Source organism: Aeromonas australiensis (genome assembly GCF_000819725.1).
In the GTDB taxonomy this organism is placed as follows: domain Bacteria; phylum Pseudomonadota; class Gammaproteobacteria; order Enterobacterales; family Aeromonadaceae; genus Aeromonas; species Aeromonas australiensis.
In genome coordinates this window covers 1-57,671 of the sequence record NZ_CDDH01000001.1, presented here as the reverse complement: position 1 = coordinate 57,671, position 57,671 = coordinate 1, and the positions used below count along the sequence as shown (strand labels likewise).

Here is a 57,671-nt window from a genome sequence, read left to right as displayed (position 1 = left end):
GTTCCTCGATGGTCGCTGGTTGTTGGCGGTCGAGGAGGGGTTTGTAACCCTGGAACGGGAGATGGCGTTGACGGTCGAGCACGTCGCTCAATGGCACGCGCGCTTACCCCTGTTGTGCGCAGAGCAATCGTAAATGATGGATATTGGTACCATGAGTGCCTTACTCACCCTTGCTGAAGGGGAGATGGTGACGGAAGTTGTGGTGGCCATGCTGGGCAGTACCCAGATAGCCAGGGTGCTGCGGATGGGACAAACACAGGGACGAGCCATCAAGAAGCGGCTGCGGCGCTGGCAGCATGAGGTCAATGACACCATTGCCCACACCCCTGTGCCCGCCGCCCTGGAGCAGGAGTTTCTGCTTTATCAACGAGCCTTGCCACTCACTCTTGGTGAGCTGGTAACGACAATCCCCACCCTGCTGGGCCAGTTGGAGCAGCACAGCGACTTTGCCGATGAGGGGCGCCAGCTGGCCAGCCTGCTGGTGGACCATCCGACAGAGAGTGGTCGACGGTTATTGCTCGACAAATGGCGCACCAGCTTGGTGACGGCCTTGTTGCGTTTGCAGCAGGAACTTGCCGAAGCCGAGCGGCAGCGTTTGCAGCAGGAGCTTGAAGCACAAATCGGCGCCAGCGATGAGCTGGCACGAGTGCTGGATCCTGAGCAGCGCACCGCCGGTGGGCTGTGGAATCTGGCACAAGGCAAGTGGCAGCCAGCCTCACTGGTATTGATCCGCCAATATGCCGCCATGCTGCGCAAAGAGCCGATGCTGCAGGAGATTGTCAGCAACCTGGGGCGCGGCCTGCATGATGATGAACAGGCCAAGCGCCCTCAGCCCCCTCAGCCACAACATGTTCAGGAGCAGGTGCTCAGTGATGAGGTGCCAGATGATCTGGTGGGTATCCACCAAGGGAGTGACTTGATGCGGATGCTGCCCAGCGAGTCGGTGATGCTGGGGATCCCCGAGCTGGAAATGGAGTTTTACCGCCGATATCTGGAGCGGCGACTGCTCAGTTACCAGACCCGGGGTACCCTGCCACGCCATGCGGTTCTGCCGAGGATGACTCGTCAGGGTGAGCAGACGCTGCAGCCTATGGGGCCAGTCATAGTCTGTATCGATACCTCGGGATCCATGGGGGGGTACCCTGAGCAGTGTGCCAAGGCGCTGGCGCTGGCGTTGCTGCAGTTGGCTCTCTCTGAGCAGCGCGCCTGTTATGTGATGCTCTTTTCCACTGATGTGGCCACCTTTGAACTCACTGATGCCAATGGGCTCGACGAGGCGGAGCGGTTTTTAGCCATGACCTTCAATGGCGGTACCGACCTGCTGCCCTGCCTGAGCGCAGCGTTGCGTCAGTTGCAGATGCCGGGGTTCGAGCTGGCGGATGTGCTGGTGATCTCTGATTTTATTGCCCAGCGGCTGCCTGCCTCGCTGGTGGAGCTGCTGGTGGCCCAGCGGACCAGAGGCACCCGTTTTCACGCCGTCGCCATGTCACGTCATGCCAAGCCTGCGCTGCTGCAGGTGTTTGACCAGAGCTGGATGCTTGATTGCAGTGTCCGTGGACGGCTGCTGCGGCGCTGGCAGCAGAGGTGACGTTCAGGACGTTGTCTGCCGGGCGCAACCGGGTGGAAACAGCTGACTGACGGGCTGGGTATTTTTCACTCGCGCAGGTATAATGTCGCGCAATTTTGCTTTGACTCAGGTGAGAAGACCCATGTAACGCAACCCTCCTCCTTTATTCCACCGGCTGGTCTGATACCCGCCGAGTGGCCCGTTGCGTATCCATGCCGGACCGTGAGTCAACGCGGCATCCCGGAATTACTCCCACGGTGGTCCAAGGCCGCCGCCCAATAGAAGAACGTTGAATTATGTCAGCTGAATTTCTGAGTGAAGTCTCCAAGAGACGCACTTTTGCGATCATTTCGCACCCGGATGCGGGTAAAACCACCATCACCGAGAAAGTCCTGCTGTTCGGACAGGCCATTCAGCGCGCCGGTACCGTCAAGGGCCGTGGCTCGGGCCAGCACGCCAAATCCGACTGGATGGAGATGGAGAAGCAGCGTGGTATCTCCATCACCACCTCGGTGATGCAGTTCCCCTATGCCGACTGTCTGGTCAACCTGCTCGATACCCCGGGTCACGAGGACTTCTCCGAAGATACCTACCGTACCCTGACCGCGGTCGACTGCTGCCTGATGGTCATCGACGCCGCCAAGGGTGTTGAAGACCGGACCCGCAAGCTGATGGAAGTGACCCGTCTGCGTGATACCCCCATCCTCACCTTCATGAACAAGCTGGACCGCGAAGTGCGCGATCCGATGGAAGTGATGGACGAGGTGGAGCGCGAGCTGAAGATCATGTGCGCCCCCATCACCTGGCCTATCGGCTGCGGTAAATCCTTCAAGGGGGTCTATCACCTCTACAAGGATGAGACCTATCTCTATCAGAGCGGTCAGGGCCACACCATCCAGGAGAAGCGGGTGGTCAAGGGGCTGAACAACCCGGATCTGGATGCCGCCGTCGGCGAAGATCTGGCCCAGCAACTGCGTGACGAGCTGGAGCTGGTGCAGGGCGCCTCTCCCGAGTTCGATCACGATGCCTTTATCGCTGGCGAGATGACCCCGGTCTTCTTCGGTACTGCACTGGGTAACTTCGGTGTTGACCACATGCTGGATGGCCTGACTGACTGGGCGCCGTCTCCCATGCCGCGCAAGGCCGAGAGCCGCGAAGTGGTGGCGACCGAGGAGAAGTTCTCCGGCTTCGTGTTCAAGATCCAGGCAAACATGGATCCGAAACACCGCGACCGTATCGCTTTTATGCGTATCGTGTCAGGCACTTACAGCAAGGGCATGAAGATGCGCCACGTGCGCATCGGCAAGGATGTGAACATCTCCGACGCCGTGACCTTTATGGCTGGTGACCGTGAGCAGGCGGAAGACGCCTTCGCCGGCGACATCATCGGTCTGCACAACCACGGCACCATCCAGATCGGCGACACCTTCACTCAGGGTGAGGATCTCAAGTTCACCGGTATCCCGAACTTTGCGCCGGAACTGTTCCGCCGCATCCGCCTGCGCGATCCGCTCAAGCAGAAGCAGCTGCTCAAGGGGCTGGTGCAGCTCTCCGAAGAGGGGGCGGTGCAGGTCTTCCGTCCGCTGATCAGCAACGATCTCATCGTCGGTGCGGTCGGTGTGCTGCAGTTTGACGTGGTGGTGTCCCGGCTGAAGAGTGAGTACAACGTCGAGGCCATCTACGAGGCGGTCAACGTCTCCACCGCCCGCTGGGTGGAAGGGACCGACGTCAAGAAGTTTGAAGAGTTCAAGCGCAAGAACGAGGTCAACCTGGCTCTCGATGGCGGTGACAACCTCACCTATATCGCACCGACCATGGTCAACCTGCGCCTGGCTCAGGAGCGTCACCCTGACGTGGAGTTCCGCCAGACTCGCGAGCACTGATACTGCTTACCAAATCCCGCCAGATGGCGGGATTTTTTTATGCATCAAGGAGAGGTGATGGTTGAATCGATGAATCCTGCCTGCTCGGCTCTGGCTGAGCGTTATCTGTTATCCCTGCCGGTGGCAGCACGGGCTCGTCATGTCTCAGCGGACTACTTCTGTGCTGATGAACACAATGCCAACCTCTGTGCCGCGCTGGTGGTAGCAGGACGCAAGCGAGCGACCTGTAGCCTCGCTTACTGGTATCTGGAGAAGGGCGAGCGGATGCCGGAACAGGGTGACTTGCTGGTGGTAACCGACTGGAGTGGTCACCCCAAGGCTCTGGTTGAACTGGTGTCAGTCACCTTGTGCCCATTCGATGAGGTTGATGCTGCGTTTGCCGCCGAGGAAGGGGAGGGCGATGGCTCTCTGGCTTGGTGGCGCGAGGCTCATAAGGCCTTCTTCGAGCGCGAGATGAAGGCGGAAGGAAGAGAATTTGATGAGCAAGCCACGCTGGTACAGGAGCGATTCCGAGTAGTGGCGCTGCCATAATAAACGAAGCGGCAAGCAGGGGAGACTCCTGCTTGCCGCTATTACCTTAGAGCGCCAAGTCCAGCACCATGCAGATCTCGCAATCCCCGTGGCCGGTGCAGCCAAGGGGGCCAGGCAGGTGTTCAAAGCCCAGTGATTCATAGAGGCTGGTGGCTTCGCGCAAGACCTCGGTCGTTTCCAGATAGCAGCGGCGATAGCCCAAACCACGAGCGGCATCCAGCGCCTGCAATACCAGCCGCTTGCCAAGGCCCAGTCCGCGCAGGGCGGGCATAAAGTACATCTTCTGCAGCTCGCAGACTCCCTCTTCTCCCGCCAATGGCGCGATACCGCCACCGCCGAGGATGGAACCGTCCGGCCCTTCGATGACCCAGTAGCGGCTCTTTTCCCCCTGATAGCTCTGGGAGAGGGTATCGAGATTGGGATCCGAGACCCCATACCCCTTGTCGGCGGTGAGGCCATATTCGGCCGAGACGGCGCGGATAACGGTCGCGATGTGGGGATTGTCTGCTTCTGTGATAGGGCGAATATGGTAGCCCTGCTGGCGGCGGGCGCGGGAGAGGGCACTGCGATAGAGCCGCAGCCCTTGCCACAACTGCTCCCGCTCGGGCAGGCTCAACTGTGCCAGCATCTCCTCCATCGCCCCGTCCATCTCCCGGTGCAACTCCAGCAGCATCCCCTGACCGTTGACGGTGAGGCGAGCTTCCTTGCTGCGGCCATCGGAGGGGTGCGGGTGCCAGCTGATAAGCTCCCGCTCGGCGAGGCGGGCTAGCGGACGGCTGGCGTTGGATTTGTCGATGTGCAGCTTTTCTGCCAACTGCTGGTTGGTGGCCGGGGCGTTCTCCAGCTCGATTAGCAGGTGAGCCTCGATGGGGGTGAGGGCCAGATTGCCGCACTGCTGGGAGAGCATGCCGAGTTCGCGAACCAGATCGCGCGACAGGGCGCGCAGGGGACGGGGATCCATGTTGTGGTTTCCTGTTTAGTTGTGCGTGACAACTAAAATAGCGTAAAAGTTGTAATGCGCAACCTTTTGCTGTGATGGCTTGCAGAATATGGGGTGAGCGGCAGCCCCGTTGATTGGGCTGCCGCAGGTGGGGCGGTCGTCAGGCGGCGGCTCTGATGGCCAGTTCCGGGCGGCGGGAGAAGCAGCGGGCCAGCAGCAGCATGGTGGCCACGCCTATGGTGCCCAGCACCAGCCAGGGGAGGGCCGGTTGTCCCTGTTGCAGCGAGAAGTCATAGAGGGAGCCGCCGCCCACATAGCCGGTCATGCCCCCCAGCGCCAGCCCGAGGCGGCTGAAGCCCATGTAGCTGCCGCGGGCTGTGGGGTTGGCCAGCCGGCTCATCAGGGTCTCCCGGGCCGGTTCGCAGATGATGATCCCCAGATAGAAGCAGGCCAGCAGTACGAAGATGCCGGAGAGGGTGCTGACAAAGGCGACCAGCCCGATCCCCACCGTCATCAGCAGGATACCCGCCATCAGCCGGCTCTCCAGCCGATAGCGCCGCTCGCTAAAACGGGCGATGGGGTAGAGCAGCGCCAGTGACAGCGCCGTTTCCAGGCTGTACATCCAGCCCACTGCCGTGGTGCTGCCAGCCAGTTGCTTGACCAGAATGGGGAAAATCAGCATCACCTGTACCCACAGCATGTAGTAGCCGCTTAAGATCAGCACCAGTCGGCAGAAGGCGCGATCCGCCAGCACCTGCCCCAACCCTTCCCGCATCGGAGTCGGTTTGACCGAGAGGCGGTAGGCGGGCAGCAGGGTCCAGTTGCAGAGAGCCGCCAGGGTGAAGAGCCCGGCCCCCAGCAGGCAGACGTAGGTGAAGTCAAAGCGCAGCAGCCAGCTGCCGAGCAGGGCGCCGGTGACGGCTCCCGCGCTCTCCAGCATCATCAGCAGGGAGATAAAACGGCCCCGCTCATGGGGGCGAGTAAATTTGATCACCAGTGCGGCCCGAGGCGGGTCGAACAGGCAGCCGCCCAGCCCCGAGAGGAAGCAGGAGAAGATCAGCATGGCGCCGCTGTCGGCCCAGGCCAGGGTGGCGAAGCCGACGGCGCGCAGCAGCATGCCGGTGACGATGAGCGGGCGGGCGCCGAAACGGTCGGCCAGCGAGCCGCCAAAGATCCCCAGCCCCTGCTGGGTCAGCTGGCGCAGCCCGAGGGCCAGCCCTACCAGACCGGCCGCCCAGCCGAGTTGATCGACGAAGCGCAGGCTGATCATCGGCATCACCACAAAGAAACCCAGGATCACCAGTGTGGTATCCAGCGCCAGAAACCAGCGCCCCCAAAACCTCGCCCTATCGACCATAACGCCCTCTCATTCACAGATAGCTTCATTCTGGAGAGGGTTTAGATATAGTGGTAGACGACAACTACCTATATTTCATATCAGGATTATTTATGTCTATGGATCTGGACGATCTGCAACTGCTGCTGGATGTGGCCGAGCTGGGCAGCTTCAGTCAGGCGGCGGCCATTCGTGGCTGGTCACAGCCGCTGGTGAGTCAGCGCATTGCCCAGCTGGAGGAGAGCCTCGGGGCGCCGCTGTTTCAGCGTCATCGGCGCGGGGTGACGCCGACCCGCGCCTGCGAGGAGTTTCTCCCTGCCGCCCGCTCGGCGCTGGCCACCCTGAGCGAAGGGCGACTGGCACTGCAGGGGGCACCAGCGTTGCCTTGTATCCGTCTCTCCAGCCTGCCATCCCTTACTTCGGTGGTGTTTGGCTCGCTATTGATGGCGCTGGTGGATGAGCCGTTCGAGATCCGCTGCACCACGGATCACTCCGGTGAGATCATGCAGTCGCTGCTGACCGGCGAGGCCGATATCGGCTTTGTGCTCAAGCGTCCGCCTGTTGCTGGCCTGCAGATGGAGCTGCTCTGCTGCTCCCCCATCATCGCTATCGCCTCGCCATTGCATCCGCTGGCCGGTTGTCACGGTCTTACCCTGGAGGATATTGCCGACCAGCGGCTGGCGCCTCAGGTGTGGGGGCCGGGGTGTGACGTCTTTATCCAGCAGTTGCGACGGCTGCGGCGAGCGGCCAGCCCCCTGCATGCGGTACAGCCCGCCAGTGCGGCGCGGGATCTGGCGCTGGAACACGGGTTTATCACCCTGATGCCGGAGCTGGCCATCAAGCGGGATCTGGAGGTGGGGCGGCTGGTCAGGCTCGATGTGCGCAATCTGCCGCAGGATCATTGGGATGTGATGATGGCCTGGCGCGGTGGCAAGCGGCCCAATCCGACCCGGGAAACCGTGTTGGCCACCGCCCGCACGCTGGCGAAACGGTGGCGCAATGAGTAGAACGATGCGGGACAAGGCCCGCATCGGGTGGATCAGTAGCTGGCCTTGAGGGTCACACCGCTGAACGCGGAAAACCCTGACAGTTGCACATGCCAGGTGCCCGCCTTGGGATTGGTGAACGAGCAGCTTTCGTTATTGCCCCCAAGGTAGGGACGGCAGTCGTAACTGCTGCTGGTAGGGGCGCTGCCAAAGCGGACGTAGAGGTCGGCATCACCGGTGCCGCCGCTGCTGCTGATCTGCAGCGACCTGGTGCCCGCCGGCACGCTCAGGGTGTAGTTGAGCTTGCCCCCCTTGCTGGCGGCTAGGTTGCTCAGCGGCACGCCGTTTTGCAGCACGTTGTCGCTTGGTGGCGGGGTGGTGCCACAGCTGGCATCGACCCCGACGGTCTGGAAGGCGCGGGCCACATCCGCCTGACTGTAACCCAGATCGGCGGTTGCCCGGCTGACGCCGCAGGCCCCTTGCTGGTAGTTGGTATTGGCGCCCCAGTAGAGGCGGTTGGCCAGTACGAACACTTCAAATGCCTTACGGGTGTTCCAGCCGCTGCTGGTGGCCAGCAGGTAGAAGGCGCGGTTGTAGACCCCGGAGCTGTGGTGTACATCCATTCCCTCTTTATAATCCGCCGCATGGCCGATGGATCTGCCATCCCTGGTCGGATCCTCGAAGTAGCGCAGGGCACCGTTGCCCTTGAAGATCTGGGCGCCAACCAGCCAGTCGTTACGCCCTTTCATGTAGAACTCGGCCGCTTCCCCCGCCATATCGGAGAAGGCCTCGTTGATACCGCCAGACTGACCGGAGTAGACCAGCCCGGAGTTCTGTTCGGTAAAGCCGTGGCTTACCTCGTGGGCCGCCACATCCAGGCTCACTAGCGGGTGGAAGGTAGTAGCGCCGTCACCAAAGGTCATCTGACGGCCATCCCAGAAGGCGTTTTCGTAGTTTTTGCCGTAATGAACCCGCATCTTGAGCTTGAAGCTCAACGGTGCCGTGTTGTACCAGTCGCGGTACATATTGAAGACGACGTTGCCGAAGTAGTGGGCATCGTTGAGGGGGGAATAGGCGCCATTGATAGCCTTGACCGTGTTTTCCGGGCAGCTGAACTGGTGGATAGCGCCACCCGAGGTGGCGTGGTTGAGGTTGATGGTATCGACGTTGGGGCTGCTCATCCGGCAGTTGTCATCGACGATGAGCGGGCCATAGTCGGCGCCGTAGACGTATTTGCCGGTCTTGATGTTACCCCCGGGGCCGGTGGCATTCTGGTGATTGATCCCCTCCCAGCGTTTGAGCTCTTCGCCGCTCTGGGCATCGAGAATGACGAAGGGGCGGCTTGGCTTGTCACCTTCGGCGATGAAGGAGACCTGATAGACCAGTCGGGCCAGCCCGTTCTCATCCTGCATCACGTAGAGTTTGACCTGCTCGTTGCTCCCCTTGCTGCCCGCCTTGGCCTTGCTGGCGGCGTCCTGTGGCGAGAGGGTGGCGGCCGGACTTGCCACATCCTGATCGATCTGACGCAGCATGCGCCCGCTGGCCTGTTGCAGCTGGCCGTTCAGGCTCTTGTCTGCCACCACCACCTGACCCATTACCGGGATGCCGTTCCAAATCTGCTCGTAGCGGATCCGCTGCTGGCCGTTGGGCAGCTTGACCACCCGCACCTGACGAAACTCGCCATCTTCCAGCTGCAAGGTACCACTCGCGGCACTGAGGCCGGTCATGGCCCGAATGCCGTTTGCCGTTACGTTGATCGCTACCTCTTGCGCCGCCAGTGCGGCGCTTCCCCAGCAGGCCAGCGCAACGGCCAGATAAATTTTATTCATCTCTTCTTTCCTTAAATCGATGAGGTTGATAAACCGACCGAAGGTCGGGCGTTTTGAAGCTAGTGCCGGTGGGGGAAAGTGCCCCCTGTCAAAAGTGACAGCGCAGCACAAAGGGGTAGCAGGATCTGCCAAAGTGCCGTTTGGGGGCATTCGTCGGCGCCATGTGGAGAGCATTATCCGGTTTAAGACACCCACCCTCCTCTTTTGAGGGAGGAGAGAACGCACGCTGTGACCCTCTGCGATACCTGCCGGAGGGGGGCCGTAAAAGTGGCTGGCGCGGCCAGTGGCGATTGGCTACATTGGGTGCTGATTCGCTATTTGATCACTGATTTGAAAGGAGAATCCCATGTTTTCATGGCAGTTGGACGACGAGCTTGCGCTGCTCTTCTTGCAGCCAGATATGGCGAGCGAACTGTTTGCCCTCTGCCATGACAACCGGGAGTATCTCTCCCAGTGGCTACCCTGGCCGCCACTGATCCAGCGCCCCGTTGATAGCGCCCTCTTCATTCGCAGTGCCATCGAGAAGTTCGCCCGCGGCGAGGGGCTCACCACCGCCATCGAGTATCAGGGGGAGGTGGTGGGGGTCATCGGCTACAACAGCATCGATCACGACCTTGGCAAGGTGGTCATCGGCTACTGGCTGGCGGAGCGCTGGCAGGGTAACGGTATCATCACCCGTGCCTGTCAGGCCCTGATCCATCACGCCTTCGAGGAGATGGGGATGGAGAAGGTGGAGATCAGCGCCGCCACCGATAACGAGCCCAGCAGAGCCGTCTGTGAACGGCTCGGGATGCAGCAGGAGGGGGTGACCCGGCGCGCAGAGCGGCTGGGCAACCGGATTGTGGACCATGCCCACTACAGCCTGCTGCGTGACGAGTGGCTAAGAGAGAGGGAGTCCTGATGGCGCTACCCCATATCAAAACCCCGCGGGCCCACCTGACGCTGCTGACCCCCGATCAGGCTCCCATGATCCTCGACTTCTACCGGCGCAACCGTGCCCATCTCACCCCTTGGGAGCCACTGCGGGACGAGCACTTTTACACCCTCTCGTACTGGCATGCCCGGCTGCAAGACAGCTACAGCCAGTTCTTCAACGGCACCGGCATCAATCTGGTGGCGCTTGATCCTGCTGGCGAGCGGGTGATCGCCACCTGCAACTTCAGCAATATCCTGATGGGGGTCTTCAAGGCGTGTCATCTGGGCTATGCCATCGACCAGCAATATCAGGGGCAGGGGGTGATGGGAGAGGCGCTCTCAGCCGCCATCGACTACCTGTTTCGGGAGCACGATCTGCATCGCATCATGGCCTGCTACATGCCTGCCAATCAGCGCAGCGGCGCCTTGCTGGAGCGGCTCGGTTTCGAGCGGGAGGGATTTGCACGGGCCTATCTGATGATCAATGGCCGCTGGGAGGATCACATCCTCACCTCGCTGATTAATCCGGCGCCCTGAGCGGATAGATAAAAAACGGGCCCGAAGTTGCCTTCGGACCCGTCTTCGAATGAGGTGCAGGCTTAGTTGGCCTTGGCATCGCTCACTGCAGCTTCAACCTTGGTAGCCACTTCGTCAGCAGCGTTTTCAACGGTTGCAGTCGCGTCGGAAGCAGCCTGCTCTACGGTAGAGGTGGCTTCGCTAGCGGCTTTTTCTACAGTGGCAGCAACTTCGGCGGCCGGAGTTGCAGCAGGCGCGGCAGCTTTTTCTTCTTTCTGACCGCAAGCAGTCAACATCAGACCCAGGATACCGGCTACCAGTACTTTGTTCATGTGCATTCCCTCAAATAAAGATGGAGAGATGGTCTGTGCAACCATCACTGCGCCCACTGTGCCCGGTATGGAAACAAGAAGCCGGGAGGCAGCAGGCGGGCGCAATATAGCCTCATTAGTTACCGATGAAAACGGATATCACAATGACATTTTTTCGTGCCGTGGATAAAAAGCTCCACTGGAACGACTGATATCAATACAAGATGCCGTTAAATGGTGCTAATTGCACAATAAAACACCGCGTTACTGCCATCTTGTGGCGGTTTAACAAGGTCAAGGTTGGTCAGGCGTGGCCGATGAACCGCACCTTAGTCAGACAGCTTCTGACAGGGCAGCCGTTTTCCCTCAAGGTGGCTCTGGCGGGCCAGATCCAGCAGCGCCATCACCGCCAGCGCTTCACTTGCTGGCACCGGGTTGCTCCCCTCGCCCTTGATGGCGGCGCAGACACCGCGATAGTAGGCGCCATAATCCCCCGCCTCACCCACCACGCTCTGCTGCTGTAACTGACCATCCACAATGCGGCTGAGCTGACCGGGTTCACTATCCATGCCCCAATCCGCCGCCGGTGGCCGCAAGCCCTGCTTGAGCTGATCTTCCTGCACATCCATACCGAATTTCACGAACGAGCCCTGGCTGCCGTGAATGACAAAGCGGGGCATGGTGGCCGAGACCAGACAACTGCCATGCAGAATAACCCGCAGAGCACAGTAACCCAGCACCACATGGAAATAGTCGTCCGCCAGTGCGCCGGGGCGCTGCTCGGCCAGATCGGCTTGCAGCCAGTCCGGCTGGCCGAACAGCTGCAGCGCCTGATCCAGTACGTGGGGGCCGAGATCGAACCAGAGACCGGAACCCGGGCCACCCGCTTCGCGCCAGCGCTGGCGCACTTCGGGGCGATAGCGATCGAAGTGGGATTCGAACTGGGCGATCTGCCCGAGCGTCTCCTCGGCAATCAAACGGCGCACGGTAAGGAAATCCCCGTCCCAGCGCCGGTTGTGGAAGATGCTGAGCAGTCGCTGCTGTTTTTCGGCCAGTTCGACCAGTGCTTGCGCCTCGGCCAGATCCAGTGCAAAGGGCTTGTCGATCACCACATGTTTGCCTGCCAGCAGCGCCTGGCGGGCGAGGGGGGCATGGGTGTCGTTGGGGGTGGCGATCACCACCAGATCGACAGTCTCATCGCTCAGCACCTCCTCCAGTGAACCGACCCGGCAGCCGGGCAGATCGGCCTGCACCTTGGCGGCATCGCGGCTCACCACCCAGCTCAGGGACAAGCCCGGTGTGGTGGAGAGGAAGGGGGCGTGGAAGGTCTTGCCTGCAAAGCCATAGCCCACCAGGGCTGCGTTGAGAGTGTGACTCATCGGGAGTGCTCCGCTGATATCGAGTGAGTGGGGTTGCCATCGCAGGCAATCTGCCGGATGGCCATATGCTGTAAAGGCGATACAAACGAGAAGGGGGCCGATGGCCCCCTGAGTGTGCCCATCAGAGCACAGGATTTATTGCAAACACAAGCGGCGGCCGCGTCGGGTCATCAGCATCACCAGGGGCGGTAGCAGCAACCACATATGCAGCGCCAGTTGGCTGAGCGGGTCGTGCATCAGGGCACCGGTCAGGCCAACCAGGGCGCCGGAGCCGCTCATCTGGAACAGGCCGAGCAGGGCGGCGGCGGTACCGGCGCAGTGGCCGAACGGTGCCAGCGCCATCCCGGCGGCCGCGCCCAGGATCATGGCAAAGCCGATGCTGGAGAGGAACACCGGTCCCATCATCGCCAGCGGATGTGCGATGTGCATCGCCAAAGTCAGGGTAATGGCAGAGAGCATCAACACCAGCAGGCCGATGCGCAGGGTACGTCTTGGCCCGATTTTGGCAATAAAGCGCGGCGCCATAAAGCAGGCCAGAATGTTGAGCGCGGCGTTGGCGGTAAACCAGTAGCTAAAGCCGCTCATATCCAGCCCCAATTTCACCATCAACTGCACCGGTGCGGCGGTGACATAGGCGAGGATCACCGCCATCGCCAGCATGCACAGCGCCGCGTTGAACAGGAAGCTGGGGGAGCGCAGCACCGGGCTGTAGCGAGACCAGCTGATGAGGGCCCCTTCGCTGCGGGTCTCCTCCGGGCGGGTCTCCGGCATCCGCCACATCAGCCAGCTGCCGACGATAAGCGCATAACCGGCCATAAACCAGAAGTTGGCAGACCAGCCCGCCTTGGCAGTGAGCCAGCCACCGAGCAGGGGCGCCAGCGCCGGAATAAAGCAGATGGCGCCATTGAGGTAGGAGATCATCTGACCGCTTTTCTTCGAGCCATAGCTGTCACGCACCACCGAGAAGGCGGCGACCGAGGTGGCGCAGGCGCCAAAGCCCTGCAGCACCCGGGCCAGCATCAATTCGCCGAGGCTGGCGGCAAAGCCGGCCCCCAGCGCGCTCAGGCCATAGAGCAGCACGCCGCAAAGGGCAATGGGTTTGCGACCGTAACGATCGGCCAGCGGGCCAACCAGCAGTTGTCCCAGCCCCATGCTGAACAGGAACCAGGTGATGGTGCCCTGCATCAACGTCACTTCGGCGCCCAGCTGCTCGGCCATCTGCGGAATGGCGGGCAGGTAGATGTCGATAGCCAGCGGACTGAACAGCACCAGTAGTACGAGCAAAAGTATCAATGGCATCTGTCACCTCTTTAGTCAGCCAGGTTATTAAGTTGGGGCGCGAGTCTACTGAGTCACAGTAATGAATAGAAATGGTATTTAATCACTTTGGTTATTCCATTATGGAAACATGTATTAAAAAGCTGGTTATTCGATGGCGGCAAACCCCCCGTAACCCCATCACAGCGGGTGTAATTGGCGCTTTTACTAAACCCTTGTGCCGCATAGAATGCGCAGATTATTTTTGCGGAGGTGCTCGATGAACAAGCTTGTCCTGGCAACAGGTAACCAGAAAAAGGTGAAGGAATTGGCCGCCATGCTGGCCGATATGAAGATCCAGGTGATCCCACAGAGCGAGTTTGCGGTCTCCGATGCCGATGAGACCGGCACCACCTTCGTCGAGAATGCCATCATCAAGGCCCGCCACGCCGCCCGCATTACCGGTCTGCCCGCCGTGGCTGATGACTCCGGTCTGGAAGTCGACCTGCTGCAAGGGCGCCCCGGCGTTTACTCCGCCCGTTTTGCCGGTGAAGGTGCCGGTGACAAGGCCAACATCGAGAAGCTGCTCGCTGAGCTGCAAGGGGCTCCCGAGTACCTGAAGAGCGCCCGTTTCTGGTGCGTGCTGGTCTATATGCGCCATGCCGATGATCCCACCCCCATCATCTGTCAGGCGAGCTGGGAAGGGATGATCATCGACGAGCCGCGCGGTCAGCACGGTTTTGGCTATGACCCCGTCTTCTTCGTGCCGGATCACGACTGCACCGCCGCCCAGATGCCCGCCGAGCTGAAAAACCAGCTCAGCCATCGCGGTCAGGCGCTGGCCAAGCTCAAAGCGGCGCTGGCTGCCGCTCACTGAGTCACTTCGCCACCTCGTCGACTACACACTGTCAAGCACACATAGTCATCTACAATGGGGGCCTTGAGCCCCTGTTTTATTGGAAGTCCCATGCTGCAACTGCCGCCACTCTCTCTCTATATTCATGTGCCCTGGTGCGTCCAGAAGTGTCCTTATTGTGACTTCAACTCCCATGCCCAGAAGGGGGAGTTGCCTCACCTCGAATATGTCGCCGCTCTGCTGGAGGATCTGGATCAGGACCTGAAGTGGGCACAGGGGCGGCCGCTCTCCTCGATCTTTATCGGTGGCGGCACCCCCAGCCTGTTGACGGTAGAGGCGATGCAAGCCTTGCTGGACGGGGTGCGGGCCCGCATTGGGCTCACTGCCGATTGCGAGATCACCATGGAGGCCAATCCGGGCACGGTGGAGGCGGACAAGTTCGCCGGTTTCCAGCGCGCCGGCATCAACCGCATCTCCATCGGCGTGCAGAGCTTTCAGCAGGAGAAGCTGACCCGCCTCGGCCGCATTCACGGCCCGCAAGAGGCCCGCAAGGCCGCCGCACTGGCCCATGCCATCAAGTTGCCTACCTTCAATCTGGATCTGATGCACGGTCTGCCGGATCAGAGTCTGGATGATGCCCTTTATGACCTGCAGCAGGCTATCGACTGCGCCCCGCCGCACCTCTCCTGGTATCAGCTCACCATAGAGCCGAACACGGCATTTGCCTCCAAACCGCCCAAACTGCCGGAAGATGACACCCTGTGGGATATCTACGAGCAGGGCCACGCCATGCTCACCGCCAGCGGTTATCGCCAGTACGAGATCTCGGCTTACGCCAAAGAGGGCTACCAGTGCCATCACAACCTCAACTACTGGCGCTTCGGCGACTATCTGGGGATTGGCTGTGGCGCCCACGGCAAGGTGACCGATCTTGCGAACCAACAGATCCTGCGCACCGCCAAGGTGAAGCACCCCAAAGGGTATCTGGACAAGAGTCGCCCCTATCTGGACCAGCTGTGGCAGGTGACGGCAGACGATCTGCCGCTCGAGTACTTTATGAACCGCTTCCGCCTGTTTGAACCGGCCCCCAAGGCACAGTTCGAGGCATATACCGGCTTGCCGCTGGAAAGGGTAGAGACGGTGCTCGCCATCGCCCAGAGCAAGGAGCTGATCGAGGATTTGGGGGATAGCTGGCAGCTCACTTCTCTCGGCCATCGCTATCTGAACGTATTGCTCGAACTGTTTATGGATGAGTGAAAACTGGCTCACGATCTGGCTGCGAAGCCGTGATCAAGGTTCATGCGCTGCTTGGAAGCCTCACGTATATCTATACGCTCCGGTTCCTGCGCTGCTCTTCACCCCGCTGACAGCTTCTCGCGACAGGTCGTGAGGCAGTTTTGGCGAACCGTGTTTCGAGATAACAATCAGGGCGCCAATGGCGCCCTGATTGTTTATGGTCGGTAGAAACCCGCTCAGCAGCAGACGCGGATCATCTGCTGTTGGCCGGGCTCCCACCGCTTGCCAAATTTGGCCTTGCGCTGGTAACTCCCCTTGCCCTTCTTATTGCGCTCGACCCGGCTGCGAAACAGGGGATCACAGAGCAGGGCATGCAGATGGTTATCCTTTATCTCGCCGCGCTGATGGGCATAGTTGCCCCCTTGCGCATTTTCCTCACGGGGGAGGGCGGGTTGGTCGACCCGAGTCTTGGCCATGATGGCTCCTCTTCTTTGTCCTTGGGGTGTTGATGCTTGTGTCTGGATGGTGGTTTTCGCTGCGGGCGCCTGTTCAGGCTAGCGCCCGGCAACCGGATGCACTGGCACCGGTTAAAAACGTGGCGATTTTGTCACCAAATCGCGGCCGGAGCAATGCGTCGGGCACGCCGAGTCAGTCACTCTGAGCCAGCCACGCTCAGTCAGGCATACCATGTCAGCCGTGAACCGGGTCATGCTGGTCGTGGCTATGATGCTCGTGATGGGCCGGGGCGCCAGATTCCAGCGTCTCTAGGATGGCGCAGTGCTCGGCCGAGCGGGGGCCGCCGCAGCAGATATTGGAGAGCTCGCGCAGGTTGTCGCGAAAGCGGGTCAGTTCGATGATCTTCTGCTCCACCTGGGCCAGCTTGGTGTCGGCTACCGCTTTTACCTCCTGACAGGTGACCTTGGCCTTGTTGGTATCGAGGTCGAGCAGCTCGCCGATATCGGCAAGGGAGAAGCCCACCGACTTGGCGCGGATAATAAACTCCAGCCGCCGCTTGTCCTGTTCACTGTAGAGGCGGTAGCCGGATTCGTTGCGGATCCCCGGTGAGATAAGCCCGTTCTTCTCGTAAAAACGCAGGGTATCTGCCTTGACCCCGCACGCCTTGGCCAGTTCACCGATCCGATACATGCTCTCTCTCCCCTTGAATGTATGCCGCAACAAAAACCGGAATCCACTATCACCCCTTTGCCCATGGATTGCCAGCCAAGGGCATAAAAGGGGCAGATAAACATCTCCTGGCGACCCTTTTTTCCATAAAACACTGAAAGTGCAAACGTTTCGAGAAAATCAAGTGGAAAACGTTTAACGCCGCGCCAAATAAGGCTTTGCTGTTTCAAAAAATCCACCACGGGTCACATTTTTTGTGTAGAATACGCGCCCATAACAGAGCGCCGCACCAAGCGGGCATTTCCTAAAACGCTTTTGCCGGATGTCGGGGCGAGAGTGGTTTGCGAAATCCCCCACTTCCATTTATTTGGGGACTCTCTGTGTTGAGCCTCGCCTCCCATGGAACGGTCCCCGTTATGTTGAGGACGATAGTGTGATGGAACAAGCTCGACCCATTCGCCGTGCACTGCTGAGTGTGTCTGACAAAACTGGCATTCTGGAATTTGCCAAGGCACTCAACGAGCGTGGTGTTGCCCTGCTCTCCACGGGCGGTACCGCCAAGCTGCTTGGCGAGGCGGGTCTGCCGGTGACCGAGGTCTCCGACTACACGGGTTTCCCTGAAATGATGGATGGCCGGGTCAAGACCCTGCATCCCAAGGTTCATGGCGGCATCCTCGGCCGTCGGGATCAGGATGACGCCATCATGGCCGAGCACGCTATCTCCCCCATCGACATGGTCGTCGTCAACCTTTACCCCTTTGCTGCCACCGTGGCCAAAGCGGGCTGCACCCTGGCCGATGCGGTCGAGAACATCGACATCGGCGGTCCGACCATGGTGCGTTCTGCCGCCAAAAACCATAAAGATGTCGCTATCGTCGTCAAAGCTGCCGACTATGATCGGGTTATTCGCGAGATGGATGCCAACGGCAACAGCCTGAAACTGGCGACCCGTTTCGATCTGGCCATTGCCGCCTTCGAGCACACCGCCGCCTACGATGGCATGATCGCCAACTACTTCGGCACCCTTGTTCCCAGTTATGGGGTGCCCTCTTATGGCGACAACAAGGAGGGTGACGAGGAGTCCCGCTTCCCGCGCACCTTCAACAGCCAGTTCATCAAGAAGCAGGACATGCGTTACGGCGAAAACAGCCATCAGGCTGCCGCTTTCTACGCCGAAGAGCATGCCGCGCCGGGTTCTGTCTCCAGCGCTATCCAGCTGCAGGGCAAGGCGCTCTCCTACAACAACATCGCCGATACCGATGCGGCGCTGGAGTGTGTGAAGGAGTTCGACCAGCCGGCCTGCGTCATCGTCAAGCATGCCAACCCCTGCGGCGTGGCCATCGGTAACGACCTGCTGAGTGCCTACGATCGCGCTTACCAGACCGACCCCACCTCTGCCTTCGGCGGCATCATCGCCTTTAACCGGCCGCTTGATGGCGCCACTGCCGCTGCCATCGTGGCCCGCCAGTTTGTCGAAGTGATCATCGCCCCGACCGTCAGCCAGGAGGCCCGCGATGCGGTCGCCGCCAAGCAGAACGTGCGTCTGCTCGAATGCGGGCAGTGGACGGCTCCGGCGCAAGGCTTTGACCTCAAGCGCGTCAACGGCGGCCTGCTGGTACAGGAGCGGGATCTCGGCATGGTGACCCTGGGCGACCTGACCGTAGTCAGCAAGCGTCAGCCGACCGAGGCCGAGCTGCAGGATCTGCTGTTTTGCTGGAAGGTGGCCAAGTTCGTCAAATCCAACGCCATCGTCTACGCCAAAGATGGCCAGACCATCGGCGTCGGTGCCGGCCAGATGAGCCGTGTTTATTCGGCCAAGATTGCCGGTATCAAGGCGGCGGATGAAGGGCTGACCGTGGCGGGCTCCGTCATGGCCTCCGATGCCTTCTTCCCGTTCCGCGACGGTATCGATGCTGCCGCGCAGGCCGGTATCTCCTGCGTGATCCAGCCGGGTGGCTCGATGCGCGATCAGGAGGTGATCGACGCCGCCGACGAGCACGGCATGTGCATGGTGTTCACCAACATGCGCCATTTCCGTCATTGATGGGTCAGGGGCTGCCGATGGCGGCCCTTTTGTTGTCTCTTTTCAACTGACTATTTCCACTGACTGACGGCCCGGGTGGCCGTCCAGTGACCACAAATAGAAGCGAGCGATACGATGAAAGTACTGATCATTGGCAACGGTGGCCGCGAACACGCTCTGGCCTGGAAGGCCAAACACTCCCCACTGGTACGTCACGTTTTTGTGGCGCCGGGCAACGCAGGCACCCAGCTTGAGCCGGGGGTCGAGAACGTCGCCATCGAGGCGACCGATATCGACGGGCTGCTGGCCTTTGCCAAAGAGAAGCAGATCGGCCTCACCATCGTCGGGCCGGAAGCGCCGCTGGTGAAAGGGGTGGTGGATGCCTTCCGCGCCGCCGGTCAGCCGATCTTTGGCCCGACCGCTGCCGCTGCCCAGCTGGAAGGCTCCAAGGCTTTCACCAAGGATTTCCTGGCCCGTCACGCCATCCCGACTGCCGAGTACCAGAACTTCACCGAAGTGGAACCAGCACTCGCCTACTTGCGCGAGAAGGGCGCCCCCATCGTTATCAAGGCCGATGGTCTGGCGGCGGGCAAGGGGGTGATTGTTGCCATGACCTTGCAGGAAGCGGAAGACGCGGTGCGCGACATGCTCTCCGGCAATGCCTTTGGCGAAGCGGGCTCCCGGGTGGTGATCGAGGAGTTTCTGGAGGGTGAAGAGGCAAGCTTCATCGTTATGGTCGATGGCGAGCACGTGCTGCCGATGGCCACCAGTCAGGATCACAAGCGGGTAGGCGACGGCGATACCGGCCTCAACACCGGCGGCATGGGAGCTTACTCGCCGGCACCGGTAGTGACTGCAGACGTGCATAAAAAGGTGATGGAGCAGGTGATCATGCCGACCGTGCGCGGCATGGCGGCCGAAGGCAATGTCTACACCGGTTTCCTCTATGCAGGTCTGATGATCGACGGTCAGGGCAATCCCAAGGTGATCGAGTTCAACTGCCGCTTTGGCGATCCCGAGACCCAGCCCATCATGCTGCGGATGCAGTCCGATCTGGTGGAGCTCTGCCTGGCCGCTTGTGCAGGCAAGCTGGATCAGAAAGAGGCCATCTATGATCCCCGCGCCGCTATCGGCGTGGTGTTGGCGGCGGGAGGCTATCCTGGCGATTACAGCAGCAACCACCCCATCAGCGGCCTGCCGGTGGATGAGGTGGCGGGTGAGAAGGTGTTCCATGCCGGTACCCGTCTGGAGGGCGATACCAGCCTGACCGCTGGCGGTCGCGTGTTGTGCGCAACCGCCCTCGGCCACACTGTGGCAGAAGCCCAGCAGCGTGCCTATCAGCTCGCTGGCCGCATCAAGTGGGATGGCGTCTTCTACCGCAAGGATATCGGCTGGCGCGCCATTGCTCGTGAACAGGAGTAACTGACGCCAGCAAATGGCCAGCTGATTCAGACCCCGCTACGGCGGGGTTTTTTGTCCCTGTTTACCGCTTTCAACCATCCTCTTGCCGCGCGTCACCAGCGTTCAATCAGTTACCAAGCGCAAACAAGCGCGGTATATCTGTCACTATTTGCCACAAAAAACAGCATTTTTCACAAACGTTTCACCATGAGTCATGGCATCATGCTGACGATGAATTGTTGTTTGGATTCATAAGTACCCCTAACAACTCGAGCATGTCGTTATATAAGGAAATCCCATGTTGAAAACCGTTCGCCCCCTGCTGCTACCTCTGATGTTTGGCCTGATGACCCTGCCTGCCATGGCCGGTGAGCTAGAGCAGCCGATGAAGAAGATTGGCTTCAATTACAAGCAGGCTGTCAAGGCTAATGACGCGGCCAAGATGGAGAAGCACATTAACGAGATGAAGGCTCAGCTGGATGTGGCCAAGCAGAAGAACATGCCGGCTGCCAAGAAAGAGAAATTCCTTGAAGGGATGAACAAGGTACAGGGCGAGCTGGACGCCAGCCTGGCTGCACTCAAGGCAGGTGATGAGGCCAAGGCGCGGGAGCATCTGGCCAAGGTCAATGACCTGAAGAAGGAGTACCACGATTATGCCAAGAAAAAAGGGTGACTCCTTTCGCTGGGATCCACTGGTGTGCTTGACTCACTGGGGCCTGGCGGCCATCTGTATTGGTAATCTATGGGTTAACGAAGCGGGAGAGGAGTGGCATGAGTGGCTGGGTTACGGCGCCATTGCCTTGGTCACTCTGCGCTTGCTGTGGGGTCTCTCGTTTGCCAAAGGCCACGCCCGACTGGAAGCCTTGATCCCCACTCGGGCTGACTTTCGTCAGCAGGCCTGTGAGTTGCGTGAGCGGTTGCCACCGGCACCGGGTCATCACGGCAGCGGCAAGCTGGCGGTGTGGGCGCTCTGGCTGGTTGTGTTGGCGACAGCAGGTAGCGGCTGGTTTCAAAATACCGAGACGGGATTTGAACTGGGCGCTGACGAGTGGCATGAGTGGTGCGTGTTGGCTTTGCAGGGGCTGATAGGTCTGCATCTGCTGGCCATCGTATTCACCTCCTGGCGTCAGCGCAGCAATCTGGTTACTCGCATGTTACCGATACGCCAGCGTGCCAAGGCGGTTCGGTAAGAGACACAACCTTGACGTCTGCGGGCATTCTCCCCCGAGTGCCCGTATCACGGAACAGTCAGGACTCTGCCAATCTTCAGCAATCAGCGCGGCAGCGGCAAGTTGCCACCACAGGCGTTGGCATTTTTGGCCAACAAGTATCCACTCATTACTGCCCGGCCTGCTTGGCCCAATGGAATGTCATATCGGGGTAACTCTTTACTGAACAACATCCAGGCATGCATCTACAACGGGTGTCTAGTCAAAGCTGTCATCATTGTTCAGTGGCAGGCAGATCTCATAGTGCAGCCCCCCCTCCTCGGGCAAGTAAGCGCGTATGCTCCCCCCCAGGTTGCTCTCTACAAGGTTATGAATACGAGACGCACTCAAACCACAGTGACGTGGGTCTCCCCGCTTGGTAGTAAAGAAGGGGTCAAACAGGCGGGGTAGCTCAGTGAGAGGCATGCCCGTTCCATTATCCCAATAGTGCAGCCGCAACCGATCGCCCTCCTCATCCAGCGTTAGCCCCAGACGCAACGGGCTTACTGCGCCATGCGCCATGCTGTTGAGGATCAGTTCCTGAACAAGATCCAAAAAAAGCCTCTGTGGGCACGTCAGCCAAGTGGTATTGCATACCATCACCATCTCGATGTGTTGTTGCTGAAACTCCTCGGCAAATCCTGCGATCAACATACTGATGACTTCATGAGGATTGAACCGCGTACTCTTCGGGGGGGCCTGATCCTGAGCCAGCGTTTTGAAGCGGTTGAGGAGGGTCACTACGCGCTGCAGGTTGTTTTCGACCATCATGGCTCCTTCCTGGATCTCGTCGAGCTGTAGCTTGAGCATATTTTTCCCCAGCGCACCCTCCTTCATGGCATGGGATATCTGATCACCGGCTTCATGAATAAAACTGGATGCAGTAATGCAGATCCCAAGCGGCGTGTTGATTTCATGGGCAATGCCAGCGGTCAGTTGAAACATGCTTTGATAAAGCTGAATGCGAGCCTGCTGACGATTAACCTCCTTAAGACGCAGCTGATTTCGCACTCTGGCCATCACTTCATGAGGATGGAAAGGTTTGTTGATATAGTCACAACCGCCGACCTGAAAGGCTCTATTGAGTGACTCGATGTCACTACTGGCACTGATGAAAATGACGGGTATGTTCCATAAATCAATGCGACTTTTGATCCGGCTGCAGGCTTCAAAACCGTCCATTTCCGGCATATTGATATCCATGATGACCAGGTCGGGTAACTGCTGCTCCATGCTGTGGATCGCTTGGCGTCCATTACTGGCCACCCTGATACTGTATCCTCCCTGCTCTAACAGATGATGAAGGATATCTATATTGATAGGTGCGTCATCAACTATGAGGATCGTGCTCATTAGGCCTCTCTGGAGCTAACCAACCCGAGAGCCATTGGCTGGCATGCTCAAAGTCATATTGATTAACAAGTTTATTCAAAGATATCAGCTCAGCAGGCCAATCCGCATGCATCTCTCTGATTTTTTGTAGCTGGGTTTTGGCGCTGGCATCCCCCATCTGCAGCAAGGGTAACAGACGGATAAGCTCTGATTTGATTGACTCCACATTCCCGGTTCCAGAGTCGGATGTGGTGTTCACCGGCACCTGCGGGAGGTGTTGACGTAGTGTGACGAGCTGAGCATCGAAGCGAGCGAATGCTTCTTCATCAGGCGCTCTGCTGCTATGGCAGTGCTCTTCAACGTCACTCGCCCACAGGGCAAGACGCATTGCTCCCAGATTGGCGGCAACTCCCTTGATGTTGTGTGCGTGGCGAGCCAGCGCATCGAGATCTGCACCCGTCAGCAAGGTTTTCACGAGCGCTTTATCATGTTCTTGTTGCGTGACAAACTCTCTCAGATTGCACAGCCAGCGCTCTTTGTCGCCACAGAAGCGGGTAAGGGCTTGCTCTTCTGCCAATACAGGCAACATCTGTTCCTGGTCTGGCACAGGTAACCATTTGGTGATTTTGGTGAGCATATCTTTTACATCGATCGGTTTGCTGATGTGGTCATTCATTCCGCACTCGAGACAGAGCTCAACATCCTGACGCATTGCATTGGCAGTCATGGCTATGATGGGGAGCGACTTCCAGGCGGGAATTTCCCTGATCTTGCGTGTCGTACTTACGCCATCCAGCACTGGCATCTGCATATCCATCAGCACCAGATCGAACGCCTCACGCTCAAGCCATTCAAGGGCTTCCTTGCCCTGATTGGCAATCCTGACAATAGCTCCGTAGGGTTCCAGCAAACCCACTGCAATCTCCTGATTGGTCTGATTGTCCTCAACCAGTAACAAGCGAGCTCCATTCAGGGTCAAATCAGGATGCACAGCTCCCTCGGTCAGCGCTGGCTGAGGGTGATGAAACAGGTCGACAAGGCAGTTGAACAGAACAGATGGATTGACTGGCTTGATGATGAGTGCATCGATCTCGTTATGGCTCTGCAAAGCCAGATCGCGGCAATGGGCTGTTGCCAGTACCAACTTGCTTGTGGGGGAGATAAGGCGGATCTGTTTGCAGACGTCAAGCCCATCCATACCTGGTAACTGCCAATCCATGAAGACAATGGCAAAAGCATCCTGGCTGGCGTGCTGGATAGCGCTCTCACCATCTTCTGCCAGCGTGACCGTCAAGCCCATTGCCTCCAGTAAACTCTGCATGATCTCGCGGGCTAGCGGGTGGTCATCAACCACTAAGGCGCGGATCCCGATGAGTTCATTTAGGCTGGTGACATACTGACCCGCCTTGGCGCTCTGCAGCCCCAACTGGATGTCGAAGGAGAAGCATGAACCTATTCCCGGAGTACTGCTGACGCTGATCTCTCCACCCATCAATTCAACCAAATGTTTGGAGATGGTGAGTCCTAATCCTGTTCCACCATAGTGACGAGTGATGCTGCTATCAGCCTGAGAGAAAGATTGAAACAGGCGTCCCAATTGCTCCGGTGTCATGCCGATCCCGCTGTCACGGACCTCGAAATGAACCCAGACATGATCGTCATGTTGCTCTCTGGTCTGAATACGCAGCACAGCCTCACCGCTTTCGGTAAATTTGACCGCATTGCCACAGAGGTTAATGAGGATCTGCCCCAGACGCAGGGGGTCGCCAATCAGGGCTTGAGGCATGGCGGGATCAATGTCAAACAACAGCTCGATCCCCTTCTCCTGAGCTCTGATCCCGAGCATATTTCCGAGGTTGTCGAGCACGCCATCCAGCTGAAAATCGATAAGCTCCAGCTGGAGGCGTCCAGCTTCCACCTTGGAAAAATCCAGGATGTCATTGATGATACCTAATAGTGATTTGGCGGCCTGATCGATCTTGCCCACATAATGTTGCTGCTTGGGGGTCAGGTCACTCATCATGGCCAATTGAGTCATTCCGATAATGGCATTCATCGGGGTACGGATCTCGTGACTCATATTGGCCAAAAATTCCCCTTTGGCTTGAGAGGCTTCATCGGCCAAGTCTTTGGCCTGGCGTAACGCCTGCTCCAACGCCTTTTGCTCTGTGATATCAACCAGTAATCCCACAATCCCTTCCGGGCGGTTGTCACTGCCAAGATAGGTGGCTTCATAGATGCTCATTTGATGCTTGGCGCCCCCCGGGGCTGGCAGCGTCAATTCATAGTGGATAGCGGCAGCTTCTTGCAGCAAAGGGCCGTGATTCTCGAGGAAGGCATCGCCAACCGGAAAGAGGTGGGCCAGAGGCATACCGATGATGCTCCCCTGCGGATGACCACAGAATTCAGCGAAAGCAGTATTGACGCCAAGCAACAACTGCTGCTTGTCCAGGTAGTACATGGGATTTGGAATAGCATTGAGTACCTGCTGAGTGAAGCGTAACTGCTCGCTGATACGCTGCTCGGCCTTCATCTGCTGCTGTTGGTTAAGGGTTAGCTGGAGCCCAATTTCCAGCTCCTTGCACAGTAGAGTCAGCCACTGTTGACGCTCTTCTTCCAGTGGCGCCAGGGTGCCCAGCTCGAGCAGGCCAAGAGGAATATCGTTGCTCCACAGGGGGAGAAAGTGGATCTCGCTCAAGGTGAGTGAGCCCCCCAGCATAGGGAGAGTGCAATGGTCCTGTAGATCGGTCAGTTTATGGGGCTGACGATTATGGAGCAGTCTCAGTTGCAGGCTCCCCTCTACCATTTGCTGTTCCGCGCTGCCCGGGTAGCCAATACCGGCACTTCGAGTCAGTCGCTCCTGCTCCCACAAATAGATGCCCGCCAGCGGAACATTGAAGCGCGCCATCAAAAACTGAATGACCCGATTACCAAATTCAGTTGCACTGTCGCAGCCCCTGCTCGCATCGGAGAACTCCTTGAGCAAGTTGTTGTTATCAAGCTGGCGCCCAATTTCGCGCAGCAGCTGGTTCTGGGCAAGCGCCAGCTCCCCCAGCTCTCCCTGATGCCAACTATCCTCTTCTGCCTGATAGTCATGGGTATTTACTCTTTGGATAAGACGCTCTTGCATTTTGGAAAGCGGGGAGAGATACCAGCGCCAGATAATGGCAAAACCACAGAGGGTTGCTAGCAGCAGTAGCAATAACGCTATCTGCTGCTGTTGAGCAAAACTGCGCAGCTGCTTTTCCGCCAGGAGCTGACTTTGCTGATTGCGCTCGCTCAACGCCGCATAAAACTCACCAAGGGGCCGCATGATACGCCACTTCTCATTGAGATATTGATCGCTGAAGAGCAGGCGAGTGGCCGTTTGCAGGTCCGGTTTTCCATCCAGGCTGTCAATGCCCTGAACGGCGGCAAAAGCGCGACGTTCTATGGAGACCAATTCATCGGATATATTCAACGATTGCTTGAGTAGCAGCAGTTCCAGCGTCGAGAGCCCGGCATGGTCGAGCTGTTTTTGCAAACTGGGAGCAATAAACTCCCTGTTCAGCGCGGGAAGGGGAAAATTGGTTGTTGCAGCCTGATCCCAGAAGCCAAAGCTGTGCCCCTCCTGCTGGATCATCTGGCCATTACGTACCGCCAGTACATAGTTGAACAACTGCAGGAAACGGGGTTGCCCGGTGACAGCGTAGGCCCTGGCAAATTTACTCAGATGATCCGAACTGTTTCGGATCTCTTGTGCCAAGGCCAGCCGTTGAGCTGACTGAGCGTAGATATTGATTAAGGCGTGCTGCTGACGATCCAGTTGCCACGATAAATGGATTAAATAAGCAAGCAGGGCACTGATGAGAATGAAAAGCAGGAGTGAGACAGTCTTGATGGAGCGCATGGGTACTTCTCCGATAAGGTCCATGAAAGTATAGGTAACGGGCGATAGAGTCGTGCGGTAACCGGTCGTCTATCGACGCAGTTTTCTGGGTTTTGCGCACAGGGGCCCCTTGGCGTGACTTACCGTCTGAATACGGGGACTGGAAAAACACCCATCGCCGCTTTTGTCGTTGGCGTGACAAGGGCATTTGGGCTCGCCTTCAAGAACGTCTGATAAAAGAACCTGATTGCGAATGGCTGATGCTTGACGCCAGCCATATCAAGGTTCATCCCCATGCAAGTGGTGCTCGGGGTGGTAATCAGGATATGGGAGTCACTAAGGGGGGCTGAACGGCAGAATCCATTTGGGCGCCAATGAACATGGAATGCCAATAAAATGCATCATTACATCGGGTACGACCGCAGATTGTACGCAAGGCGCGACCTTGATTGACGGCTCGGAGGCCGCTTATCTCTTGGCGGACAGGAGATATGATACCAATTCAGTGATTGATACCGCCTACGCCCAGGGGATGGAGCCTGTCATACCTTCCAAACGGAATCGTAATGAACAACGAGACCACGACAGGGAGCTTTATCGGGCAAGACATTTGGTGGAAAACGCCTTCCTTCATCTGAAGCAATGGCGAGGCATTGCCACAAGATACGCTAAAAACATGAGATCGTTTGTAGCAGCGGAGCAGATCCGCTGCGTACATTTATGGGTCTCTAGCTTCTGACGATAGCCCCTAGTGACTGTCCAAATTCATTGGTCCAAATTCATTGAGCCACTACATTTATCTAGCTGCCAGGTAGCAAGGGGGTTACACCAGATAAGCGCGCAGCATCCAAACCAGTTTTTCCTGTTGCTGCAAATAGTCAGAGAGGATAGATGCTGTGCCCTCATCACCGGCTTCGGCGGCCTGGCCCAGAATGCGGCGCTGGGCGACCAGTAGTTCGCGGAAGCTCTCCAGCAGGGATTCGACACAGGCGCGGCCATCGTGCAGCCCCTTCTGCTCGGGGATAGCAGAGACCTTCAGGTAGTCGCTGAAACAGTGCATCGGTACTCCGTCCAGAGTCAGGATCCGCTCGGCCAGCGCATCGACTTTCAACAGCAGGTCGTTGTAAATCTCTTCAAATTTCAGGTGCAGCTCGAAGAACTGGTTGCCACGGATATTCCAGTGGAAGCCGCGCACGTTCATGTAGAGGATCTGGTAGCTGGCCAGCAATTTGTTCAACTCGGCTGCCAGGGCTTGTGATTGAGCAGTATCAAGACCAATCGGGCTTTTCATCATTCACCTCCGGATTTGGAAATCGGTTTGAAATTCTCTTTCGGAACTTGTCTTTCGAAACCCGGTCAGAATAACGCCTTGCAAAATGCAGGGACAATTGCTTGTGCCTGACTGTTTGATAGCTAACAACTATCAAACAGTGCATCGCAGCAGGGGCAATGGATGAGGATTAGGGGAAGTACTTTTCGAGCAGCGCCATCAGGATAGCCTGACACTCGTGGTCCGGTTCGCTATCGACCTTATTGGCGCGAAAGTGGAGCTGAAAGGCGCCCATCACGGCGCGGCTCTGTGCATCCCACTGGCCGGTTTGGGGCAGACTGTAGCCGTAGCGGGCCAGCTGTTGCTGCCACATGGCGGCATCCCAATGGGGCAAAGGAGTGGCCAGTAGCGCCGTCACCCGATCTTCATCGGGCCAGGCGCCGACCCCGTAAGTCAGATAGAGCTGACGCCAGGGGAAGTGGGGGCCGGGATCCTGTTTGCGCTCGGGGGCGACATCGCTGTGAGCCAAGACGTGAGTCGGCGGGATCTGGTAGCGGGTGACCAGCTCCCGGCTGAGGGCGCCGACGGCAGCAATCTGTTGCGGGGTATATGGCTGCCAGCGGCGCTGGTGGGCTGGCAGAGTGTCATCTTCTGCGGGATAGCCGAGGTTGACGATCTCGATGCCAAGGGAGCTGGCATTGAGGCCGGCATATTGCTGCCAGCGGCTACGCCCTGCATGCCAGGCCCGTGCGCTGTCCGGTACCAGCTGATAGACAGGTTGCGGCGTTTCGTGGCGGTCGCGCGGGATCAGGTAGTGGGCGCTTACCTTGTGCTCCGGTTCGGTCAGCAGGCGCAGTGAGTTGGCGTCATCCTCGTCGGTGTAGTGGAGGATCAGAAAGGCGATCCGCGCGTTCTGGCTGGCGCTCTGATAGCGAGTCGAGAGCTGATATTCAGAGGGAGTACAACCACCCAGCTGCAGAACCAGTGGCAGAAAGAAGAGGGGAAGAAGCCAGCGCCACCTTCTTGCCGTAGCCAGTTTGCTGAGGGTGGGAAGAGTGAGTCGCTGGCACATGCGGGAGCCCGTTCGCTTAGCCGCGGTATTTGGCAGTGAGGCCGATCAGGAAGTTGCGCAGGATCTGATCCCCGCAATCCTGATAGTGCTTGTGATCCTTGGCGCGGAACAGGGCACTGAGCTCGGACTTGGAGAGGTTGAAGTCGGCGAGCTTGAGGGTGCCGAGCATATCCTCTTCCTTGAAGTTGAGGGCGATACGCAGCTTGCGCAGGATCAGGTTGTTGTTGATCCGGTTCGGGATCACCTGGGCCGGGGCATCTTCGCGCACACCACGGCGAGTGATGATAAGGCCATCGAGGAACTGGCTCAGGGCCGAGTCTGGGCAGGCCGCATAGCCTGCCTCTTGCTCTTCACCCTCTGCCGCCTCTTTCATCAGCCAGCTGTGTAGCTGGGCGTGAGTGACCGTCAGGTTACCCTTGGCAAACATCTCGACCATCTGATCGTTGCTGATGGTGAGGGCGTAGCGCAGACGGCGCAGAATATCGTTGTTGGTCATGCTGACTCCTGTGTAAACGGCGCAACTTTACCATCTGGCGGCCCTCGCGTCAGAAAAAGCGCGGGCCGCAATCGTTCAGGTCACGCTCATCAAGCCTTGCCGAAATAACGGGGTGCCTCCTGGCGCACCAGCTCCAGCGCATCTTGCAGCTCCAGCAGCTCGGGTTCCAGCTCGCTGACCGGCACGCCGTCACGCAGCTGTTGCTCCAGCTGGGAGAGCAGCCGTTGCAGCCCCGGCACCCCGGAATAGGCACAGCCGCCGTTGAGGCGATGGAGCTGGGCCAGCACCTCGCTATCTTCAATTTCGCCAGCCAGTGCGCTATCCAGCACCGGCTCGACCTCGTCGAAACTGGCCAGCAGCATGGTCAGCATCTCTTTGGCGAGATCCTCTTTCCCCGCTGCCTGCCGCACTGCCAGTGCCCAGTCGATCTGCTGGGCGCCGTCATTCTGGTGGCGGCGGTGGGCAAAGTCAGTGATGAGCTGGGCCAGCATGCTCTCGTCGATGGGCTTGGCCAGATAGTCGTCCATCCCCTGGCGGATCAGCCGCTCCCGTTCGCCGGGGATGGCGTGGGCGGTCACCGCCACGATCGGGGTGGTGGTGTTGAGGGACTGGTTGCGGATCGCCTGGGTGGCGCTGATGCCATCCATGATCGGCATCTGGATATCCATGAAAATGATATCGAATGGCTGGCTCTGTGCCAGTCTGACCGCCTCCTTGCCGTTTTTGCACACCACCACCTGACTCACCATCTCCTTGAGCATGGCGGCGATCAGCTTGAGGTTGGCGGCGTTGTCGTCCACCGCCAGCACCTTGATCGGCTGCAACTGGCGCGGCGCAGGTTGCGCGGGCAGCTTCTGGCGGCTCGATTCCGGCGATAGCAGAGCGTGCAGCAGCTTGCGGTGGTTGACCGGTTTGGAGAGACAGTGCTGGGCACCATGAGCCAGCATCGCCTCATAGAGCGCCGGCTCGTGGCTGCTGAGCAGCACTATGGTGTTCTGCTGCTGGCTGTTCAGGCTGTCGAGGCGGCCAATGACCTGCTGCGGCGTATGCCGGGTGCTGCTGCCGATGATCACCATCTCCTGCTCGCTCATCTCGGGCCAGGGTTCATCGCTGGTCAGTGGGCGCACATCGAGGTGCCACTCCGCCAGCAGGGCGAGCAGGGAGGCTTGGGCGAAGGGATCCGGTTCCAGCAGCCAGAGCCGCTTGTCACGGATCCGATCCAGCGGCAGTTGATCGCTCTGGGGCAGGGGTGAGACCTCCAGATCCAGACTGAACGAGAAGATTGATCCCTTGCCAAGCTCCGATTCAAAGCGGATCTGGCCGCCCATCTGCTGCACCAGCTTCTGGGTGATAACGAGGCCCAGGCCTGTGCCGCCATAACGGCGGGAGATGGAGGAGTCGGCCTGATTGAAGGCCTGGAACAGTTGATGTTGCTGTTCTGCCGAGATGCCGATGCCGGTATCGCGGATCTGGACGTTGAGCCGCACCTGGTGGTTGCCGCTGCCGGTCTGCTCGATATGGACATCCACGTTGCCCTGTTCGGTGAACTTGATGGCGTTGCCGGTGAGGTTGGTCAGCACCTGCTGCAGGCGGGTGGGGTCGCCGGTGAGGGCGTCCGGAATATCGGCGTCTACCCGCAGTGATAGCTCCAGCTGCTTGTCGTGGGCGCTGGGGCCGAGCAGGTGCATGGTCTCGTTGAGGGTGTCGCGCAGGCTGAACGGGATATGCTCCAGCTGCAGTTTGCCCGCTTCCAGCTTAGAGAAGTCGAGGATGTCGTTGATGATGCCAAGCAGGTTGCGCGCCGATTTCTCGATGGTCTGCATGTAGTCGGTCTGGCTCGGGGTCAGGCTGGTTTTCAGCAACTGGCGGGTAAAACCGATGACCCCGTTGAGCGGAGTGCGCAGCTCGTGGGACATGTTGGCCAGAAACTCCGACTTGACCCGCGCCGCCTCCTGCGCCCGCTTCTTGGCCATGTCGAGCTCGACGTTCTGGATCTCGATCTGCTCCAGGGTTTCGCGCAGGTCAGAGGTGGCCTGATCGATATTCTGCTGCATCTCTTCGTGATATTCGGAGAGCGCTTTGGCCATGGCGTTGATGCCATTTTTCAGCATATCCAGCTCGCCGGTGAGCTGGCCGCTGACCCGGGTATCGAGCCGCCCCTCCCTGATCTTGTGCACCGCCTGCACCATGTTGGTGATGGGCTGGGTCACACTCTTGACCAGCCGGAAGCCAAACAGAGTACTGAAGGCGACCCCGATGAGCACCATGATCACCGCAAAGAAGGTGTCACGATACTGCAGCAGCATGGCCCTATCTGTTGCCATCTGCATCGAGATATAGCCGATCATCGGCGGCTCCGCATCGCTGGGTAGCGGGAAGCCATCAAGGCTGGTTTCAGCCTGGATCGGGGTGCGCAAAATGATGTCGTCCCCCTGAAACGTCACGCTGGTCAGATCCGGAATGGGTTCGCCATCGGGCAGCCTGAGCCGGGTGAAATCCCGGTGGTAGTTCGAGGTGACGAACAGCTGGTTGTCCTGGGTGAAAACCGCGATGGATTTGATGAAGGGGGAGTTCTTGCGGTGGGTCAGGCCAATCAGTCGCTTGAGGGATTCGCGACTGTGCTGGGTCATCCCGTATTCACTGGCGATCGCCAGCGGCTCTATGATGTTGATCCCCTGATCAATGAGGTTGTTTTCCAGCTGCTGGTAGCGATGGAAGGTGAAGTAACCGGCCATCAGGCCACCGATGATCAGGGTCGGCAGGATGGTGAAGGCGAGAACGCGTGCTCTCAGGCCATATTTGGTCATACGAACAGGCCACCAGTGAACAGGGTTGGCGATAGGGTTGATGGCAATACACGGGCTCTGTGGCCGTATTTGGTCATACTATTATTCTTGTGGGACAATACCCGGCAGCAGATTCCACAATCATGACATAGCCACCTATAGGCACCAAGTTTTATGGCCCAGTTTTTCAAGCCCCAAAAGAAGTCCACCCAGCTCCAACGCATTGAATTTACGATAGACACCCTCGATCACCACTGCGTCGGTATCGGTCGCCATCAGGGCAAGGCGATCTTCGTCGAAGGGGCACTGCCCGGCGAGACCGTCAAGGCCCGCATCACCGAAGAGAAAAAGCAGTATGGTCACGCTGCCTTGCAACAGGTGGTGACCCCGGCGGCCAATCGTATCGCCCCCTTCTGCAGCCACTATCGCGAGTGCGGCGGTTGCAGTGCCCAGCATATGTCGGCTGCCGATCAGCAAGCCGCCAAGGCGGCCGGACTGGTCAGCCTGTTCGAGCGGTTGGGCAACATCAAGACGCCGGCGCTGGAGCCGGTACTGACCGGTGAAGATCGTGCCTATCGCCGGGTCTGTCGTCTGGCCATCAAATTTGACAAGAATGGTCGCTGCACCCGGGTCGGTTTCCGCCGCCGCAACAGCAACGATCTGGTGGAGATCGAAGGGTGCCCGGTGCTGGCCGAGCCGCTCTCTGCGCTGATTGCCCCGCTGCGTGAGTGCCTCAATCGCCTCAAGAGTCAGCGTGAGCTGGGTCATGCGGAGCTTATCCAGGCCGAGCAGGGGATCATGATGCTGCTGCGCCACACCGGCCGCCCCAATGAGGCGGATCGCGCCCTGCTGGTGGAGTTTGCAAAAGCGCAGGGGATCGACCTCTATCTGCAGGCGGCCGATGATCGCATCGAAGCGCTGCAGCAACAATTTTCCCCATCCTACTCGCTGGATGGCCTGTCTCTTGCATTCGCTCCCGGTGATTTCATTCAGGTCAATGGCCCCATCAACCAGAGCATGGTGGCGCAGGCGCTGACATGGCTCGGGGCGAGCAAGGATGACAAGGTGCTCGATCTCTTCTGCGGTATCGGCAACTTCACCCTGCCGCTGGCCCGTCAGGCTCGCGAAGTGGTGGGTGTTGAAGGTGAACTGGCCATGGTGCAGCGGGCCGAAGAGAACGCCCGTCGCAACGGCATCACCAATGCCCGTTTCTACAAGGCCGACCTGAGTGATGACATCGTCGGCATGTCCTGGGCGCGGGAAGGGTTTGAGCTGGTGCTACTGGATCCGGCGCGCCCCGGTGCCCTGGAAGTGATGGGACACGTCGTGAAACTTTCACCCAAGCGGGTGGTCTACGTCTCCTGTAACCCGGTCACCCTGGCCCGGGACAGTCAGGTGCTGGTGAAAGGGGGTTATCGTCTGGTGCGCCTCGGTATGCTCGACATGTTCCCCCACACCGGTCATCTGGAATCCATGGCACTGTTTGAGCGGATCTAGATTGTAGGGTATTCAGATGTTCTGTCGCAGCGGGCATCTGAAGTTCATGGGACTGTTTGAGCGGGAGTAGACGAGTTCACTCTTGTGCACAGGCTTCGCCAAGCTGGATGAATTATCTGGCACTGTCTTGGCTTTTTGAGCGGGGGGGATTGGGGTAATCTAACCCTTCGTAAGTCGACAGGGTCTGCTGGTGCGCCCTATTGTCTTTCTGGACAATATGCCTTGAAAAGTGCACTGGAGATCCCCATTTGAGGCAAACTCATGAGGGGGAAGGTGAACAGCTTTCGGCCCGATAATTTAAAGGATTGATACCATGGTTGCGGTTCGCGATATTCATTTGAAAGACAACTTCACCCTGGAAGAGTGGGTCAGCTCGCTCTCCTTAAGTGACAGTGACAAGGATCAATTGCGAACCGTCTACCAGTACTGTCTGACGCTCGGGGATGAGGCGTTGACCAGCAAGCTGCTGGTGCGCGGTATCGAAATGGTGGGGGTTCTGCTGATGCTCAGCATGGATCTGGGCACCCTCAAGGCCGCCATTATCTACCCCTTTGTCGAAGCCGGTCTCATCAGTCAGGAGCGAATGGACGAGGACTTCGGCCCCAAGATCGCCAAGCTGGTGGAAGGGGTGCTGGAGATGGAAGCCATCCGCTCCCTGCAGACAGTCCATCGCAGCGAGACCTCACCGGAGCAAGTGGACAACGTGCGCCGCATGTTGCTTGCCATGGTCGAGGATGTGCGGGCTGTGGTGATCAAGCTGGCGGAGCGGATCGCCTGCCTGCGGGAAGCGAAGACGGCGGATGAAGAGACCCGGGTGCTGATGGCCCAGGAGATCACCAACATCTATGCGCCCCTCGCCAACCGTCTGGGCATCGGCCAGCTCAAGTGGGAGCTGGAAGATCTCGCCTTCCGTTATCTGCACCCGGATACCTACAAGCAGATCGCCAAGCAGCTCGACGAGAAGCGGCTCGACCGCGAGCGCTACATCCGTGAGTTTGTGCAATCGTTACGTAATGGCCTGCAAGAGGCTGGCGTCGAGGCCGAGGTCTACGGCCGCCCGAAACATATCTACAGCATCTGGCGCAAGATGCAGAAGAAGCACCTCGAATTCAACGAGTTGTTCGATGTGCGCGCGGTGCGGGTGGTGACCAAGCGGCTGCAGGATTGTTATGCGGCGCTTGGTATCGTCCATACCCAGTTCCATCACATTCCCCGCGAGTTTGACGACTATGTCGCCAACCCCAAACCCAACGGCTATCAGTCGATCCATACCGTGGTGGTGGGGCCGGAGGGCAAGACGGTCGAGATCCAGATCCGTACCGACCAGATGCATCAGGATGCCGAACTCGGCGTCGCGGCCCACTGGCGCTACAAAGAGGGGCCGCAGGCTGGCGGCAAGGCCAACACCTTCGAAGACAAGATCGAGTGGCTGCGCAAGCTGCTCGCCTGGCAGGAGGATCTCTCCGAGAGCGGCTCCCTGCTGGAAGACCTGCGCAGTCAGGTGTTCGAGGACAGGGTCTACGTGTTCACCCCGAAAGGGGATGTCATCGACCTGCCGGCGGGGGCCACCCCGCTCGATTTCGCCTATCACGTCCACAGCATGATTGGCCACCGTTGCATCGGTGCCAAGATTGACGGCCGCATTGTGCCGTTCACCTACGCGCTGCAGACCGGCGATCAGGTGGAGGTGATCACTCAGAAAGAGCCGAATCCGAGCCGCGACTGGATGAACCCCAACTCAGGCTTTCTGCGCTCCAGCCGGGCGCGGGCCAAGGTGGCGACCTGGTTTAGAAAGCTGGATCGGGACAAGAATATCGTGGCCGGTCGTGAGCTGTTCGAGAAGGAGCTGGATCGCCACAACCTCAGCATGTCCAAGATCGACAAGGGCAACATGCTGCGCCGTTTCAATCTTGAGAGCACCGACGATCTGCTGGCCGGTATCGGCAGCGGTGATATCCGCATCAATCAGGTAATCAACTATCTCGATACCTGCTACAACAAGCCGACGGCAGAAGAGGAAGATCGCCGTCTGCTGGAGAAACTGGAGCAGAAGGCCAATGCGCCGTTCCGCCACAAGCCAAAAGATCACATTGTGGTGGAAGGGGTCGGCAACCTGATGACCCACATCGCCCGCTGCTGCCAGCCGATTCCGGGGGACTCCATTCAGGGCTTCATCACCATGGGCCGTGGCGTCTCCATTCACCGGGAAGATTGCGAGCAGCTCAAGGAGCTGTCACGGCGCAACCCCGAGCGGCTGATCGATGCGGTGTGGGGGGAGAACTACTCCGGCGGCTACGGCCTCACCATCCGGATCATCTCCAACGATCGTTCCGGTCTACTGCGGGATATCACGACCGTGCTGGCCAACGAGAAGATCAATGTGATGGGGGTGCGCTCGCGCTCCAACGTGCGCGAGCAGACCGCCGAGATCGACATGGAGCTGGAGATTTACAACATCAACGCCTTCAACCGGGCGTTGGCCAAGCTCAGTCAGCTCAATGACGTGATCAGCGCCAAGCGGCTTTGATAGCGAACCGACCGGCCCCAGTGGCCGGTCTGCATTTACGACCCTTTTTGAACGAATCGAAAGCGAATATCTCATGTCCCAACCTTACGACCTCTCCCAACTGCTCGACATGAGATTGCTCGACTGCGCGGCTTGATGTCGCTTCCTCCCCATTTAACGAATCGAAAGTGAGTAGCCCATGTCCCAACGTTACGATCTGCCCCAACTGCTCGACATGAGATTGCTCGACTGCGCGGCTTGATGTCGCTTCCTCCCCATTTAACGAATCGAAAGTGAGCAGCCCATGTCTCAACGTTACGAGCTGCCCCAACTGCTCGACATTGAGATTGATCGACTGCGCAGCTTGATGTCGCTTTATCCCCATTTAACGAATCGAAAGTGAGTTAGCCCATGTCTCAACGTTACGATCTGCCCCAACTGCTCGATATCATGGCTCGTCTGCGCGACCCGCAAAACGGCTGCCCCTGGGATCTGAAACAGGACTTCCAGACCATAGTGCCGCACACTCTGGAAGAAGCCTACGAAGTGGCCGATGCCATCGAGACCGAAGATTGGCAGGGGCTGAAAGGGGAGCTGGGCGACCTGCTGTTTCAGGTGGTGTTTTACGCCCAGCTGGGTAAAGAGCGTGGACTGTTCGACTTTGCCGATATCGTCGATACGGTGAGTGAAAAGCTGATTCGCCGTCATCCCCACGTTTTCTCGGATGCAGATCTCTCCAACGAGCAGGCGGTAAAAGCGAACTGGGAAGCGGAAAAGGCCAAGGAGCGAGCAGCCCTCGACAAAGAGAGCGTGCTGGACGATATCCCGCAGGCGCTGCCGGCCCTGACCCGCGCCGCCAAAATTCAGAAACGCTGCGCCACCGTCGGTTTTGACTGGAAGACCCTGGGGCCGGTAGTGGACAAGATCCACGAAGAGATCGACGAGGTGATGGAAGAGGCGCTGATGGCCGATGTGGACGAGGCGCGGGTGAGCGATGAGCTTGGCGACCTGCTGTTTGCCACCGTCAATCTGGTGCGTCATCTGGGCAAGGATCCAGAGCAGGTACTGCGGGGTGCCAATGCCAAGTTCGAACGTCGTTTTCGTCAGGTTGAGCAGATAATCGCCGCAGAAGGCTTGAAAATGACCGATTGTACCCTTGAAAAGCTCGATGCTGCCTGGGATCGCGCCAAGGAAACCGAGCAAAGTTGATTTGGCGCAAGACGGGGGGACGGTGAGCCTGATAGATTTTTGCTCATTGTTTGGGAGAGGGGTTTTTGGTATACTGTTTCCCCGTCCTGCTTCATCCCCGAAGCACCCCTTAAAATTCCCTAAACTTCTTTCAGGTTCAGCATGACGACCAAATATATTTTTGTTACTGGTGGCGTTGTTTCATCCCTCGGCAAAGGCATTGCCGCAGCTTCTCTGGCAGCCATTCTGGAAGCCCGTGGTCTGGATGTGACCATCATGAAACTGGACCCGTACATCAACGTGGATCCGGGCACCATGAGCCCGACCCAGCATGGTGAAGTGTTCGTAACCGAGGACGGGGCCGAAACCGATCTGGATTTGGGCCACTACGAGCGTTTCATCCGTACCAAGATGACCCGTCGCAACAACTTTACCACCGGCCGTATCTACGCCGACGTACTGCGTAAAGAGCGTCGTGGTGACTATCTGGGCGCTACCATTCAGGTTATCCCGCACATCACCAACGCCATCAAAGAGCGGGTGATTGCCGGTGCCGAAGGCCATCAGGTTGCCATCGTCGAAGTGGGCGGTACCGTAGGCGACATCGAGTCCCTGCCGTTCCTCGAAGCCATTCGTCAGCTGGCTGCCGAAGTGGGCCGCAACAACGCCATGTTCATGCACCTGACGCTGGTTCCTTACCTGGCCGCTGCCGGTGAAGTGAAGACCAAGCCGACCCAGCACTCCGTCAAAGAGCTGCTCTCCATCGGTATCCAGCCGGATGTGCTGATCTGCCGCTCCGACCGTGCCATTCCGGCCAACGAGCGTGCCAAGATCGCCCTGTTCTGCAACGTGCCCGAGCGTGCCGTCATCTCCATGAAAGACGTCGACTCCATCTACAAGATCCCGGCACTGCTGAAATCCCAGAATCTGGACTCCTACTTCACCGAGCGTTTCGGTCTGGAGTGCAAAGAGGCTGACTTGTCCGAGTGGGAACAGGTTATCTACGAAGAGGCCAACCCGACTGGTGAAGTGACCATCGGTATGGTGGGCAAGTACGTCTCCCTGCCGGACGCCTACAAGTCTGTTAACGAGGCGCTCAAGCACGGTGGTCTCAAGACCCGTCACTCCGTCAACATCAAGTACATCGACTCTCAGGATATCGAGACCCGTGGCGCCGAGCTGCTGGAAGGTCTGGACGCGATCCTGGTGCCGGGTGGCTTCGGTGAACGCGGTGTGGAAGGCAAAATTCTGGCTGCCCAGTATGCCCGCGAGAACAAGATCCCCTACCTGGGTATCTGCCTCGGCATGCAGGTTGCCATGATCGAATTCGCTCGCAACGTGGCGGGCATGGAAGGGGCTCACTCCTCCGAATTCAAGAAAGATTGCGCGTACCCGGTCGTCGGCCTCATCACCGAGTGGGTGGATGAAGAAGGCAACGTCGAGACCCGTACCGAGAAGTCCGATCTGGGCGGTACCATGCGTCTGGGTTCCCAGCTCTGCCACCTGGTCGAAGATTCCAAAGTGCGTCAGATGTACGGCAGCCCGACCATTTACGAGCGTCACCGTCACCGTTACGAAGTAAACAACAAGCTGCTGCCGCAGATTGAAGCGGCAGGTCTGAAAGTGACCGGTCTCTCCGCCGACAAGAAGTTGGTGGAAATCATCGAGATCCCGGATCACCCCTGGTTCGTGGCCGCGCAGTTCCACCCGGAGTTCACCTCTACTCCCCGTGATGGCCACGCTCTGTTCGCCGGTTTTGTGAAGGCGGCAGGCGAGTATCAGAAGCGTAATTTGAAGTAATTGAAAATAAATGCGGTTGGGGCCTGTGCCACAGCCGCTTTTTTTGGCATATTTTTGTTGTTTTTTTACGAAACCTGAGGAAATACACATGTCCAAGATCGTTAAAGTGATCGGTCGTGAAATCATCGACTCCCGTGGTAACCCGACCGTTGAGGCCGAAGTTCACCTGGAAGGTGGTTTTGTTGGTATGGCAGCCGCTCCGTCTGGCGCGTCCACCGGTTCCCGCGAAGCGCTGGAACTGCGTGACGGCGACAAGAGCCGTTTCCTGGGTAAAGGCGTGCTGAAAGCCCTCGAAGCCGTAAACGGCCCGATCGCTCAAGCTCTGCTGGGTAAAGATGCCAAGGACCAGGCCACAGTTGACCAGATCATGATCGACCTCGACGGTACCGAGAACAAATCCAAGTTCGGCGCCAACGCCATCCTGGCTGTTTCCCTGGCTAACGCCAAAGCTGCCGCTGCTGCCAAAGGCATGCCGCTGTACGCCCACATCGCCGAGCTGAATGGCACTGCTGGTGTCTACTCCATGCCGCTGCCGATGATGAACATCATCAACGGTGGTGAGCACGCCGACAACAACGTCGACATCCAGGAGTTCATGATCCAGCCGGTTGGCGCCAAGACCCTGAAAGAAGCCGTTCGCATGGGCGCAGAAGTGTTCCACAACCTGGCCAAAGTGCTGAAGTCCAAGGGCTACAACACTGCAGTTGGTGACGAAGGTGGTTTCGCTCCTAACCTGAAATCCAACGCCGAAGCGCTGGAAGTTATCGCTGAAGCCGTTGCCGCTGCCGGTTACAAACTGGGCACCGACATCACCCTGGCGATGGACTGCGCTGCTTCCGAGTTCTACGACGCAGAGAAGAAAGAGTACAACCTGAAAGGCGAAGGTCGTGTCTTCACCTCCAACGGTTTCTCCGATTTCCTGGAAGAGCTGACTGCCAAGTTCCCGATCGTCTCCATCGAAGATGGCCTGGACGAATCTGACTGGGAAGGCTTCGCCTACCAGACCCAGAAACTGGGCAAGAAAATCCAGATCGTAGGTGACGACCTGTTCGTAACCAACACCAAGATCCTGAAGCGTGGTATCGACAACGGTATCGCCAACTCCATCCTGATCAAGTTCAACCAGATCGGTTCCCTGACCGAAACTCTGGCTGCCATCAAGATGGCCAAAGACGCTGGCTACACTGCCGTCATCTCCCACCGCTCCGGTGAGACCGAAGACGCGACCATCGCCGACCTGGCTGTTGGTACCGCTGCTGGCCAGATCAAGACCGGTTCCATGAGCCGCTCTGACCGTGTTGCCAAGTACAACCAGCTGATCCGTATCGAAGAAGCTCTGGGTGCCAAAGCTCCTTTCCGCGGTCTGAAAGAAGTTAAAAACCAGGCTTAATAGCTGGTTTGTCAGCGCTTGCGTTGGCATGATGAAAACCGGAACCGTATGGTTCCGGTTTTTTTTCATCTACAGGTTGCCCTTTTGGTGAGCGAGAGGGTAATGGGCCGCTCTGATGAATGGGCTGAGTGATGATGGATGTCATCGCCATAATGCGGGGGAGTGCGTGTATCACGCACTGTTATGCACTGAATCCGGTCTTCGGTTGGGTAGATGCAACAAAACGCTGCAGAAGTCGCTTGCCAGCAGGAGGATGGCCCGTTTATCCGTGACTCGTGTGGGCTGACGATAGCATTATACGAGTTTGCAGCACCGTTCTTGACAGAGCGCTGTTCATATCTAGGTCACAATACTTGGTTCACACTTTCCATCACTTTGCACGAGATTGTATTTCCCCACCTCACCCTATGCAGTATAAACGTAGGGGGAGGTGTGAGGATCTATACGCGCGAGTATCACTGGCCTATCCAGCAATGAGGAGTGAGCAACCATCACCCAGCGATGCTCAAGGCAAGTCCAAATGGAGGTAAATGATGAAACATTTCAAGAACATCTTGTTTGTAAGTCAAGGGTTGACAGACGATAAGGAATCACTGGAACAAGCCATGCGGGTTGCTCTTGTCTCTGAAGCAAAGCTGAGTGCCCTGATTGTTACCCCTGAGTTGCCTGCAGGCATGGCCACCTATCGGGAGGTTCACGAACATTCGTTACACCGGACCCTCCAAGAGAAAGTTCAGTTGATCCAGCAAGAGCTGCAATTGCCTCCTCAAGAATTGCCTACGGTCATCATTAGCAGTGACAAGCCGGCGGTGACCATCATTCAGTATATTTTGACTCACCATCATGATCTGTTGATCAAGGATGCAGAAGAATACGGCGAAAGCAGTATCGGATTCAGAGCCATTGATATGACTCTACTCCGCAAATGCCCATGTCCGGTTTGGCTAAATCGTCCCAATATCAAACCGAAAAAAAATCGTCGTGTGGCAGTAGCGATTGATCCGAATTGCCATACTGCAGAGCAGAAAGCGCTGGCGCTTAGATTATTGGAATTATCACGGGCAATCGTTGATAGTTGTGACAGCCGACTTCATATCCTCTCGTGTTGGGAATATGAATTGGAAAATTATTTGCGCAATAATGTATGGATAAAGGTTGATGATGATGATCTGAATGCGCAAATAGAGGAGGCGCGTGTCACGCATCGTGCAGCTCTGGATCTCCTGATCGCTGATTCAGGGATAGAAGGCGACCTGATAATTCATCACCAACACGGTACACCTGATAAAGAGATCCCTGCCTGTGTAACCCATCTCAATATTGATGTTCTGGTGATGGGCACACTCGCTCGAACAGGAATTCAAGGTTTTGTAATGGGGAATACGGCCGAAAATATACTAAAGGGCATTGACTGTGCCTTGGTAGCGTTGAAGCCAACAGGTTTTATTTCCCCTATCAGTTAACGCCCTCTGCTGTTATTAAAGTGAAGCACCTCTGTGGTGCTTCACTTTTTTCGACGCCAAATAACATATCCCTTTTTTTGCATTGCCTTACCTAACATGTGTGCCAGGGCGGGAGCACACTTTGTTAAAAATTATCGAAAGCATAAATATCGAACAATCCAGACAACATTAATGCTCAAAAATCAAACTTCTGACTAATTGCGTTAATGCAAAAGAGAACCATAAGTGGTCGATATCTGTTCGATTTGTGTGTTTGTTATTAAATTTAACAAAGTGTGCTCCCGCCCTGATTAGATCACAGACGATCAGCCTATTCAAATTTCATTAACAAAGTGCGATCCCGCCCTGTATGCCAGTCAGGGAACAACGATTGATGGTGATGTTTTTGTATACTGGACGAGTGGTATGGATAGAGCAAATAGCTATGTTGCGGGAAGTCGGCATAAAGATAATTGTCATTGGTTTTTTAACAATCAAGAGTTAAGTTTTTTATCAGACCATCATGAAATAGACAATATAAAAACATTGGCCAAGGCTATGTCTACAGATAAAAGAAAGGATATGGCGATTGAGCATATTAAAAACAATGGCGAGGCAGGCTCCCCAAAGTATTACGAAGCAAATTCAAGCACAGTGTATACATTACAATAATTATTTAAAATATTGCAAGGTTAAATCTATTTTTAACACAGTGCTGCTGTGTTAATATTTTGTGTTATAACACCAGGCATGAGTTAATGCTGTGCTAAATTCTAGAGACTTTATTCTTGATAATTCATCCTGTAATAGCTCATCAAAGTCATCTCCTGTCTGTTCAGACATTAATTCGTAAAATACTTCAATTTCCTTAAGTTCCGCTATTATGGCGCTCTTTCTGCTACCGAACAATACAGGGTCGTTATTTAGATTTAATACTCTAATTGTTTCTGTGGCAATGAATTTATCCTCCTCACTTAAATTGGCATGGGGGCGAACATCTCCTGTTGTCAAAAAAAGAAGGTAATCTGATGGGTTATCTATATCCGGCTTAATCAAATGTTCGGGATCATATGCTCCTGCACCATTGTCTTTATAAATTCCACATCGTTTCCAGCCGCCTTTTTGAGATGAGTCCCCACAAGATCCAAACAAGTTATTCCAATCGAAAGTCAAATGAGTATAGCTAGCTCTTGTTTTGAAATGTTCAATATGCCTACGGGATAATTTGCATTCACAATATGCACAAAATCCACCTTGCATAATGTCGATAGCCTCCCATATCTGAGTCTTATCCGCTGACTCCCAACCATCACGGCCACTGACTAAGTTGGCTAAACATGCCGGTGCATTAGACCTTACTAACTTTTTCATATTTACAGGCCTTTATCTTTATTCTTATTTAAAACCTTCAATTTCAAATTCTTTATTCTTATCAAACTATCACATCGTTTAATTTCATTACTGTTCTCGCCGAAATGGTTCTTTATTTTTTCATATAATTTTTGGGCTTTTGAGTTTTCTTCATATATAGCAATTTCTAAAGATTCTTCAAAATCACTAACCCAATGAGACTCAGCTATTTTAGGTGGGGTTGCAAAGACCCTCATTATTTGCTCTAGAATATCTGAGTTAATGACACCTTTAGTCTGGAATGTGGGGATAGACAAAGCAATGGATTCATCGCTATCCGCATTCTCGAATTGACGTATACATCTCTTATCGATAGTTGATAGCACAATAGGACTATGGGTAGTAATAATGAATTGAATATTAGGGAATAGCGACCTCAAATTTTCTATTATATCTTGCTGCCATTGAGGATGAAGATGAAGTTCAATCTCATCAATCAAAACAATACCAGAGCCTTCAAATGGATTATCTAAAAGTGGGTTTAGCATGATCATTCGTCTAGCAAGATCCGCCACTAGACTAAGGAAAATTCTTTGACCATCCGAGAGTTGTTCTACTGTTACGTTATGGCCGTCGTTAGTTAATTTTACAACATCAAATCCAGATGACGTTTCAACCCAAATATTACTAATGCTGGGTATGCTTCGACTAATTGCATCAATAATAAGTGCTTTCTGTGATTGGGCTGAAAAAGAGTCACCATCTTGATTGTATGAGGCTTTTAATAATGCATTATTTAGCTGGATTTTTGCATTTTCAAGTAGGGGAATTACAGAAACTAATCCTGCATCAATAGATTTTTGTAGATCGTTAACTTGTTGTTTTAATATATCAATAGATGTGCTTGTATCTTCTGCTGTACGTTTATGTAAAGCAATAAACCATTCTATAAAATGGTCGAAACGGCCTGCTCCAGATAAAATATTTGTATAAGCATCAAAGCGACCTTCTCTTAATTCGCTGTTATCTTTTATTGGTTTAACGAACGGATGAGAACGCTCAATAGAATATAATGCAAAAATTGGTAGATTAATAGTTTTCTTGGCGTTTACAATTCGCCATATATCGGAAATATTCTTTGCATCCTTTACAATGCTTTCTCTCCGAGTCGGCATGCCTAATGCTGATCTTGATAGTCTAACCGATATGTTTTTCAGGCCTTTTCCAAAAAAAAAGTTACTTGTTACATCACAGTAATTAATTTTTGAGTCATTTTTAATATCCGTCAGCTCACTCAATCTTTGACCTGCACCATCCTCCTTTAATATATTTGCTGTGAACCAACTTAGGGTCTTTGCAATAGCGGTTATAATGCTGGTCTTACCTTGACCATTACCACCAATGATCACGGTCAGGTCATTCTCAAATCTCACATCAAGCTTTGAGAAGCGCCGGAAATCAGTCATCGTTAATGAGCGAAGATAAAATTTATTCTTAGGTGTAGTGATTTCATTTATATTTATTTGGTAGTGTTGTAGATAGTTCCAGCAATGCTCAAACCATTTATCAGACTCTTTGGGATTATAATTATCCCCATTTTGAGAATAGGTCTGATAAAGAGTAAATGCAGAAAGTAAATCCCCCCCACGAGCTTTTCTTTCTAGTTGTTTAGTCATTAATTGCTCCTGTTATACTACTTATTAAGTCAACAGTATATTTTTCTCTCATCCTCATAATGAACTGTGGCTCAATATGGTTAGCAAAGGCTAGTAGACCACGCAAATATCCGAGCTCAGTATCATCCAATAGTCCATATTTATGCTGATTTATCAGATGCTTTAAAAATCTTTTACGCTCGCGACCGAGAGATAGATTACCTTGGTTGTTAATTGTAACGCCTGTAACATGACGATTATGTGCCTTTGATGAAAAAACTGTCTTTCCATTATTTAAGCGCAAGGCACTATTATATAATTTCTTCAGCAATGTCTGAATCAATGCTGGTAGTAATTTTAGAATATCTTTTATGTTTGTTGAAAAAGTCAAATCGTCAGCATACCGAGTGTAAACGATACCTAAAGTTTGACATTCTTCCGTTAACAGGTGATCAAACTTATATAGGCAGAAATTAGAAACTGCTGGTGATGATGGTGCACCGACACTTAGAAACAACGTTTTTTTACTACGCCTTACTGGTTGCCAGAATAAAATCTTCTCTACGTAAATTCTATCTTGTGTAGAAGAAAACTTGGGGTCATTGACTAAACATTCATCTATACAATTCCAGAAAAGTGTAGGGGTAATTGAATTGAAAAAATTTTCAAGATCTATTTTCAAAAGGTATTGGTTTTGAGCATGTGCGAGGGCATTGTCTCGGATACTTTTACCCTTGCGATAGGCCATAGCGGCATCGTGAACTGGCAGCGTATAAAGCTGCATCAATGCACGTTGATACACTTTCAACGCTTTGGCTGGTTGAGCTATGATTCTAAACCCACTTGTGCGCTTGGGAATTCTGTAGACTTTGTACTTGCGAGGGGCATTTTGCAGAAAGAGACTAACGTCAAACTCACTCTGATGTAAGAACGTAGCTAACTCTTTGATAACCGACATAACTTTACCTAGTAAGAGCCCGACGGCAGAGCTGTCGGGCTCAACTCTTTACTAGAGGAAGCGAAAGTGTCGCAACCTGAAGGAGGAACGAGTTCGGGTTGCGACACTTTCGCAACCCTAAAAACGCTCAATAAATTGGTGTCTGGCTAATCACCCGACAAGACGTAATACGTCCAACGCTAAAGAGCTTTTTCAGCCTACCGTACTAAATAGCGATAAGCAACTGTATTTTTTTGTTTCAATTCAAATGGTTAGCTGGCATTAAGAATAAAAATTAGCTCAGAGCATTAGCGAAAAGCGGCTGATTTCGGCTTACTTGATTCCCAATGAGGAGCTAAAGCTGATCCCGAGCTGTATAAGGCCACATGAGCTCTTAGATCCCGCCCTCAAGCCCACCCCACGACTTGGAGTGGTAAAGAGGGTGGTGCGCTTTGTACGTTGCCTATGAGACGAATCAAACAATCAAACATGATTTTGATCCCAAGTTTCAAACTGATGAAAATTCTCAGCTGGGATAAACGGCATTGCACTGTCTGGTGCACGGGAAGTGGGTAGGTGTGCCTCAAGTGCACTTAAAAACGATAGATGCGAAAAAGGCGTAGCGGTTATTAACCTGCTACGCCTTGCTATATATGGTGGCCCCTGGGGGACTTGAACCCACGACCAATCGATTATGAGTCGACTGCTCTGACCAACTGAGCTAAGGGGCCAAATTGTGCGTTTAGCGGCGTGGATTATAGGGTAAGAGGAAAGGGCAGTCTATAGGTATATCAACCACTTGGCGACTAATTGTCCAGCTCTGTAGGGGACTCAAAGCCGGCCACAAGGGTAAATGCCAGACAAAACAAAGCCCCGCATGGCGGGGCTTTGGCAGAGCAGTTTGACACACAAGGTCAGGACTATTCGTCCAGGAAGCTGCGCAGCACTTCCGAGCGGCTCGGATGGCGCAGTTTGCGCAGTGCCTTGGCTTCAATCTGACGAATACGCTCACGGGTAACGTCGAACTGTTTGCCCACTTCCTCGAGGGTGTGGTCAGTGTTCATGTCGATACCGAAACGCATCCGCAGTACCTTGGCTTCGCGGGCGGTCAGGCCGGCCAGCACTTCGCGGGTGGCGTTACGCAGACTTTCGCTGGTCGCGGCATCCGCTGGCAGGGCCAGGGTGGTATCTTCGATGAAGTCGCCCAAGTGGGAATCTTCATCATCACCGATGGGCGTCTCCATGGAGATAGGCTCTTTGGCGATCTTCAGTACCTTGCGGATCTTGTCTTCCGGCATACCCATGCGCATGGCTAGCTCTTCCGGGTTCGGTTCACGACCCATCTCCTGCAGCATCTGACGGGAGATACGGTTGAGCTTGTTGATGGTCTCGATCATGTGTACCGGGATACGGATGGTACGGGCCTGATCCGCGATGGAGCGGGTAATGGCCTGACGGATCCACCAGGTGGCATAGGTCGAGAACTTGTAGCCACGACGGTATTCAAACTTGTCTACAGCTTTCATCAGACCGATGTTGCCCTCCTGGATCAGGTCCAGGAACTGCAAACCACGGTTGGTGTATTTCTTGGCGATAGAGATAACCAGACGCAAGTTAGCCTCAACCATCTCTTTCTTCGCACGGCGGGCCTTGGCCTCACCGATGCTCATGCGACGGTTGATATCCTTGATCTGGGCAATTGACAGGCCGGTCTCTTCTTCAATCTGCTGCAGCTTGCCGATGGCGCGCTGGATATCTTCGTCCATCTCGGTCAGACGGGGAGACCAAGCCTTGCCAGCCTGCTTCTGGTATTCAAACCAGGCAGTTTCACACTCGTTGTTGGTGAAGGCCGCAACGAAGGTTTTCTTCGGCATTTTGGCCTGCTCAACGCAGAGTTTCATGATGATACGTTCCTGCACGCGAACGCGCTCCATCATCTCGCGCATGTTGTTGACCAAGCGATCGAACTGCTTGGGCATCAGGCGGAATTGACGGAATACATCGGCCAGCAGTGCGATGGCGGCTTGGGTATCTTCGTGCGCGCGACCATTCTTCTGAATGGAGAGACGGGTCACTTCATACTGGGCACGCAGTTCGCCAAATTTCTCGCGAGCGACTTCCGGATCCGGACCACCGTCACCATCGTCGTCAGAGCTGTCGCCATCTTCGTCTTCGTCTTCTTCCTCCTCTTCATCTTCATCGGCCAGGTCGTCTTCGCTGAGTTCGGAGCCGATATGCGTGGCGGTTGGGGCCATGTCTTCAGCTTCGTTCGGGTCAACAAAGCCAGAGATGATGTCAGAGAGACGCAACTGCTCGGCTTCGTACTTGTCGTACTGTTCAAGCAGATAAGTAATTGCTTCAGGGTACTCGGCGACGGAGCTTTGTACCTGGTTGATACCGTCTTCGATCCGTTTGGCGATATCGATTTCGCCTTCACGGGTCAGCAGTTCGACGGTACCCATTTCCCGCATGTACATGCGGACGGGATCGGTCGTGCGACCAATCTCAGATTCAACAGATGCCAGAGCCTGGGCCGCTGCTTCGGCAGCGTCCTCATCGGCGGTACCACCTTCAGCCATGATAAGGTCATCGGCATCCGGAGCGTTTTCAACCACTTGAATGCCCATATCGTTGATCATCTGAATGATGTCTTCGATCTGGTCTGAATCGACAATGTCTTGGGGGAGGTGATCGTTCACCTCGGCATAGGTCAGGTAGCCCTGTTCTTTACCTTTGGCAACGAGGAGTTTAAGCTGAGACTGCGGGGTTTGCTCCATAGAACTCATCCGGTTGGTGTTGCTAGGTTGCGCGTACAGTGCGCTGCTGCGCAAATAGCCAATTCTAATAGAAAACCGCCAGACATGCTATGTCTGGTTGCGGCGTCGGTCATGAGAAACCCCTGCCCGCAGTATTGTCGGGGCCAGGCGGTCATAAAATTTTTGCTTTTTATCCCGTCGATTCGGGCAACACTCTCCATATTGGGACTAATCACTCAAATATCAAGCCCCACTCTCATTTCTTTTCTCAATTTGCACCTCTCTGATCAGCATCATCAGCTCTTGGGTTTCTTCGGAGCTTAGTCCTTCCTGAGCCACTTTGGCCTGTAACTCTTCGATCCGTTGTTTCAGAAACTGGTTGATGAAGCCCACGAAGGTGTCCTGCAATTCTCCCAGAATATCGGGCTCTTGGTCGAGTTTGACCTCTTCAAAGAGATTGTGCATGGCCAGCTGAGCGAGGATCTCTCCCTCCTTGGTACCGCGCCAGTGTTCCAGCAGGATACCGGTAGTGATGCCGGGCTGTGCCAGGATCTGCTGGTGCAGTTGCAGCAGGAACTTGATGCCCTGTACCCGCAGTCCAGCCAATTCCGGCATGGGGGGAAGCTCAGCCGTCACCGCCGGATATTGCACCATCAGGGCCAGTGCTCGCCGCAGCGGCGTCAGCTTGGCAGCTTTGGGTTTGTTGAGATCGCGCTTGGGCTGACTGTTGCGGGCAAACAGTTCGGCGATGCGCTGCTTGTTCTCGCCCCAACGCATCATGCTGGAGAGGCGGGTGATCAACCCTTCGCGGGTAAACCCTTCCGGTACGCGGCGGATAAGTTCTGCGGCCTTGTTGGCCACTTCGAACTTGCCTGCTTCACCGGAGAGCGCCGCATCGCGGCCGAGACGCTCGAACATGAAGTCGGCGAACGGCTGGGCTTCATCGAGCAGGGCTTCGAAGCCCTCCTTGCCAATCTGGCGTACCAGCGAGTCTGGATCCTCGCCATCGGGCAGGAACACGAACTTCAACTCGCGGCCATCCTGCAGATGGGGGAGGGCATTATCCAGCGCGCGCCAGGCCGCTTCACGACCGGCGTTGTCACCGTCGTAGCAGCAGACCACCTCCGCGGTGGTGCGAAACAGGGTGTGGATATGGTCGCTGGTTGTGGCAGTACCCAGTGCCGCCACCGCATAGTCGATGTCGTACTGACCGAGTGCTACCACATCCATGTAGCCTTCAACCACCAGGATCCGGCGCGGATCCTTGTGTGCCTGCTTCACCTCGTAGAGACCGAACAGCTCCCGCCCTTTATGGAAGATGGGGGTCTCCGGCGAGTTCAGGTACTTGGGGGTGCCATCACCCAGCACCCGGCCACCGAAACCGATGACCCGGCCACGCTTGTCGCGGATCGGGAACATGATGCGATCGCGAAAGCGATCATAGCTGCCCGGACCGTTGTCACGAGTGATCAGCATGCCACCCGAGATAAGCAGTTGCTCGTGATCCCGACTGGCGCCGAAGCGGCGGCGCACCTGATCCCAGTCACTTGGGGCGTAGCCGATATTGAACCGTTTGACCACTTCACCGGTCAGACCGCGTCCTTTGAGATATTCTACCGCATGGGGAGCGCTCTTGAGATTGCTCTCGTAGAAGCGGGCGATCTGGTTCATCAGTTCGAACAGATCCTTGCTGACGGCGGGTTGGTTATTGGCCGAGCCGCCGATGCTCTGTTCGCGAGGTACCTGCATGCCCTGCATGCTGGCGAGCTCTTCGATGGCATCGGGAAATTCGAGACCGTCGTACTCCATGATAAAGCCGATGGCATTGCCGTGGGCACCACAGCCGAAACAGTGGTAGAACTGCTTCTCCTGGCTGACGGTAAAAGAGGGGCTTTTTTCGTTATGAAAAGGGCAGCAAGCCTGGTAGTTCTTACCGGCTTTCTTCAGCCGCACTCGCGAGTCGATCAGCTCGACTATGTCTGTGCGTGTGAGCAGATCGTCGATAAAGGATTGGGGGATCCTGCCTGCCATAACTGTCCTGTTTCATTGCGGAGAAAATAAAAAAGCCGCGCATTCCAAGGGAAGCACGGCTTCTTCGACCAAACAAGAGAGTTGCCTGTTACGCCAAGCGGGTTTTCACCTGCGCACTGACGGCGCCGACATCGGCACGCCCCTGAATTTTCGGCTTCAAGACAGCCATGACCTTACCCATATCAGCCATGACGGCAGCACCACTTTCAGTGACGGCTTGCTCGATCAGGGCGGCAATTTCATCTGCGGTCAGCTGTTGCGGCAGGAACTCCTGCAACACAACGATCTCGGCGGACTCTTTGTCGGCGAGATCCTGGCGACCGGCAGCTTCAAATTGACTGATGGAATCACGGCGCTGTTTGACCATCTTGGTCACGACAGCGAGGATATCCTCATCATTCAGCTCGATACGGGTATCGACTTCACGTTGCTTGATTTCTGCCATCAACAAGCGGATCGCTCCCAGACGTGCCTTATCTTTGGCAAGCATGGCGAGTTTTTGTTGATCCTTGAGTTGATCCTTCAGAGACAAGGCAATATCTCCCGATTAGTACAGGCGGATACGACGTGCGTTTTCGCGAGACAGCTTCTTGGCGTGACGCTTGACAGCAGACGCTTTGGCACGCTTGCGAATGGTAGTCGGCTTCTCGTAGAACTCACGGCTACGAACTTCGGACAGGATACCGGCTTTTTCGCAAGAACGCTTGAAGCGACGCAGAGCAACGTCAAACGGCTCATTTTCACGGACTTTGATTACTGGCATGTGCCTTTCACCTCAGTGATAAATTGTTAGCTGACCTTCAATCGATCAGCATGTCTTAAAATGGTGCGAAATTATACTCTGGACAGGGATTGAAAGTAAACCCGCAGAGATCGCTCTGGTTTAAAAAACCCGCGAAGGTTACCATAGCCGTCTCATTTTAGCAGTGAAAATTTTTAGCAATGCGTGTATTGGGTATAGAGACATCCTGTGACGAAACCGGGATCGCGATCTTCGATGATCAAAAAGGGATCCTTTCCCATCAGTTATATAGCCAGGTCAAGCTACATGCGGACTACGGTGGCGTCGTCCCCGAACTAGCTAGCCGTGACCATGTGCGCAAGACGATCCCGTTGATCCAGGCCGCATTGCAAGAGGCGGGACTGGGCAAAGATGACATTGACGGCATCGCCTATACCGCGGGTCCTGGTCTGGTTGGCGCTATTTTGGTGGGGGCCACCATCGGCCGTTCGTTGGCGATGGCCTGGAACAAACCAGCCATCGCAGTCCACCATATGGAAGGTCACCTGCTGGCCCCCATGCTGGAGGAAAAGGCCCCCGAGTTCCCCTTCGTGGCGCTGCTGGTCTCCGGTGGTCACTCCATGCTGGTGCGGGTTGATGGGATCGGCAGCTATCAGCTGCTGGGGGAATCCATCGATGATGCCGCTGGCGAGGCGTTCGACAAGACCGCCAAGTTGATGGGGCTGGATTATCCGGGTGGTCCGCTGCTCTCCCGTCTGGCCGAGAAGGGTACTAAGGGGCGCTTCCACTTCCCCCGTCCCATGACCGATCGTCCGGGCCTCGACATGAGCTTCTCTGGCCTCAAGACCTTCACTGCCAACACCATTGCCGCCAATGGTGACGATGAGCAGACCCGTGCCGATATCGCCCGAGCCTTTGAGGATGCGGTTGTCGATACTCTGGCTATCAAGTGTCGCCGTGCTTTGAAAGAGACCGGCCTCAAGCGTCTGGTTGGGGCCGGTGGTGTCAGCGCCAATCGTCATCTGCGTGCCCAGCTGGCCGAAATGATGCAAGAGCTTAGTGGTGAGGTGTTCTATCCCCGCACTGAATATTGCACTGATAATGGGGCGATGATCGCTTATGCCGGTATGCAGCGTTTGAAAGCTGGCGTGTTCGAGCCGCTAGTGGTCAAGGCAGTACCGCGCTGGCCGCTTGATACTCTGGATCCGGTCTGATCCAGACGATCCTGCCCCTTGTCGGGCGGATTATCTGATATGCCTTGGGCATGCTTCTGAGCTAACGCGGAGCCTGTTCGAGGCATTTTTTATTGCCTCTTTCTCGGCATGTTTTACTTCACATCGGCAGCGACTTAGCCAGGCCTGCGGCAACATCCCGAAGCCTGCTTGGGATGCCAATTGCTCTCGATAAGCTGAATTGATGGCTTTAGCGATGCTCCCTCATCCCGGCTTATGGTGGTTCGTTCTTCTATCTGCCGCTCTCCCAGGGGGTTCTATATCTGATTAACCGTGACAGCCCGACCTTGTATGACCCTATAAGGCAGATCGCGCTACAGGCGTCTTATAGCGCGATGGTGATGATAGGGGAGGGAAATGCCTTGCCGGATTGCCAAAAGGCTGTCACGACAATTGATAGGCTTATGAGGCGAGCTTTACCATCACCGGTCTTATATGGCAGAAGAACTCAAGTCACCGAAAGAAGAGATAAAAAAATCCCCGCCAACTGGCGGGGATTTTTGTTTGGCTATCGGCAGGCGATGCAATTACAGCAGGATGCCGCCGAAGAAGAAGCCCAGCGCCACGGCGATGGCGATGGTGGCGGTGCCCGGTACGAAGAAGGGGTGGTTGAAGACCGCTTTACCAATACGGGTGGAGCCGGTGTCGTCCATCTCTACCGCGGCCAGCAGGGTCGGGTAGGTCGGCAGTACGAACAGGGCACTCACGGCTGCGAAAGAGGCAATCGCAGTCAGCGGGCTGACACCCAGTGCCAGTGCGGCAGGCATCAGGGCTTTGGTGGTTGCACCCTGTGAGTAGAGCAGCATGGCGGCAAAGAACAGCACCACGGCCAGCAGCCAGGAGTACTGGTTCAGCAGGTCACCCGCGATCAGCTGGATGGTGTCCATGTTGCCTTTCACGAAGACGTTACCCAACCAGGCCACACCCAGTACGCAGATACAGGCGGACATACCGGACTTGAAGGTCGGCATGTTGGTCACTTGGGTGGCGTCCAGTTTGCACACCAGGGTCATGATGGTGGCTGCGGCCAGCATGATGCCCATGATAGCGCCGTCACGGGGGATCGGCGGATTGGTGATCAGACCCACTTTACCGGAGATGGCAGTGGCATAAGCCATGACAGCAACGATGGCGGCGATGAAGATCCAGACCGACAGTTTGGCGTACGGCTTGATCTCGAGCTTGGTAGTACCACGCAGTTTGATCAGGCCTTTGGCTTTGCGCTCCAGATAGACTTCGTCCTGATCCAGCGGTTTGCCCATCATGTTGGCAATGAAGGCGCCCAGGATACAGGCCAGGAAGGTAGAGGGGATGCAGATGGCCAGCAGGGTCAGGTAGTCAACACCAAGCGGCTCGAGCATACCGGAGAAGGCAACCACAGCGGCAGAGATTGGGGAGGCTGTGATGGCGATCTGGGAGGCGACCACTGCGATGGAGAGCGGACGGGATGGGCGGATCCCTTGCTCTTTGGCCACTTCAGCGATAACCGGCAGGGTAGAGAAGGCGGTATGACCGGTACCGGCCAGCATGGTCATCAGATAGGTCACGACCGGAGCGGCGAAGGTGATGTATTTGGGGTTTTTGCGCAGCGCCTTCTCTGCCAGGAAGACCAGATAGTCCATCCCGCCAGCCAGTTGCATACAGGCGATGGCGCAGATGACGGACGCAATGATCATGATCACATCCCAAGGGATGTAGCTGACCAGTTGATCGCTCGGGATAGGCATGCCCAGACCCCACGTCAATACCAGTACCCCCAGACCACCGGCAAAGCCGATGCCGATGCTACCTATCCGGGCCCCCAGATAGATAGCGGCGAGCACCACAAGTAACTCGATTCCAATCATAGCGATAACTCCATTTTTTAGTTTTTGGTTTTTATTTGGCAAAAAGCCAATTCCCGATCGGGCTGGGGATAAAGACCAATCGGGAACTGACTTTATGGGCCGGGAAGATCCCGGCCCATACTCGCTTATACGGCAGCTTCGCGGGTGAAACGCTTGGCTTTGTATTGCGGGTTCATCAGGTTCTCGATGGAGAGAATTTCGTCCAGCTGCTCGGCGCTCAGCAGACCGCGCTCAAGAACGACTTCGCGGACGTTCTTGCCGGTTTGGGCACAGATCTTGCCGACGATATCCCCTTCGTGGTGGCCGATGAAGGGGTTCAGGTAGGTCACGATACCGATGGAGTTCAGCACGTGATTCATGCAGATTTCCGGGTTGGCGGTGATACCTTCCACGCACTTCTCGCGCAGGGAAATACAGGCTTTTTCCATCAGGCTCAGGGATTCGAACATCGCCTGACCAATCACTGGCTCCATGACGTTCAGCTGCAGCTGACCGGCTTCGGCGGCGAAGGTGATGGTGATGTCGTTACCGAATACCTTGAAGCAGGATTGGTTGACCACTTCCGGGATAACCGGGTTGACCTTGGCCGGCATGATGGAGGAGCCCGCCTGCATTTCCGGCAGGTTGATCTCTTTGAGTGCAGTGCGCGGGCCAGAGGAGAGCAGACGAAGGTCATTACAGATCTTGGACAGCTTCATCGCCAGACGCTTGATGGCGCCGTGCAGCATGACGTAGGCGCCGCAGTCGGAGGTCGCTTCGATCAGATCTTCTGCCGGTACATAGGCACGGCCGGTGATCTCGGCCAGACGCTTGATGGCCAGTGCAGAGTACTCGGGCGGGGTGTTCAGACCGGTACCGATGGCGGTCGCGCCCAAGTTCACTTCCAGCAACAGCTCCTGGCAACGCTTGATGGATTTGATCTCTTCACGCAGGGTCACGGCGAATGCGTGGAACTCCTGACCCAGGGTCATCGGAACCGCATCTTGCAGCTGGGTACGGCCCATCTTCAGGATGTTTTTGAACTCTTTCGCTTTGGCATCGAATGCCGCGATCAGGTGCTCCAGCGCGTGCAGGGTCACGTCAGTGCTGTTGACAACAGCAACGCGGAAACCGGTCGGGTAGGCATCGTTGGTGGACTGGCACTTGTTGACGTGGTCGTTCGGGTTGATGACGTCGTAACGGCCTTTCTCCAGACCCATGATTTCCAGGGCGATGTTGGCCAGTACTTCGTTGGTGTTCATGTTGACGGAGGTGCCGGCACCACCCTGGTAAACGTCGACCGGGAACTGGTCGAAGCATTTGCCGGTGTTCAGCATCAGGTCGCAGGCTTCTACGATCTTGTCAGCAATTTCAGGACGGATGGTACCCAGTTCACCGTTTGCCAGCGCAGCGGCCTTCTTGGTCAGCACCATACCGCGGACGAATTCCGGAACGTCAGAAATCTGCTGAGAGCTGATCTTGAAGTTCTCGACCGCGCGCAGGGTGTGCACACCGTAGTAGAGATCATTGGAAACTTCTTTGGTGCCCAGCAGGTCTTCTTCAATGCGGACGCTCTTGATGTCGCTCATTGTAATGCCTCAGAAATCAGATAAATGGAAAATTCCTCACCGAGTGGTCGCGAGTTCCTTGCGCACAGCTCATCCTGAAGCACCACACATCGAGTGGGGCGGTTGGGAGAGTGACCTCCCGAAAAACTAATCAATATACTACTCCAATTGAGGTATCGGTTATTAGAGGTGGATCACTAAACTAGCGACATTTTCAAATTACTTTGAGGAAAGTACACATATGTTATGAAGTTTTTATAATTATGATTTTTATCAGTTTTTGTGGCTGATTGCTGGTTTTGTAGATTGCTGATGATCTTGGTGTCAATTGATCTGCTTGAAAAGACGGGAGCTGACCCCATCTATTCAGGACAGAAAGTGGTGATGGCGGGGTGGCAACATCGCTTCTTACCATCGTTGGATGGACGCCACTTTTTCTTAATTTACCGGTGCTGGAGTGGATATGGGCAAGTTGTTTCTGTTGTTGGTGGGTCTGGTTGTGCTGGAGCTCACCGTGATGATCGAGGTCGGCTCGGTCATCGGGGCGCTGCCGACAGTCGGCTTGCTCATACTGACCGCAGTATTGGGCTCCTCGCTGGTGCGCAGTGAAGGGATCAAGACCCTGTTCAGTGCCCAGCAAAAGATGCAGATGGGCGAGATGCCGGGCCGCGAGGTGATGGGGGGCATGATGCTGGCGTTGGCTGGCTTGCTGCTGATTATCCCGGGTTTCGTGACCGATATTTTCGGTGTGCTGTTGCTGCAACCCTGGCTGCGCAACAAACTGGCCGATAAGCTGATCGGCAGCAGTCAGTTCCGGATGCAGATGGGGGGCTTCCAGCAGGGAACACCATCACCGTTTGGCAAGGCACCGTCCGATGATCATCTGGGGAGCGCCAAGCAGGGCGGCACCACCATCGAAGGCGAGTTTGAGCGCAAAGAGTGAGCGCAAAGAGTGAGCGTAAAGAGTAATCGACGAACGAAAACCCGAGGCGAGTGACTGGATCAGGGCTTGCCCTGATGGCACAACGCCTCGAAGCGGTGTCGGGCATACCACCATGCGAGGGTGCCCGCCGCCAGATTGGCTAGCAGTATCCCCAGATATATCCCCTGTTCTCCCCCCAGTTTTGCCCCCAGCCAGGCTCCTGGCAAGAGCAAGCCAAATAGTCTTAATCCGTTGAACAAGAAAGAGATACTGGATGCCCGCACGCCATTGAGTGCCGAGGCAAGCAGCATCACCATGCCCTGAAAGCCGTAACCGATCGGCACCAGATGCAGATAGAGAATAATCAGGCGAATGACCTGCGGATGATCGCTAAACAGATTGGCGATCAGCGGGGCGAGCAGCCAGGTCAGGCCATAGATGGCGAGCTGGAACAGCAAGGCAAACCTCATGCAGCTCTGAAGTGCGGCTTTGGCCCGGGCCGGATTGCCGGCGCCGCAGTTTTGCGAGATGAAAGGGGCCAGTACGGAGGCGAGGGCCATCATCACGATGAGCAGTAGCGCCTCGACCCGCGATGCGGCGCCGTAAGCGGCTACCACCTCGGTACCCAGACCCGCAAAGATCGTCATCAGCACCGCATTGGCCAAGGGGTTGAGCATATTGGTAAAAGAGGCGGGGGTGGCTACAT

Annotated in this window: 46 protein-coding genes, 1 tRNA gene and 1 pseudogene (1 of these 48 running past the window's edge); 23 read left to right on the top strand and 25 right to left on the bottom strand. The window is 56.1% G+C overall.

Annotation, left to right across the window (positions count from 1 at the left end; all coding sequences use genetic code 11):
* The 4 genes from BN1117_RS00235 to BN1117_RS00220 form a co-directional block, all read left to right on the top strand.
* Window positions 1-133 carry the 3' portion of an ATPase RavA domain-containing protein gene (locus BN1117_RS00235; RefSeq protein ID WP_040093900.1) on the top strand. It extends 1,499 nt beyond the left edge of the window, so only the last 133 of its 1,632 coding nucleotides appear in the window; its start codon lies beyond the left edge, outside the window; the stop codon is at window positions 131-133.
* Complete coding sequence (gene viaA / locus BN1117_RS00230) at window positions 134-1,588, top strand: ATPase RavA stimulator ViaA (RefSeq protein ID WP_040093898.1); 1,455 nt, start codon at window positions 134-136, stop codon at window positions 1,586-1,588.
* A gap of 272 nt (window positions 1,589-1,860) precedes the next feature.
* On the top strand, window positions 1,861-3,450 hold the full coding sequence (gene prfC, locus BN1117_RS00225) for a peptide chain release factor 3 (protein ID WP_085942998.1): 1,590 nt from the start codon (window positions 1,861-1,863) through the stop codon (window positions 3,448-3,450).
* Between the two features lie 57 nt (window positions 3,451-3,507).
* Complete coding sequence (locus BN1117_RS00220) at window positions 3,508-3,981, top strand: ASCH domain-containing protein (RefSeq protein ID WP_082032528.1); 474 nt, start codon at window positions 3,508-3,510, stop codon at window positions 3,979-3,981.
* A 46-nt stretch (window positions 3,982-4,027) separates the two neighbouring features.
* On the opposite strand, the gene BN1117_RS18800 is transcribed toward BN1117_RS00220, so the two are convergent.
* Together BN1117_RS18800 and mdtH are read right to left on the bottom strand one after the other, a co-directional pair.
* Window positions 4,028-4,942, bottom strand: coding sequence for a bifunctional helix-turn-helix transcriptional regulator/GNAT family N-acetyltransferase (locus BN1117_RS18800; RefSeq protein WP_040093896.1), 915 nt, complete (start codon window positions 4,940-4,942; stop codon window positions 4,028-4,030).
* 139 nt (window positions 4,943-5,081) lie between these two features.
* On the bottom strand, window positions 5,082-6,278 hold the full coding sequence (gene mdtH / locus BN1117_RS00210) for a multidrug efflux MFS transporter MdtH (RefSeq protein WP_040093894.1): 1,197 nt from the start codon (window positions 6,276-6,278) through the stop codon (window positions 5,082-5,084).
* Window positions 6,279-6,370: 92 nt separating this feature from the next.
* Between mdtH and BN1117_RS00205 the strand changes: the two genes are divergently transcribed.
* A complete protein-coding gene (locus BN1117_RS00205; RefSeq protein ID WP_040093892.1) occupies window positions 6,371-7,264 on the top strand; it encodes a LysR family transcriptional regulator in 894 nt (297 codons plus the stop codon).
* Between the two features lie 32 nt (window positions 7,265-7,296).
* Here the strand turns inward: BN1117_RS00205 and BN1117_RS00200 are convergent, their stop codons facing one another.
* Complete coding sequence (locus BN1117_RS00200) at window positions 7,297-9,072, bottom strand: M4 family metallopeptidase (protein WP_040093890.1); 1,776 nt, start codon at window positions 9,070-9,072, stop codon at window positions 7,297-7,299.
* A 346-nt stretch (window positions 9,073-9,418) separates the two neighbouring features.
* Between BN1117_RS00200 and BN1117_RS00195 the strand changes: the two genes are divergently transcribed.
* Window positions 9,419-9,973 (top strand): GNAT family N-acetyltransferase, encoded by a 555-nt coding sequence (locus BN1117_RS00195; protein WP_040093888.1) that lies wholly within the window; start codon window positions 9,419-9,421, stop codon window positions 9,971-9,973.
* A complete protein-coding gene (gene rimJ, locus BN1117_RS00190; RefSeq protein ID WP_040093886.1) occupies window positions 9,973-10,524 on the top strand; it encodes a ribosomal protein S5-alanine N-acetyltransferase in 552 nt (183 codons plus the stop codon). The genes BN1117_RS00195 and rimJ overlap by 1 nt, the downstream gene beginning before the upstream one ends.
* Window positions 10,525-10,586: 62 nt before the next feature.
* Here rimJ and BN1117_RS00185 read toward each other — a convergent pair whose 3' ends face one another.
* From BN1117_RS00185 to BN1117_RS00175, 3 genes are all read right to left on the bottom strand, one after another.
* A complete protein-coding gene (locus BN1117_RS00185; RefSeq protein WP_040093885.1) occupies window positions 10,587-10,835 on the bottom strand; it encodes a hypothetical protein in 249 nt (82 codons plus the stop codon).
* A gap of 308 nt (window positions 10,836-11,143) precedes the next feature.
* Entirely contained in the window at window positions 11,144-12,193 is a 1,050-nt protein-coding gene (locus BN1117_RS00180) for an oxidoreductase (RefSeq protein WP_040093883.1), read from the bottom strand.
* A gap of 135 nt (window positions 12,194-12,328) precedes the next feature.
* The gene (locus BN1117_RS00175) at window positions 12,329-13,492 is read right to left on the bottom strand and encodes a multidrug effflux MFS transporter (protein ID WP_040093881.1); all 1,164 of its coding nucleotides are present in this window, start codon (window positions 13,490-13,492) and stop codon (window positions 12,329-12,331) included.
* A 238-nt stretch (window positions 13,493-13,730) separates the two neighbouring features.
* Between BN1117_RS00175 and BN1117_RS00170 the strand changes: the two genes are divergently transcribed.
* Window positions 13,731-14,327 (top strand): XTP/dITP diphosphatase, encoded by a 597-nt coding sequence (locus BN1117_RS00170; protein WP_040093880.1) that lies wholly within the window; start codon window positions 13,731-13,733, stop codon window positions 14,325-14,327.
* Window positions 14,328-14,417: 90 nt separating this feature from the next.
* Window positions 14,418-15,563, top strand: a complete 1,146-nt coding sequence (hemW, locus tag BN1117_RS00165; RefSeq protein ID WP_040093878.1) for a radical SAM family heme chaperone HemW — start codon at window positions 14,418-14,420, stop codon at window positions 15,561-15,563.
* 215 nt (window positions 15,564-15,778) lie between these two features.
* On the opposite strand, the gene BN1117_RS00160 is transcribed toward hemW, so the two are convergent.
* Window positions 15,779-16,018 carry an alternative ribosome-rescue factor A gene (locus BN1117_RS00160; RefSeq protein ID WP_040093876.1) on the bottom strand — a complete coding sequence of 80 codons (240 nt, stop codon included), beginning with the start codon at window positions 16,016-16,018 and terminating at the stop codon, window positions 15,779-15,781.
* Between the two features lie 214 nt (window positions 16,019-16,232).
* On the bottom strand, window positions 16,233-16,688 hold the full coding sequence (gene zntR / locus BN1117_RS00155; RefSeq protein ID WP_005341244.1) for a Zn(2+)-responsive transcriptional regulator: 456 nt from the start codon (window positions 16,686-16,688) through the stop codon (window positions 16,233-16,235).
* A 415-nt stretch (window positions 16,689-17,103) separates the two neighbouring features.
* Here zntR and purH point away from each other — a divergent pair, with 415 nt between their 5' ends.
* From purH to BN1117_RS00135, 4 genes are all read left to right on the top strand, one after another.
* Entirely contained in the window at window positions 17,104-18,711 is a 1,608-nt protein-coding gene (gene purH, locus BN1117_RS00150) for a bifunctional phosphoribosylaminoimidazolecarboxamide formyltransferase/IMP cyclohydrolase (protein ID WP_040093874.1), read from the top strand.
* A gap of 114 nt (window positions 18,712-18,825) precedes the next feature.
* Window positions 18,826-20,112, top strand: a complete 1,287-nt coding sequence (gene purD, locus BN1117_RS00145) for a phosphoribosylamine--glycine ligase (protein ID WP_040093873.1) — start codon at window positions 18,826-18,828, stop codon at window positions 20,110-20,112.
* 277 nt (window positions 20,113-20,389) lie between these two features.
* Window positions 20,390-20,764 (top strand): cytochrome b562, encoded by a 375-nt coding sequence (locus BN1117_RS00140; protein WP_040093871.1) that lies wholly within the window; start codon window positions 20,390-20,392, stop codon window positions 20,762-20,764.
* Window positions 20,745-21,281 (top strand): cytochrome b/b6 domain-containing protein, encoded by a 537-nt coding sequence (locus tag BN1117_RS00135; RefSeq protein WP_040093867.1) that lies wholly within the window; start codon window positions 20,745-20,747, stop codon window positions 21,279-21,281. The genes BN1117_RS00140 and BN1117_RS00135 overlap by 20 nt, the downstream gene beginning before the upstream one ends.
* A 237-nt stretch (window positions 21,282-21,518) precedes the next feature.
* On the opposite strand, the gene BN1117_RS00130 is transcribed toward BN1117_RS00135, so the two are convergent.
* Complete coding sequence (locus BN1117_RS00130; RefSeq protein ID WP_040093859.1) at window positions 21,519-22,652, bottom strand: hybrid sensor histidine kinase/response regulator; 1,134 nt, start codon at window positions 22,650-22,652, stop codon at window positions 21,519-21,521.
* A complete protein-coding gene (locus BN1117_RS00125) occupies window positions 22,630-26,520 on the bottom strand; it encodes a hybrid sensor histidine kinase/response regulator (protein WP_052441361.1) in 3,891 nt (1,296 codons plus the stop codon). The genes BN1117_RS00130 and BN1117_RS00125 overlap by 23 nt, the downstream gene beginning before the upstream one ends.
* Window positions 26,521-26,579: 59 nt before the next feature.
* On the opposite strand from BN1117_RS00125, the pseudogene BN1117_RS19760 reads away from it, so the two are divergent.
* A pseudogene (locus BN1117_RS19760) lies at window positions 26,580-27,238 on the top strand (IS5 family transposase); the annotation flags it as partial.
* 84 nt (window positions 27,239-27,322) lie between these two features.
* On the opposite strand, the gene BN1117_RS00115 reads toward BN1117_RS19760, so the two are convergent.
* The 4 genes from BN1117_RS00115 to barA all read right to left on the bottom strand — a co-directional run bounded on the left by BN1117_RS00115 (window position 27,323) and on the right by barA (window position 32,144).
* A complete protein-coding gene (locus tag BN1117_RS00115) occupies window positions 27,323-27,790 on the bottom strand; it encodes a Dps family protein (RefSeq protein ID WP_040093850.1) in 468 nt (155 codons plus the stop codon).
* A 169-nt stretch (window positions 27,791-27,959) separates the two neighbouring features.
* Window positions 27,960-28,841, bottom strand: coding sequence for an N-acetylmuramoyl-L-alanine amidase (locus tag BN1117_RS00110; protein ID WP_040093848.1), 882 nt, complete (start codon window positions 28,839-28,841; stop codon window positions 27,960-27,962).
* Between the two features lie 16 nt (window positions 28,842-28,857).
* Window positions 28,858-29,337 carry a YehS family protein gene (locus tag BN1117_RS00105; protein ID WP_040093846.1) on the bottom strand — a complete coding sequence of 160 codons (480 nt, stop codon included), beginning with the start codon at window positions 29,335-29,337 and terminating at the stop codon, window positions 28,858-28,860.
* 89 nt (window positions 29,338-29,426) lie between these two features.
* Window positions 29,427-32,144, bottom strand: a complete 2,718-nt coding sequence (gene barA / locus BN1117_RS00100; RefSeq protein WP_040093844.1) for a two-component sensor histidine kinase BarA — start codon at window positions 32,142-32,144, stop codon at window positions 29,427-29,429.
* A 153-nt stretch (window positions 32,145-32,297) separates the two neighbouring features.
* Between barA and rlmD the strand changes: the two genes are divergently transcribed.
* From rlmD to BN1117_RS19265, 7 genes are all read left to right on the top strand, one after another.
* Complete coding sequence (gene rlmD / locus BN1117_RS00095) at window positions 32,298-33,620, top strand: 23S rRNA (uracil(1939)-C(5))-methyltransferase RlmD (protein WP_040093843.1); 1,323 nt, start codon at window positions 32,298-32,300, stop codon at window positions 33,618-33,620.
* Window positions 33,621-33,933: 313 nt separating this feature from the next.
* On the top strand, window positions 33,934-36,147 hold the full coding sequence (relA, locus tag BN1117_RS00090; RefSeq protein ID WP_040093841.1) for a GTP diphosphokinase: 2,214 nt from the start codon (window positions 33,934-33,936) through the stop codon (window positions 36,145-36,147).
* Between the two features lie 390 nt (window positions 36,148-36,537).
* Entirely contained in the window at window positions 36,538-37,335 is a 798-nt protein-coding gene (gene mazG / locus BN1117_RS00080) for a nucleoside triphosphate pyrophosphohydrolase (protein ID WP_040093837.1), read from the top strand.
* A 141-nt stretch (window positions 37,336-37,476) separates the two neighbouring features.
* The gene (gene pyrG, locus BN1117_RS00075) at window positions 37,477-39,114 is read left to right on the top strand and encodes a glutamine hydrolyzing CTP synthase (RefSeq protein ID WP_005335584.1); all 1,638 of its coding nucleotides are present in this window, start codon (window positions 37,477-37,479) and stop codon (window positions 39,112-39,114) included.
* A gap of 88 nt (window positions 39,115-39,202) precedes the next feature.
* Window positions 39,203-40,504 (top strand): phosphopyruvate hydratase, encoded by a 1,302-nt coding sequence (gene eno / locus BN1117_RS00070; RefSeq protein WP_040093835.1) that lies wholly within the window; start codon window positions 39,203-39,205, stop codon window positions 40,502-40,504.
* A gap of 530 nt (window positions 40,505-41,034) precedes the next feature.
* Window positions 41,035-41,967, top strand: a complete 933-nt coding sequence (locus BN1117_RS00065) for a universal stress protein (RefSeq protein WP_209435216.1) — start codon at window positions 41,035-41,037, stop codon at window positions 41,965-41,967.
* A 405-nt stretch (window positions 41,968-42,372) separates the two neighbouring features.
* Window positions 42,373-42,618 carry a hypothetical protein gene (locus tag BN1117_RS19265; RefSeq protein ID WP_156129805.1) on the top strand — a complete coding sequence of 82 codons (246 nt, stop codon included), beginning with the start codon at window positions 42,373-42,375 and terminating at the stop codon, window positions 42,616-42,618.
* Window positions 42,619-42,669: 51 nt separating this feature from the next.
* Here BN1117_RS19265 and ptuB read toward each other — a convergent pair whose 3' ends face one another.
* The 8 genes from ptuB to rpsU form a co-directional block, all read right to left on the bottom strand.
* A complete protein-coding gene (gene ptuB, locus BN1117_RS18790) occupies window positions 42,670-43,317 on the bottom strand; it encodes a retron Ec78 anti-phage system effector HNH endonuclease PtuB (RefSeq protein ID WP_082032525.1) in 648 nt (215 codons plus the stop codon).
* Between the two features lie 2 nt (window positions 43,318-43,319).
* Window positions 43,320-44,972: a retron Ec78 anti-phage system effector ATPase PtuA gene (gene ptuA / locus BN1117_RS00060; protein WP_040093832.1), complete on the bottom strand. Its 1,653-nt coding sequence runs from the start codon at window positions 44,970-44,972 to the stop codon at window positions 43,320-43,322.
* Window positions 44,965-45,909 (bottom strand): retron St85 family RNA-directed DNA polymerase, encoded by a 945-nt coding sequence (locus BN1117_RS18785; protein WP_082032524.1) that lies wholly within the window; start codon window positions 45,907-45,909, stop codon window positions 44,965-44,967. The genes ptuA and BN1117_RS18785 overlap by 8 nt, the downstream gene beginning before the upstream one ends.
* A 633-nt stretch (window positions 45,910-46,542) precedes the next feature.
* Window positions 46,543-46,619, bottom strand: a tRNA-Ile gene (locus BN1117_RS00050).
* A gap of 189 nt (window positions 46,620-46,808) precedes the next feature.
* The gene (gene rpoD / locus BN1117_RS00045) at window positions 46,809-48,704 is read right to left on the bottom strand and encodes an RNA polymerase sigma factor RpoD (RefSeq protein ID WP_342027632.1); all 1,896 of its coding nucleotides are present in this window, start codon (window positions 48,702-48,704) and stop codon (window positions 46,809-46,811) included.
* A 183-nt stretch (window positions 48,705-48,887) separates the two neighbouring features.
* Window positions 48,888-50,675, bottom strand: coding sequence for a DNA primase (dnaG, locus tag BN1117_RS00040; protein WP_040093827.1), 1,788 nt, complete (start codon window positions 50,673-50,675; stop codon window positions 48,888-48,890).
* Window positions 50,676-50,763: 88 nt separating this feature from the next.
* The gene (locus BN1117_RS00035) at window positions 50,764-51,207 is read right to left on the bottom strand and encodes a GatB/YqeY domain-containing protein (RefSeq protein WP_033136006.1); all 444 of its coding nucleotides are present in this window, start codon (window positions 51,205-51,207) and stop codon (window positions 50,764-50,766) included.
* 15 nt (window positions 51,208-51,222) lie between these two features.
* On the bottom strand, window positions 51,223-51,438 hold the full coding sequence (gene rpsU / locus BN1117_RS00030) for a 30S ribosomal protein S21 (protein WP_005309452.1): 216 nt from the start codon (window positions 51,436-51,438) through the stop codon (window positions 51,223-51,225).
* A gap of 179 nt (window positions 51,439-51,617) precedes the next feature.
* Between rpsU and tsaD the strand changes: the two genes are divergently transcribed.
* Window positions 51,618-52,631, top strand: a complete 1,014-nt coding sequence (gene tsaD, locus BN1117_RS00025; RefSeq protein WP_040093824.1) for a tRNA (adenosine(37)-N6)-threonylcarbamoyltransferase complex transferase subunit TsaD — start codon at window positions 51,618-51,620, stop codon at window positions 52,629-52,631.
* 545 nt (window positions 52,632-53,176) lie between these two features.
* On the opposite strand, the gene BN1117_RS00020 is transcribed toward tsaD, so the two are convergent.
* Both BN1117_RS00020 and aspA read right to left on the bottom strand, forming a co-directional pair.
* Window positions 53,177-54,496 carry an anaerobic C4-dicarboxylate transporter gene (locus tag BN1117_RS00020; RefSeq protein WP_040093822.1) on the bottom strand — a complete coding sequence of 440 codons (1,320 nt, stop codon included), beginning with the start codon at window positions 54,494-54,496 and terminating at the stop codon, window positions 53,177-53,179.
* Between the two features lie 125 nt (window positions 54,497-54,621).
* Window positions 54,622-56,064 (bottom strand): aspartate ammonia-lyase, encoded by a 1,443-nt coding sequence (aspA, locus tag BN1117_RS00015; protein ID WP_040093821.1) that lies wholly within the window; start codon window positions 56,062-56,064, stop codon window positions 54,622-54,624.
* A gap of 442 nt (window positions 56,065-56,506) precedes the next feature.
* Between aspA and BN1117_RS00010 the strand changes: the two genes are divergently transcribed.
* Complete coding sequence (locus BN1117_RS00010; protein WP_040093819.1) at window positions 56,507-56,986, top strand: FxsA family protein; 480 nt, start codon at window positions 56,507-56,509, stop codon at window positions 56,984-56,986.
* 59 nt (window positions 56,987-57,045) lie between these two features.
* On the opposite strand, the gene BN1117_RS00005 is transcribed toward BN1117_RS00010, so the two are convergent.
* Window positions 57,046-57,671: MATE family efflux transporter (locus BN1117_RS00005; RefSeq protein ID WP_040093817.1), on the bottom strand; the 626-nt coding region annotated here is incomplete at its 5' end.

Bases quoted from the DNA above. Each gene is read 5' to 3' on its own strand.
- viaA (WP_040093898.1), top strand. From the start codon at position 134: ATGATGGATATTGGTACCATGAGTGCCTTACTCACCCTTGCTGAAGGG.
- BN1117_RS00220 (WP_082032528.1), top strand. From the start codon at position 3,508: ATGGTTGAATCGATGAATCCTGCCTGCTCGGCTCTGGCTGAGCGTTAT.
- BN1117_RS18800 (WP_040093896.1), bottom strand. From the start codon at position 4,942: ATGGATCCCCGTCCCCTGCGCGCCCTGTCGCGCGATCTGGTTCGCGAA.
- mdtH (WP_040093894.1), bottom strand. From the start codon at position 6,278: ATGGTCGATAGGGCGAGGTTTTGGGGGCGCTGGTTTCTGGCGCTGGAT.
- BN1117_RS00205 (WP_040093892.1), top strand. From the start codon at position 6,371: ATGTCTATGGATCTGGACGATCTGCAACTGCTGCTGGATGTGGCCGAG.
- BN1117_RS00200 (WP_040093890.1), bottom strand. From the start codon at position 9,072: ATGAATAAAATTTATCTGGCCGTTGCGCTGGCCTGCTGGGGAAGCGCC.
- BN1117_RS00195 (WP_040093888.1), top strand. From the start codon at position 9,419: ATGTTTTCATGGCAGTTGGACGACGAGCTTGCGCTGCTCTTCTTGCAG.
- rimJ (WP_040093886.1), top strand. From the start codon at position 9,973: ATGGCGCTACCCCATATCAAAACCCCGCGGGCCCACCTGACGCTGCTG.
- BN1117_RS00185 (WP_040093885.1), bottom strand. From the start codon at position 10,835: ATGAACAAAGTACTGGTAGCCGGTATCCTGGGTCTGATGTTGACTGCT.
- BN1117_RS00180 (WP_040093883.1), bottom strand. From the start codon at position 12,193: ATGAGTCACACTCTCAACGCAGCCCTGGTGGGCTATGGCTTTGCAGGC.
- BN1117_RS00175 (WP_040093881.1), bottom strand. From the start codon at position 13,492: ATGCCATTGATACTTTTGCTCGTACTACTGGTGCTGTTCAGTCCGCTG.
- BN1117_RS00170 (WP_040093880.1), top strand. From the start codon at position 13,731: ATGAACAAGCTTGTCCTGGCAACAGGTAACCAGAAAAAGGTGAAGGAA.
- hemW (WP_040093878.1), top strand. From the start codon at position 14,418: ATGCTGCAACTGCCGCCACTCTCTCTCTATATTCATGTGCCCTGGTGC.
- BN1117_RS00160 (WP_040093876.1), bottom strand. From the start codon at position 16,018: ATGGCCAAGACTCGGGTCGACCAACCCGCCCTCCCCCGTGAGGAAAAT.
- zntR (WP_005341244.1), bottom strand. From the start codon at position 16,688: ATGTATCGGATCGGTGAACTGGCCAAGGCGTGCGGGGTCAAGGCAGAT.
- purH (WP_040093874.1), top strand. From the start codon at position 17,104: ATGGAACAAGCTCGACCCATTCGCCGTGCACTGCTGAGTGTGTCTGAC.
- purD (WP_040093873.1), top strand. From the start codon at position 18,826: ATGAAAGTACTGATCATTGGCAACGGTGGCCGCGAACACGCTCTGGCC.
- BN1117_RS00140 (WP_040093871.1), top strand. From the start codon at position 20,390: ATGTTGAAAACCGTTCGCCCCCTGCTGCTACCTCTGATGTTTGGCCTG.
- BN1117_RS00135 (WP_040093867.1), top strand. From the start codon at position 20,745: ATGCCAAGAAAAAAGGGTGACTCCTTTCGCTGGGATCCACTGGTGTGC.
- BN1117_RS00130 (WP_040093859.1), bottom strand. From the start codon at position 22,652: ATGAGCACGATCCTCATAGTTGATGACGCACCTATCAATATAGATATC.
- BN1117_RS00125 (WP_052441361.1), bottom strand. From the start codon at position 26,520: ATGCGCTCCATCAAGACTGTCTCACTCCTGCTTTTCATTCTCATCAGT.
- BN1117_RS00115 (WP_040093850.1), bottom strand. From the start codon at position 27,790: ATGAAAAGCCCGATTGGTCTTGATACTGCTCAATCACAAGCCCTGGCA.
- BN1117_RS00110 (WP_040093848.1), bottom strand. From the start codon at position 28,841: ATGTGCCAGCGACTCACTCTTCCCACCCTCAGCAAACTGGCTACGGCA.
- BN1117_RS00105 (WP_040093846.1), bottom strand. From the start codon at position 29,337: ATGACCAACAACGATATTCTGCGCCGTCTGCGCTACGCCCTCACCATC.
- barA (WP_040093844.1), bottom strand. From the start codon at position 32,144: ATGACCAAATATGGCCTGAGAGCACGCGTTCTCGCCTTCACCATCCTG.
- rlmD (WP_040093843.1), top strand. From the start codon at position 32,298: ATGGCCCAGTTTTTCAAGCCCCAAAAGAAGTCCACCCAGCTCCAACGC.
- relA (WP_040093841.1), top strand. From the start codon at position 33,934: ATGGTTGCGGTTCGCGATATTCATTTGAAAGACAACTTCACCCTGGAA.
- mazG (WP_040093837.1), top strand. From the start codon at position 36,538: ATGTCTCAACGTTACGATCTGCCCCAACTGCTCGATATCATGGCTCGT.
- pyrG (WP_005335584.1), top strand. From the start codon at position 37,477: ATGACGACCAAATATATTTTTGTTACTGGTGGCGTTGTTTCATCCCTC.
- eno (WP_040093835.1), top strand. From the start codon at position 39,203: ATGTCCAAGATCGTTAAAGTGATCGGTCGTGAAATCATCGACTCCCGT.
- BN1117_RS00065 (WP_209435216.1), top strand. From the start codon at position 41,035: ATGATGAAACATTTCAAGAACATCTTGTTTGTAAGTCAAGGGTTGACA.
- BN1117_RS19265 (WP_156129805.1), top strand. From the start codon at position 42,373: ATGGATAGAGCAAATAGCTATGTTGCGGGAAGTCGGCATAAAGATAAT.
- ptuB (WP_082032525.1), bottom strand. From the start codon at position 43,317: ATGAAAAAGTTAGTAAGGTCTAATGCACCGGCATGTTTAGCCAACTTA.
- ptuA (WP_040093832.1), bottom strand. From the start codon at position 44,972: ATGACTAAACAACTAGAAAGAAAAGCTCGTGGGGGGGATTTACTTTCT.
- BN1117_RS18785 (WP_082032524.1), bottom strand. From the start codon at position 45,909: ATGTCGGTTATCAAAGAGTTAGCTACGTTCTTACATCAGAGTGAGTTT.
- dnaG (WP_040093827.1), bottom strand. From the start codon at position 50,675: ATGGCAGGCAGGATCCCCCAATCCTTTATCGACGATCTGCTCACACGC.
- rpsU (WP_005309452.1), bottom strand. From the start codon at position 51,438: ATGCCAGTAATCAAAGTCCGTGAAAATGAGCCGTTTGACGTTGCTCTG.
- tsaD (WP_040093824.1), top strand. From the start codon at position 51,618: ATGCGTGTATTGGGTATAGAGACATCCTGTGACGAAACCGGGATCGCG.
- BN1117_RS00020 (WP_040093822.1), bottom strand. From the start codon at position 54,496: ATGATTGGAATCGAGTTACTTGTGGTGCTCGCCGCTATCTATCTGGGG.
- aspA (WP_040093821.1), bottom strand. From the start codon at position 56,064: ATGAGCGACATCAAGAGCGTCCGCATTGAAGAAGACCTGCTGGGCACC.
- BN1117_RS00010 (WP_040093819.1), top strand. From the start codon at position 56,507: ATGGGCAAGTTGTTTCTGTTGTTGGTGGGTCTGGTTGTGCTGGAGCTC.